The following is a 57,671-nucleotide window of genomic DNA, read 5'->3' as shown; positions in this document are numbered from 1 at the left end:
GCAAAGACTGGTCAATAATCAGGTTTGAAACAGGCACAGTTACTTTAGGCAGATAGGAAGTTGCAGATTTTGAAACAGCAATCATTTTCTTGTCTGAATGTAGCTTTATTTTTTGTTTTTTGTATGTACGATGTACAGGTTCCATTGAAATTTTAGAGGGCTGAAGAATACTATTCTTATCAGCAACTGTATGAATAAATAGTTGATTTTGCTGCACCATCTCATTCGGATGCAATACCACTAAAGGCTGCGTTAATTGCATGGTATACACAAATACAAACCCTGCCATCATGAAAACTAAAACAGACAGCCATCTAAATACCAAACGACCTGAATATACTGCACGCTTATTCGCATACAATATATGTTTAATTCGAAACAACAATTCACCCTTATGCTGCACAGCCGGCATCGATAAAACGGGCAAGGAATAATTTTGTGATATTCGGGCTAATTGCAACAAGGTTTCAGCATACAATAACGGTTCATACTTTTGTTGCAACACATATTCATCACAACAAATTTCTCTGCTGCGTTCCATTTCCTTCACCAATAATCTGGCAAAAGGATTAAACCAGATGATTGACTGTAACAGCTGAACTAAGATATTGATGAGATAATCATTCCGCTTAATGTGTGCCAACTCATGCAACAAAATTGCTTCAACCGCTGTAGTTGACAAATGTGTAATTCCTGCAATCGGCAATAAAATAAATGGTTTAAAAAATCCAATAGTCATGGGGCTTTTAATACCTGAAATTATAAAAAGTCGAATAGACTTTTTTAAATGCAGCCACTGTTTTTTTGTTTCAATAAACTTTATAAATTCTTCCGGTAACGGTTGCAATGTATTTGCTAATAAATTTTTATGCTGCCGAAAAATTAATGGCCATCTAATCAGCTGTACCACCAACCATACCATATAGATTCCTGCTATTGCATTAAAAACATAATAAAAAATGGGTTTATTTGTTGCCTGGGTTACCCCATTTAAGGACTCAACAATAAAAACAGACAGTATTAATTGTTGATTAGCAACCGGATCAGCAATTGAAAGATAATGTATAAAAGAAAAAATAAAGAGAATGAAAACACCTGCAATGGCCATTATCGCAACATTGTAATGCATTGCAACTTTGTTGGGAAATAATATTTTAAAGAGCATAAACAATAACCAGACAATACTACCCTGCAGTACATTCCAAACAATAGCTGCTCCTAAATTGGTAAAAATAGCAGGTAACATGCCCATTATTTTGCACTTTTCAAATTATCCAATAAAGTTTGTATTGCCTGTAATTCTTCTGCATTGGGCTTATTTGTACCCAAAGCCTGCATAACCAAAGCAGTTGCCGAACCCCCAAATAAACTGTGTATCATTTTTCCTACTAACTGTTGCTGGGTGTTTTCTTTGCTTACATTCGGCTGATAGATATGTGTCTTATTTTGATCATTTCGAATCACCAATCCTTTCTCATACATAATTTGCATGAGTTTTAAAGTAGTAGTGTATCCGGAATCTTTGTGTAAACTTAGCACTTCATGCACTTCTCGAACGGTGGCATTACCCTTTTGCCATAATATCTGCAAAATTTCTAACTCACTTTCGGTAGGTTTTATTTTTTTCATATTTACTTGAGAATTTTGGGTGTAAAAACGAACAATCCAACAAAATCTATTGAACTGATAACTTTATCACTAAAACTTGGTATTCAATTTCACAATCATTGAAGTTGGTACGATTTCATTCGTAAGCAATTTACACAGCTTCGCTGTAAAAGAAAAGATAAAATAAGTTTAAAGCTTTTTTTCGGCAGAAGCCTGCCTTTTACGCAATTCGCTGGTAGTTTGTCTGCTGCCATCATGGCTCCAGCCGGGAGGACCAAATAGATATCCCAGAATATGTTGTATGCGGCGCGATTTTCGAAGATCACCCACAATTTTAATCCATTCAAAAAAAGCAATTCTAATTGGGTTAAACGTATTTACATTTTTGGGAAGGCCAAAAGTTGGGGTAAAAACTTCTTTCTGAAAAGTACCAAACATACGATCCCATATAATTAATGTACCGGCATGATTTTTATCTAAGTACAAAATATCGCTACCATGATGCACACGATGATGGGAAGGGGTATTAAAAATATACTCAACCCATTTGGGTAATTTTTGAACGGTTTGGGTATGAATCCAAAACTGATATAACAAGCTTATCGATTGCATTAGTAAGATCATGACGGGATGAAATCCTACCAGTGGCATCCACGACCAAAAAATGAAAGAGCCGGTTAAATTACCTGTCCAAGTTTGTCGCAAAGCAGCAGCCAAATTATAATGTTCAGAAGAATGATGTACTACATGGCTTGCCCAAAACCAACGTACGGTGTGTGCCATTCGATGAAACCAATAATAGCTAAAATCATCTGCGAAAAATAACAACACCCAAGCCCACCATGCCGTATAGGGTATGGTAAAAATACGATAGGTGTATAGCCAGGAGAAAAATAAGAGTATAATGGCTTTGGTGAGAATACCGGTAAATAGATTCCCTAAACCCAATACTATACTGGTGGCAGTATCTTTAACATGGTATAATTCCTTTTGTATATGATATGCATACACCACTTCTACAATAATCAGCAGAATAAATGCAGGAACAGCGTGTAATAATATATTAGGGAATTGCGGCATAGCATATCAAATCAACCTCTAATATACACATATCACGGCAAAAAAAATTTTGGGTTAGTTATTTTAGAAATGCCTTATATTTTTCCATAATAGCTTCAGATTGCTCCTTGCCATTGATAAATATTTTGCTGTTGCGAATTTCTAATTTAACATCATTACCTTGTATTACACCATCATTACGCAATTGCTGCATCAATGCATTCATTGTGTTATCACTTCCGGTAGAAAACGAACCCTGCCCTAAAATTTTTTGTGTACTGTCTGAGATGGAAATTTCAATGGTTTGCGCTTTAACTGTATTGGCGTCTGACTGATGCAAATGGGCCAATGTAGGTGCAATCACCAAAGAAACAATGGACATCAATTTAATTAAAATATTCATTGACGGGCCTGAAGTATCTTTGAACGGATCACCAACTGTATCGCCGGTAACTGAAGCCTTATGAGGCTCAGATTTTTTATAATGCATTTTACCATTTATTTCAACTCCTTTTTCAAAAGATTTTTTAGCATTATCCCAAGCTCCACCTGCATTGTTCTGAAACATACCCATTAAAACACCACTTACAGTAGCACCCGCTAAAAATCCGCCTAAAGCTTCAGGTCCTAAAATAAACCCAATTAACAAAGGTGCAATAATAGTAATTGCTCCGGGCAACATCATTTTTTTAATGGATGCTTTGGTAGAAATGGCAACACATTTATCATATTCCGGCTTACCGGTTCCTTCCATAATGCCTGGAATATTCTTAAACTGACGACGAACCTCTTCTACCATAGCCATGGCAGCCTGGCCCACCGCACGAATAGCTAAAGAAGAAAAAATAAATGGAATCATGCCGCCAACAAATAAACTGGCCAACACTTTTGCTTTATAAATATCAATACCATGCATTTCATAACCATTGTTGTTAATCACTCCAACATAGGCTGCAAACAAAGCCAGCGCAGTTAAAGCAGCCGAAGCAATCGCAAAGCCTTTTCCGGTAGCTGCCGTTGTATTACCCACTGCATCCAACACATCTGTTTTTTCACGAACATCGCCCGGTAATTCGCTCATTTCTGCAATACCCCCTGCATTATCTGCAATTGGTCCAAAAGCATCAATGGCTAATTGCATGGCCGTAGTTGCCATCATGCCTGCAGCAGCAATGGCTACACCATATAAGCCCGCACAGGCATAAGCACCCCAAATACCTCCGGCTAAAACCAAAATGGGTAAAAATGTACTTTCCATTCCTACGGCTAACCCGCCAATTACGTTGGTTGCATGTCCGGTAGATGACTGTTTAATAATACTAAGCACCGGTCTTTTGCCCATTGCAGTATAATATTCAGTAATAATACTCATTAAAGTACCTACCAATAATCCTACACCAATTGCACCCAAAACACCCCAACGGGTAAATTCAAGTCCGCGTAACACCATTGTTTCCGGTAAAATATAAGTTACCAAACCAATACAGGCCAATGCAGTTAAAACAATACTGCCCCAGTTGCCCATATTTAGCGCTTTTTGAACATTGGCGGTATTTACGCCGGCATGTTCACTTATTTTAACAAAGAAAGTTCCGATAATTGAAAATAAAATTCCCACACCAGCTATTACCATTGGTAATAGGATGGGGCCATATCCACCAAAGTTGTCGTGTGAAATGGTTTCCTGACCCAGTACCATTGTAGCCAAAACGGTAGCAACATAAGAACCAAATAAATCGGCACCCATACCAGCCACATCACCCACATTATCACCCACATTATCAGCAATAGTTGCCGGATTGCGTGGATCATCTTCAGGAATACCAGCTTCTACTTTACCCACTAAATCGGCGCCAACATCTGCTGCTTTTGTATAAATACCACCTCCTACACGGGCAAATAATGCAATACTTTCAGCACCTAATGAAAAACCGGTTAACACCTCAATGGTTTTAATCATTTCAAGGCTGGTTGAAGCAGCATCTGGCGCAAAAATTTGCTTTAAAACCAGAAATAAAGCACCAAGACCCAATACAGCCAATCCTGCTACGCCTAATCCCATTACAGATCCGCCGGTAAAAGAAACTTTTAATGCTTTAGCAAGGCTGGTTCTGGCTGCTTGAGCAGTTCGAACATTTGCTTTAGTAGCAATACGCATACCAATAAATCCGGCTACAGCACTACAAACAGCACCTAAAATAAATGCAATGGCAATACTCCAATTGCTATTTGCGTTACTCTGTGCCATAAATGCCAATAAAATGGCAACAAAAGCAACAAAATAACCCAATACCTTCCATTCTGCCTTTAAAAATGCCATAGCACCCTCAGCGATATACGTGCTGATTTCTTTCATTCGGGGTGTACCGGCATCTTGTTTGGCTACCCATTTAAATTGAATAAGGGTATACAGCAAACCTATAATACCCATGATTGGAACTGCATAAAACAAATTGTTCGTCATTAGCTTTGGTTATTAGTTTAAGTAAAACATATTTATATGTTAAGGGCAACAAAAATAGGGGAAAACAATAAAAATTATTTAAAAAACGGCATAGTATTCCCTCTTTTATCAAAAATCAGATAATAAAATTAGCTGCATACTCCCAACACAATATTCAAAATTTTTGCTATATTATCTTTTTCATTTCGTTAAATAATATTATTTTAATAGTTAATATATTACCAAAAAAGTAAAAACCTACATTTGCAGCACAAACATTTGCCATGATGAATATTAAAAAAAATGTGTTAGAAACCATTGGGAATACACCAATGATTCAATTGAACAAAATTGTAAAAGATTTTCCTTGTACTGTTGCTGCCAAAGTTGATTATTTTAACCCCGGTAATTCTATCAAAGACCGTATGGCTTTAAAAATGATAGAAGTAGCTGAGCAGGGAGGCAGATTAAAACCCGGAGGAACCATTATTGAGGGTACCAGCGGCAATACAGGTATGGGTTTGGCATTAGCGGCCTGTGTAAAAGGCTATAAATGTATTTTTGTTACCACCGATAAACAAAGTAAAGAAAAGGCAGATATTTTAAAAGCCGTTGGTGCAGAAGTAATTGTTTGTCCTACCAATGTTTTACCCGAAGACCCTAAAAGTTATTACAGTGTTGCCAAAAGACTAAGTCTTGAAATTCCCAATGCCTGCTACATGAATCAATATGATAATTTGGCCAACAGACAGGCACATTATGAAAGCACAGGCCCTGAAATTTGGGAGCAAACTGATGGGAAAATAACTCATTTAGTATGTACGGCCGGAACAGGTGGCACCATTACCGGAACGGCTATGTATTTAAAAGAAAAAAATCCAAATATCCAGGTTTGGGCAATAGATGTATATGGTTCGTTGCTGACGCATTATTATCTAACGGGAGAAGTAGATATGTCGTATGTACACCCTTATATCAGTGAAGGTTTTGGAGAAGATTTTGTTCCCAAAAACTACGATATGCGTTTCATTGATCATTTTGAGCAGGTAACAGATAAAGATGGTGCTATTATGGCCAGAAGAATTGCCAAAGAAGAAGGATTATTTTGTGGGTACAGCGCCGGCAGTTGTTTACAGGGCCTCATGCAATTAAAAAACCGATTGAAAAAAGATGATTTTGTGGTGTGTATTTTCCATGATCATGGCAGCCGGTATGTAGGTAAAATATACAATGATCAATGGATGATGGAGCGCGGTTTTTTAGAAGTAAAAACATGTAAAGACATTATCAATGGCAGGGCACACAAAAAATTAGTAACCATATCTCCGCAACAAACAGTTGCAGATGCTGTTGCATTGATGGAAAAATACGATATTGAACACATTCCTGTGATGGATGACAATCAAATTAAAGGCGCTGTAAGTGAAGGAGGATTATTTATCAAAATGTTTTCGAATCCGGAAATCAAATCGCAAATGGTTGAAACAGTAACAGAACCCTCCTATCCTATTGTAGACATTGCCACACCCATTGAAAAATTAGGAGCACTCATCAATAAAACCAACGGTGCCGTATTGGTGAACGATGAAAAAGGAGATTATCACATCATTACCAAATATGATATTTTGCAAAGCCTTGGCCGTTAATCACTTTTTAAAATTATATTATGCTCTCAGCACAGCACGAAGTTTTTTTAGAAGTTGCCAAACAGAAAAGCTTTTCGAAAGCTGCTGAGGAAATGTATATCTCTCAACCTGCCATCAGTAAACATATAAAGCAACTCGAATTTCAATATAAAACCAAATTATTCGATCGGCGCGGAATGTATATTGAACTAACCCCAGCCGGTGAACTTTTATTTGAAAGGTTAACAGAAGTAAAACGTATTCAGGAACAAACACTTTTCGACATCACCACCCTTTCCAAAGCAATGGAGGCAGAAGGGGTTTTAAAATTAGGAGCCAGTACCACCGTGGCTTTATATATTTTACCAAAAGTATTATCCATATTTCATGAACAACATCCTAATTTAACCATCAGTTTATTGAACCGAAATACAGAAATTGTTTTGGATGCCCTCCTGAATAAAGAAATTAATCTGGGTATTATTGAAGAAAAAGGACAATTAACCAATGTAAGTTATTTGCCTTTTATAACCGATGAAGTGGTTGCCGTTTGCAGTCGGCAAAGTATCTGGGCCCAAAAAAAGAATTACCAGGTAAAAGATTTATATCAGATGCCTTTAGCCATCAGAGAACGTGGAAGCGGTACTTTGGCAGTTTTAAAAAAAAATCTGGAAAAACATAAAATACAACTCAACGATTTAAATATTAAAGTAAGATTAGGCGGAACTGAAGCATTGAAGAATTTTTTAATTGAATCTGATTGTCTGGGTTTTCTGCCACATCGGTCTGTTATCAAAGAGTTAAAGTATGGTGAGCTGAAACAACTGCACTTTGAAGGACTCAGTATTGTACGTAACTTTTATTTCATTCAACGTAAGGGAGAAACCAGCAATTTGAACAAATTATTGATTAAAACAGCACAATCTGTTTATCACAAATAGTTATAGCATATAACGAATTTGCATTCATTTGGTTATAACATACCTGTAGTTTTACAGTGTGAAAACAGTTAGTGAAACAATTTCAGGAGCCAGCCATCTTACCTGTTCCAATTGCGGTAAAATATACAATATACACCAGCAGCAAACCTATGCATCCTGCTGCAATCAACCTTTATTTACCCAATATAATGGCATCCATCCTGCTAAAGAAAATTTAGTCAACCAACCCCATCATTTATGGCGCTATGCTGCCATGCTGCCCGTATTTGATGCAACCAACAGAATTAGCCTGGAAGAAGGATTTACACCCATGCATACCCTCCATAAATTTTCCGCAAAATATGCAGTAAACCGGCTTTATTTAAAAGATGAAGGTGTAAACCCAACAGGCTCTTTTAAAGCAAGAGGTTTAAGTGTTGCCATCTCTAAAGCAAAAGAACTGGGCATTGAACATTGCATTATACCAACGGCCGGTAATGCAGGTGGTGCCATGAGTGCCTATTGCGCAAAGGCAGGGATACAAGCTACGGTGGTCATGCCAAAATCGAGTGCCATGTTGATTAAAGAAGAGGTTCAAATGTTCGGTGCCAAATTGATTGAAGTAAATGGCTTTATTCATGATTGCGGAAAATTGGTACAACAAATAGCAGCCGAAACCGGCGCATTTGATATGAGCACCATGAAAGAACCTTATCGGTTAGAGGGCAAAAAAACCTTAGGTTATGAAATAGCCGAACAACTCAACTGGCAATTACCCGATGTCATTATTTATCCCACCGGTGGCGGTACCGGATTAATTGGTATGTGGAAAGCTTTTGCAGAGATGCAGCAAATGCAATGGCTCAATTCCTCCAAAAAGCCACGAATGGTTATTGTACAAACAGAAAATTGTAATCCCATGATACAAATGATTGAAAAAGGCAAAAAAAATGAATCCTTTCAACCAGGTTATTCAATTGCCAATGGTTTGGTTGTACCTACTCCTTTTGCAGAAAAAAGCATGTTGCGGGTTATTCATGAAAGCAAAGGCACCGGCGTTACTGTGTCTGAAAATGATATACAACAAGGTATTCGGGAGATAGCCCGAACTGAAGGTTTGTTACTTTCACCGGAAGGGGCTGCCGCCTTTGCAGGATTTAAAAAATTAGTAGAAAAAAATTGGATAGAAAGCCAGGAAAATGTTTGCATTGTGAATACCGGAAGCTGGTACAAATACCATTAACGGCTTATCAAAATCAACTATTTTGAAACTAAGTAATGTTTAAAGAAGATAGGCATTTGCTTAGTTTTGTTGCATGTATTTTTTTTTAAACAACTCGGCACTTCCTTTACCGGGATTAATTGCTCCCAAACGAATTGTTTCGCTGGTACCCTCGCAAACAGAACTATTATTTCATTTAGGATTAGAAAACGAAGTTGTAGGGATCACCAAATTTTGCATACATCCGGCACATTGGCGTAGCAGCAAAACAATAGTTGGTGGAACAAAAAAACTGCATCTTAAAAAAATAGAGCAATTATCTCCCGATTTAATTATTGCCAATAAAGAAGAAAATGAAAAGTCGCAAATAGAAGCTTTTAGCCATATTGCTCCGGTTTGCGTTACAGATATCAACAATTTGCAAGATGCCTGTTCTATGATATTGCAATTGGGTACTATTTGTAATAAAGCAGATCCTGCTAATATATTAGTGATGCAAATTCAACAAAAATTTGCGCAAATTGTAGCCATTACGCCTGCCTTAAAAACAGCCTACTTTATTTGGAACAGGCCATTTATGGTTGCTGCATCTAACACATTCATCAACGAAATGCTGATGCAATGCGGATTTGAAAATGTGTTTGCAGACCTCAACAGATATCCTGAAGTTTCAGCCGAACAAATAAAAGCTGCACGACCTCAATTAATACTACTTTCTTCAGAGCCTTACCCGTTTAAGGCAGAACATGTTCAATATTTTCAACAACTCATTCCATCTGCTTTGATATTACAGGTAGATGGGGAAATGTTTAGCTGGTATGGAAGCCGATTGCTGCAAAGTGCACCCTATTTTCAGGCACTTATTCACCAAATACAAAAAAAATAATAAGATGATTGAATGCTGTATAGCAATGCTAACAATTGTTTTTATGAACTATCAGTATCTTTGCCCAAGGATGAAAAAAAACGGTAGTATTGAAAGTATATTTATCATCCATAATACGTAAAAAAGAACGTTATACAAAATTGATTGAACAAACTAACCAACAACAAACCATTTAAAATGAAAAAGTATCAACCCGGAGTACTATTTGGCAATGCGCTTGCAGCATTATATCAGGATGCAAAAGAAAATAAATTTGCAATGCCGGCAGTAAACTGCATTGGCACCAATTCTATCAATGCAACTTTAGAAACAGCCGCAAAAGTAAATTCACCCGTAATCATTCAGTTTTCCAACAGTGGCGCTCAATTTATTGCAGGAAAAGGAATGCCCAACGATAATTATCAAGCCAATATTGCCGGAGCTATTTCTGGCGCATTACACGTACACAATGTTGCAAAATATTATGGTGTTCCGGTTGTTTTACATACCGACCATGCTGCAAAAAAATGGTTACCATGGGTAAGCGGATTAATAGATGCAGGCGAACAATTTTATAAAGAAAAAAAACAACCGCTTTTCAGTTCACACATGCTGGATCTTTCAGAAGAAGCATTAGATTATAACATTTCCACTTCAGTTGAATATTTTAAAAGAATGCAACCACTCGGTATGAGCCTTGAAATTGAGCTGGGTGTTACAGGTGGTGAGGAAGACGGTGTGGATAATTCAGATGTAGAAAACCACAAATTATATACTCAACCCGAAGAAATTGAACAGGCTTATGTAGCATTACATAAAGTAGGTAGCTTATTTACCATTGCTGCCGCATTTGGTAATGTGCATGGGGTTTACAGTCCGGGTAATGTTCATTTAAGGCCGGAAATTTTACACAACAGTCAGGTATACATTCAACAACAACTGCATACTGCCGAAAAACCGGTTTACTTTGTTTTTCACGGTGGCAGCGGCTCGCCCAAATCGCAAATACAAGAAGCGATAGGGTACGGTGTAATCAAAATGAATATTGATACCGATATGCAATGGGCCTTTTGGGAAGGTGTTTTAAATAATTACAAAAAGAACGAAGGCTATTTGCAAAGCCAGTTAGGCAACCCCGAAGGTCCAGACATGCCTAACAAAAAGCATTATGACCCACGTGTTTGGTTAAGAAAAGGAGAAGAAAACTTCATTCTCCGTTTACAGGAAGCATTTGAAGATTTGAATTGTATTAACCGAAATGCATAATTGAATAGCATTGCAGTAGCCACCTGAAATTCGGGTGGCTATTGTTGTTTTTAGGCCTGTAAACATATTTTATGTAAGATTGCCACAACCAAATAAGCACTGTTTCATGAAACAACCTTATTTTTGCTACCTTCACCCACCCGATTGAAGTACATACTATGCCCATGATTTACGTTTCCTTCTTCAGGCGGGATAAATATTTCATGGGCATTGTACGTAGCAAAAGCAGATATTAAAATGATAGCCATGAAAAAAGAATTTGAAGAAAATATAGAACAGAACCTTACCGGAGATGAAGATAAAATGAAAGATGACGAGAGCATTAAACGAAGTTGGTTTAAAAGAAGGAAAAAAGGAATTTTAACCTCTACAGCAGACAAAAAAGAAACCCCGGAAGGTTTATGGAGCAAATGCCCCAATTGTAACTATATATCTACCACAAAAGATTTAGAAGAAGAATTATACGTTTGTCCCAAATGTAACTATCATCACAGAATAGGAAGTGATGAATATTATGATATTTTATTTGATGAACAACAATTCGAGCCACTTTTCGACAATATTATCAGTAAAGATTTTTTAAACTTTACCGATTTAAAAAATTATCAACAACGTTTAGACGAAATCAGGTCAAAAACCAATTTAAAAGATTCGATGCGTGTGGCTGTGGGTGCAGTGAAGGGTAAAAAAATTGTAATAGCCTGTATGGATTTTGAGTTTATTGGCGGTTCATTAGGTAGTGTAATGGGCGAAAAATTCAGCAGAGCAGTTGATTATTGTATTGCACACCAATTACCTTACATGGTTATTTCAAAGAGTGGTGGTGCACGTATGATGGAAAGCGCATTCAGCCTGATGCAGTTAGCCAAAACAAGCGGCAAACTTTCGCAGCTTAGCAATGCCAAACTACCTTATATTTCATTGTTAACCGATCCCACATTTGGGGGTATTTCTGCCAGTTTTGGAATGCTGGGCGATTTAAACATTGCCGAACCGGGTGCTTTAATTGGTTTTGCCGGCCCAAGGGTCATAAAAGAAACCATAAAAAAAGACTTACCTGAAGGCTTTCAAAGAAGTGAATTCTTATTGGAACATGGTTTCCTCGATTTTATTATTGACCGGAAAAACCTGAAAGACAGAATTGCTGAATTAATTACACTGTTTAACAACTAACATCCATTATTTTACTGAATAGCATACCTGCTTTTACTGAACAAGCTTGCAAAAAGAAAGATAGATTATGGCGAAAGAAATGACCAACAGGCAGGCCTATTTTAACTACTATATTGAAGACAAGCTAGTAGCAGGTATTGTTTTACTGGGTACTGAAGTAAAAAGCATTAGAGAAGGAAAAGTTAGTTTTAATGATGCCTTTTGTGTTTTTGATCATGGTGAATTATGGCTTAGGGGTATTTATATTGCAGAATATAGATTGGGAACCCATAACAATCATTTGGCGGTACATGACAGAAAATTGCTATTGAAAAAAAGAGAATTGAAAAAATGGGAAATGAAGTTAAAAGACAAAGGTTATACCATCATTCCACTCCGCATATTTTTGAATGAAAAAAATCTGGTTAAAGTAGAAATTGGTTTGGCAAAAGGAAAAAAATTACACGATAAAAGAGACAGCATTAAACAAAAAGATGCAGAAAGAGAATTGAAAAGGTACCTGAAATAATTTCCTCAACTATATTTTCGCTGGGGTTTATCATCCGGCTCTTTTAATTGTTCCAATCTGCTTTCTTCCGTAGGATTATTGGTTAAAAGAACTGCAACACTCCATAAAACAACCGCAATAATGATAGAACCTGCTATTTCATCCCACTGCAGCCAATATCCCCACCATGCATAAATGGCAGCCCGTTGTGGCCTGGTAGTATCATAAATCACCGCAACTTTTTCTCCCTCCCGTAAATTGCGCAAAGAATACGCTGCATTTACATGATAATTTGATTTTCCGAGATCAAAACTTGCAAAGAGGGTTTGCCGGTGCGTAATACTATCTGTTTGCATATGAATGGTTCCAACCGTCATTTCACCATCAAAATAATCGGGCTGTCGGGTAAACAGCATATACAGCACCAATATAACTACATACAAAATAATGACAAGCTTATACAATAATTACTATTTAAATCTTCAAAAAAATAAATTCCAAAATTATAGTGAAAATAGAAAAGCCATTCTTTTTTTTATAGAAACCTCTAAATCATCATTACAAAATTTCTTATTCCTGCCCCACAAGCAATACCCTGAAGCTGCCCGGCAGCATTGCTGGTCTTTTTCCGGGTACAGATTTATGATCAATTGCTGCGGCAGGCAGAAAAATATGATGTGTTTTTTCGCTTACTGCAATGGTTCTGGCCGTTTTCATGGTTGGAATGGTATTCAACACCGCATAAGTATCTGCCGACACAATAGAAAGCATTCCATCTTGTCCGTTTGAAGCATATACCTGCCTCCAGGTTTTATCGAATGCAACCCCATCACAGCCGGCACCAATGGGTACCATTTTTTTTACAATGCCATTTCTTGCATCTACAACTGCCATCATTTTATTACCGCATCCGGCAAATAAAGTATGTGTGGCTGCATCATACACCAATCCCGTAGGTTCTTCTGCCGGGGCAATACTCCAATGATGCATTACTTGATTTGTAGCACCATCAATCAACACAATTTCACTTTTATCTTCAATATTTACATATAAATTTCCTTTTTCATCAGAAACTGCAGTTTCAGGTTTACCGCCAACAGGAATGGTAGCAATTACTGTATTGGTAAAAGGATCTATTACAGAAATATCTTTACTTCTTCCATTACAAGTATAAATTTTTTTGGTAATTTCATTATAAAAAATGGCATCAGGATTTTCACCGGTTGCAATAGAATCTTCTACTTTTAGTGTATTTAAATTAAACACATACACATTATTCAAACGTCCATTGCTGGTATAGCCCTTATTCAATGCATTTACAAAAGCAACACCATGTACCCCAATTGTGTTTGGAATAATCCCAATGGAATCACCCGATACTGCATTTAACACATTGACTTGTATACCGTGTGAAACAAATAAACGTTGGGTTGCATCATGAATGGCTATATAATCCCACCCGCCTGTACTTTTAATGGAATATGCTTTCAGTACCTTTAAATGTGTATGTTGTGCCATACCTAAGTTGAAAAAAAATAAGATGGCAATAACAATACCTCCTAATTTTACAGAAAATTTATTTTTGCGGTGATTTAAAACAATTGGGAAATTCATATCTTGTAATTTGTTGTAAAAATCAGATTTTACAATTGATTTATCTAATCCATTTTAAAAAAGCAGAAATAAATTTTCATAAATACAGACTTATTGAAAATTTTAAAATTTATTTTATTTTCGTGTCAATATGAAGAAAATTGAATTGGAAATTGTTGCTTTATCTCACAGCATTACACAAACACATTCGTATGCAGTTGTTTTAGGTGAAGTGAATGGTTTGCGAAGACTGCCCATTGTAATTGGCGGTTTTGAAGCACAGGCCATTGCTGTTGCATTAGAGCATATGAAACCCAGCCGTCCGTTAACACATGATCTCATGAAAAACTTCATGAATGCATTTAACATTGAATTACAGGAAGTGATTATTAATGATTTACAGGAAGGAATTTTTTACTCCAATCTGGTATGTTTTACTGAACACGATACCATTGAAATTGATAGCAGAACCAGCGATGCACTAGCTTTAGCCGTTCGGTTTGGCTGCCCCATTTATACTTATGAACACATTTTACAAAATGCAGGTATTTTAATGGATGATACCGCATCAGAACCGAAAAAAATGGAGGCAGTTGGTGTGGAAGACAACAGCAATGTTTCTGAAAATGATTTATCTAAAATGGGGCTTGAGGAATTGCACCAATTATTAAAGGAAGTGTTAGACCACGAAGATTATATAAAAGCCATAGCCATTCGTGATGAAATAAACAGGAGAAAATAAATCAACATACAATTGCGCTTTCAAAAAAACTAAATCAATGGTTGTTTTTCCAAATTGTAAAATCAATTTAGGTTTATACATTACAAAAAAAAGGGAAGACGGCTTTCATGATATAGCTACCATTTTTTATCCTATTCAATGGAAGGATGCTTTAGAAATCATTCCAAACAATGCAGCTTCGGATAATTCTATACATTTCACAACGTCTGGTTTACCAATACCGGGCAATCAGGAAAATAATTTATGCATCAAGGCTTATGAATTATTAAAGAACGATTTCCCAAAAATCCCTCCCATTCACTTGCATTTACACAAAGCCATACCTATGGGTGCAGGTTTGGGTGGCGGTAGTTCAGATGCAGCAGCGGTTTTATGCCTGCTGAATGAATATTTTGAATTGAATATTACCCAACATCAGTTAAGTAAATATGCTTTACAATTAGGTAGTGATTGTCCTTTTTTTATTTTCAATCAACCCGCCCTGGCTACCGAAAGAGGTGAAACCTTGCAACCCATTCACCTGCATTTAGAGGCTTACAGCATTGTTTTGTTGCACCCGTCTATTCATATCAGCACAGCCTGGGCATTTCAGCAAATAAAGCCACAACTGCCCGAAACAGATTTGTTGTATGCCATTGACCAACCGATTGAAGCATGGCCAAACCAACTTTTTAATCAATTTGAAGCGCCGGTTTTTAAAGCCTATCCGCAATTAGAGCAATTAAAAATGGAATTGTATGCTAATGGCGCATTATATGCAGCCATGAGCGGCAGTGGCAGTACCCTTTATGGCATATTTAAAAAAGGAACCATTCCAAAGCTAAACATACCGAAAAACACTTTGGTTAAAATTGCATAAATATTTTTTTCAAAGCAATTTTGCCACTGAAAATAAATTTCCCGGTTTAAATTCATGCTTCAATCTAAAAAAAATATTACAAAAAAATCCGGAGCCATTTCACAGCATCAATATCAATTGTACATGAAGAAAATACTTTTAGCCATTTATTCTGTTTATGCGCTCATTGTATTTATTATATTAATGTTCTTTGCATTTCCCTTTGTAGCCATTGCTTCTTTTTTTGGTAAAGAAGGAGGTGATCGGGTGTATACAATTGCCAAATTGTGGGGCATTATTTGGTACGTATTGATTGGCATACATCATAAAAATTATTATGAATTAACCTCTACACAAAAAAGGCAATATATTTTTGTTGCCAACCACTCCTCGTACATGGACATCCCTGCTTTGGTGCGGTGTATGCAACAACCCTATAGGGTATTGGGCAAATATGAAATGGTTAAAATTCCCGTTTTTGGTTTTATTTATAAATGTGCCGTGATTTTGGTTGACAGAAGCAGTGCAGAAAAAAGAGCCAAAAGTTTTCAGGAATTGAAACATGCATTAACACAGGGCCTTTCTATTTTTATTTTTCCGGAAGGAACCTTTAATGAAACAGGAAAACCGCTGAAAGAATTTTATGATGGCGCATTTAGGATAGCCATTGAAACCCAAACACCCATTCAACCTATTATTTTTTTAGATACTATTAAACGATTGCCTCCTGAACATTTATTGCAACTAACACCCGGTAAAAGTCGCGCTATTTTTCTGGAACCCATTGAAGTAAGCAACTATACCACAACAAATGATATTAATATATTAAAAAAAATAGTGTATCAAAAAATGGAGGCTGCAATTGTGCAATACAGAACACATCCGCCAATGTTCTAACCATGAAATCGCATAAATGAATTAACTTTATTGTTTCCAGATGAGATATTTTTTATGAAACGCTAAAAGTAACAGCGAGGAAAAGCCATGAGTGAATTTGATCCATCAAATAATATTCCGTTCTCTTCTATCCCATTGGTTTATTGTGATGTAATTATTCCAATAAGCCTACCCAACACATATACCTGGGAGGTTCCGGAACACATTCAAAATACCATACAAATTGGCATTCGTGTAGAGGTTTCATTGCGGAATAAAAAATATGCAGGCATTGTAAAAAGAATTCATCACAAAAAGCCGGAATTATTTCAACCCAAACCCATTATTAATATTTTAGATGAAAACCCCATACTTTATCCCATACAACTGCAATTCTGGGAATGGATGGCACAATATTATTTGTGCAGCGAAGGCGAAGTAATGCAGGCTGCTTTACCTGCACATTTAAAATTAAGCGGCGAAAGCATTGTTATATGGAATGAAGGTTTTGAAATGGATAGTACACAGCTAACAGACGATGAATTTTTGGTTGCAGAAGCATTGGAAATTAGAAAAGAATTGCGTTTGCAGGAAATACAACAAATTTTATCCTCCAATCATGTTTATCCGGTCATCAAAAAATTGATCGATAAAAAAGCATGCTTTATTTGGGAAACACTGCAGGAAAAGTACCGTCATAAAACTGAAACTTACATTACACTTCAACCACAGTACCAGGCTGAAGCAGACCTGGAAAAATTATTGAATGAATGGAATAAAGCACCCAAACAATTGGAATTGCTGCTGGCTTATATACATTTATCCGAAACCGAAGGGGAAGTTACACAAAGCAATTTACTCAAAAAATCAGGTGCAACTGCTGCACAGTTAAAGGCTTTGATTGAGAAAGGAATTGTTCAGGCACAGAAAAGGTCGGTAGACAGAATCAGGCAATTGCCCCAAAACATTTATATAGATTTTACATTATCTATAGCACAACAACAAGCACTCAATTCCATTCAAAAAAACTGGGAAGAAAAACAGGTTTGTTTGCTGCATGGGGTAACCTCCAGTGGCAAAACTCAAATCTATATTCAATTAATAAAAGAAGCTATTGATGCGGGCAGGCAAATATTATATTTATTACCCGAAATTGCCTTAACAGCACAAATCATCAGAAGATTGCAAAAAAATCTGGGCGGATATATTGCGGTATATCACTCAAAATTTAATGCGAATGAAAGAGTTGAAATATGGAATAAAGTAAAAAATGGTGAAATTGCTGTAGTATTAGGTGCACGATCGGCTTTAATGCTGCCCTTTAAAAATTTGGGATTAATTATTGTTGATGAAGAACAGGATTCCAGTTTTAAACAACAGGATCCTGCACCACGATATCAGGCAAGAGATGCTGCTATATTCTTTGCATCGTTATGTAAAGCAAAAGTATTGTTGGGAAGTGCAACTCCATCTATTGAAACCTATTATAATTGTAAACAGGGTAAATATGGTTTAGTAGAATTATTGGAAAGATTTGGTGATGTAGCCTTACCAAAAATTCAAATAGTAGACATCAAAAAAGCAATGGCAGAACAAAAAGGAAAAGTAGCATTCAGTGCAGCATTAGTAAACCAATTGCAACAAACACTCATTGAAAAAAAACAAGCTATTATTTTTCAAAACCGGAGAGGCTATTCTCCTTATTTAATGTGCCAAACCTGCGGCTGGATTCCGCAATGTAAACACTGTGCCGTTACCCTTACCTACCATAAAGCTAAAAACACGTTAGTATGTCATTATTGCGGAAGCAATTACCCGGTAATGCAAACCTGTGTTGTATGCGGCAGCCATGCATTTACACAGAAAAATTTTGGAACAGAAAAAATAGAAGAATTACTGGCAGAAGCTTTGCCTACCGCTAAAATAGCCAGGATGGATTTGGATTCAGTAAAAGGAAAAAATGATCATGACACACTGATTAAACAATTTGAACAACACAAAATTGACATTTTAGTGGGTACGCAAATGGTAGTAAAAGGTTTAGATTTTGAAAATGTGCAATTAGTTGGAATTATTGACGCAGATAGTATTTTAAACTTTACTGACTTTCGGGTAAATGAACGTGCCTTTCAATTAATGGAACAGGTAAGCGGTCGTTCAGGCAGAAAAGATGGTAACGGCATTGTATTGGTGCAGGTAAGCAATACACATCATCCTGTATTGGCTTTTGTGCAGCAACACCAGTATGAAGCTTTATATCAATTCGAGATTGAGAGCAGGAAAGTCTATCACTATCCACCCTATTCAAGATTAATTAAACTAATATTCAAACATAAAGACAATCCGATAGCGAAACAGGCATCTTTTGCAATGCTACAATTATTAGACCCTACTTTTCATCCTTATATCAATGGGCCTGCAGTACCTGTAATAGAACGCATCCGAAATCAATATATTTGGGAAATACTATTAAAGCTACCCAAAAACCAAACCATCATTTCACAATGCAAACAAGCTATTATGCAGTATTCAGGAACCATTCAGGCACAAAAACAATTTAGAAGTGTACAAATAATTGTGGATGTAGATCCATACTAAATGCGCATTTATTTAAAACTTAATACACCAATAATGCCATACACAGAGCATTAAAAATTTATTAAACTCACCTGTTTATAAATAGGATTGGTAGTGTAGAAAATGCTAAATACTTTTACAACTTTTTAAAGCCATACTAAAACCCTCTCAAAATGATTAAAGCCGTATTTATAGATATTGATGGAACATTATTAAAAAGCGACCATACCGTTAGCGAAGTCACCATTCAAACCATTAAACAGTTGCAGGAAAAAAATGTGTTGGTGGTATTGGTTTCTGCAAGGCCACTGCATGGTATTTTACCCATTAGTAAAATTGTTGGATTAGAAACTGCACCCACCATTAGTTTAAACGGTTCTTACATAGCGCAAAACAATAAAGTTATTTTTCAATCTTCCATATCCACATCGGTTACATTAGCATTGCATGATGCAGTACAACCCTACCATGTAACAACACTTTATTATCAGGAAAACAATTGGTTTGCAGAAAACAGTTCACAATATACCATAGCTGAACAAAAAATTACCGATGTTCCGGTAACCATTCAGCCGCTTTCGCATACAATTGAACAATGGAACCGCGAAAACACAGGACCTAATAAAATTATGATGATTGCTGATGCAACCACCATTCAAACCATTCAGGAAAAACTGAAACCATTATTTGCTGAAACCTTAAATATGTTTACCTCTAAACCCATTTATTTGGAAGCCATGCAAAAAGATGCTTCTAAAGCAAAAGCGGTATTACAATTAATTCAGGAATATCATATTACAACTGATGAAATTATTGCAATTGGTGATAATTTTAATGACCTGGAAATGATTGAAATGGCCGGTACCGGCATTGCAATGGGTAATGCACCGGATGCAGTAAAAGCAGTAGCAAAATATGTTACTGACACCAACAACAATGATGGTGTGGCTAAAGCCATTCAACATTTTTTAAACCAATGGTTCTAACCATTAAAATACAAGTATAATCTATCAATTTTTTATGCAAATCAGTCGCAATATTTCACTACAACCCTATAACACATTTGGTATTGAAGCATTAGCTGAAAATTTTGCAGTAATTGAAACCATTGAAGATATTGCAACAATATCTAAACTAACAAAGCAATACCAACAATGGCATCTACTGGGTGGCGGCAGTAATATATTATTTACAGATAATTTAAGCGGACTTACCCTCTACAATCAGGTTAAAGGAATTTTCATTGTTCAGGAAGATGAAACCACAGTTTTGATAAAAGCATTTGCCGGTGAAAAATGGAATGATTTGGTTCAATTTTGTTTGCAACACAATTTTGCAGGGGTAGAAAATTTAAGTTTAATTCCCGGAAGTGTGGGAGCTGCTCCTATTCAAAATATTGGGGCTTATGGAGTTGAATTAAAAGATGTATTGGAGTATGTGGAAGCCTATCATTTAGATAAACACGAAACAGAAATCTTTTCAAATAAAGCATGCCGGTTTGGTTATAGAGACAGTATTTTTAAGCAACAATATAAAAACCGTTTATTAATTGTAGCCATTACACTTCGTTTAAATAAAATACCCAAATTGGTAATTGGGTACGGAAGTTTGCAACAGCAATTAGAAAAAATGGGCATTGTAAAACCCACTATTCAACAAGTAGCGGAAGCTGTAAATATAATTAGAACGAATAAATTACCAGACCCCGCTAAAATTGGGAATGCCGGCAGTTTTTTTAAAAACCCCACTATCTCAAAATTCAGGTTACATTTATTGAGTGAGCAATATGCTGATATTCCCGGTTTTGCTTTAGATGAAATGAATTTTAAAATTTCTGCTGCCTGGCTGATAGAACAAGCCGGGTGGAAAGGAAAGCGGGAAGGAAATGTTGGGTGCAACCCATTACAACCATTGGTGATTGTAAACTATGGCGGTGCAACGGGAAAAGAAATTTACAATTTTTCAGAAGCCATTATTCAATCGGTAAAACAAAAATTCGGAATTGAATTAGAACGGGAAGTCAATATCTGGTAAGCATTTACCGAATAATCAATACCGAACCAGAACGCAGCGGTGTTCCGTTATTTAAGTTGATGATGTAATAGTAGGTGCCTATCGGTACCGGCTTGTCGTTATAGGTGCCATCCCAGGGTTTACCATAACCTATTGTATGAAAAATCATTTGCCCGTTTCTATCAAATACACTTACATCTGCTGTAGGATAAGTATATAGGTCTTTTATTTCCCAAAAATCATTAATGCCATCACCATTGGGCGAGAATGCATTGGGCACACTTATTTTATTATACACCCTTATAAATGTTTTACTGACAGCTTCGCCACAACCCTGCTGCGATACTACATGAAGTGTATAAATAGTATCTTTAATGGGATAAACCACCGGATCCAAAATATTCGTATTTGAAATATTATAATCCGGAGTCCAGAAATACTGAATGTCATCACCTGCAGCACTTCCATTCAATTGTACCTGATCTCCTTCAAAAATGGTAAAGCTTTTACCCGCTGCTGCCACCGGTAAATGTAAAATATTCACCATTACACTGTCGGTTCGGTTGCAATTACCATTGCTTACCGTTAAATAATACATGGTACTATCGGCAGGCGTTGCAGTGGGTTGTGGTATGGTATCAGAAGATAAATTAGCAGCAGGCACCCATTTGTATTTTTCTCCCCCACTTCCTCTTAACACAACACTACTGCCTGCACAAACCGTTTGCGAAGAACCTGCATTAGCCAACGGTATGGGGCTTACGCTTACAAAAACTGAATCGGTATTGGTACATCCCAAAGCAGTAGTAGTATTTACATAATAGTAACCTTCATTTTGATTGGTTAATGGAAAGATAGAGAAGGATGGTTGTGTTGTTTGAAAACCGGAAGGACCTGACCATAGAAATTGATTACCGGCGCTACTGGCAGATACCTGTAACTTATCGCCCAAACAAGCAGCATTATTGGTTTGTATGGAAATGGAAGGCTTAGGTTCAACCCCAATGGCATAGGCATTAGAAGCCACTCTGCATGCCGGCAGTTGAATATTATTACCCTGTGCTACCACAACGCGGTATTGATAATTTCCTGCAGGTGTTGGCAAACGAACATAATTGTTGTTATTAGCTCCTGCAATATCCTGCCAGTTTCCATTTACATAAGTTTGCCATTGGTATTGGGTATTATTAAAGCCGGAAGAAACGGTACTATTCAGTAAAATATTTCGCTTGTCGGTATCACAAATATTGGTATTAGTAGTTTGGCCATTATTGGTAACAGTAATTAAGGGGCCACAAGGTCTAAAAGTAATATCATCCAAAGCCAAATCATTACCACAGCCACCAGGTGCATTATTACGCATACGAATCACCACATTACTGGTATTATTAGGCGTTGAAAAATAAAAACCATATTGCCGCCATAATGGTGTAATGGAAGTAGGAATATCGCCTGTTGAGTATTGTTGCAATACTGTGCCGGTTGTTGTTTCAATACTAAAGGTAACATTGGCTAAAATTGGATTGCCATTGCATGCAATACCTGTATTTAAATTCAATACCCACGATGCAAACTCATAGGTTGTGCTGCCGCATAAACCCTTTACGGTATCTACATAAAAATCGCCGGGATCATAAGATGCGTTGATGAGCATCATATAACCATTTACATCATTGGAAGTATGGTCTTCAGTTAAACGAAACCAGGTATTGCCAAAACAACCATTGGTAGCATTTGCAATGGTATAATAGCCGTCTTTCGGACAATCGTTCGGAACATAAATATAATTGGTAACACCAAAGGGCAAGGCAGTACCCGGATTATTGCCACTGCCAAAAGTGATGTTGATAACAGGATCGCCCAAACTGCCCGAACACAATTGTGCATGTAACCCACCGGCAAGTAATGTAAAAAAAATAAAATATACAATCTGTTTGATGGGCACGAAAAATTTTATTTATATGCAAATTTGCATTATTAATTAAAATCATCCTCATTCAAATCGTCATCATCTCCAAAATTCATTGCATTTAAATTCATGATACTTCCCATTAAATCTTTAAACTCAATTTTTCCATCCAGCATTTTCTTACTAATGAGCGAATAGCCTGCCAGTCCATGCAATACAAATTCCATCAATAGTGCATTTTCTTTTTCATTGGCATAATGAAAATATTTTTTTATCAAAGCATACAAACCATCCACTTTGTATAATTCTGCAATTTTTTCACTATCTTTCATATCTGTCAATAGATCTATATGGTTACCTGCATCAAACCAACGGATAATGGCTTTATAGGGATTTTCTTCTGTTTTTTCTTCCGTTGATTTTTTACCGGCGGGCTTTTTCTTTTTTAACATTTCCGGGTTAGGGAAGTATTGAATAAACTGGCTACGGATTGCTCTGTCAATTAAATTCAGTGCAACCTGATAAGGCCCTTCCTGTTCACCTTCATAAACCAATTCAATTTTACCTGTGATAGAAGGAATGGTTCCCATTAAATCACTAATCCATACTTGTGTATGTTTTTCATTAAAAATAATAGCACGTCTTTCAGCGCTGCTTATTGCATTTTCAAAAGCGGCAATGGTTAAACGGGCACTCACCCCACTTTTTTTATCAACATATTCATTGTTTCTTGCTTCAAATGCAATTTGTTCCAATAATCGTTTCATTAAATCGCTAACGCTAACTTTTTCAACCTGTTCGGGTAAAATTGCAGCCTCCTGTTCGGTAATGGCCAATGCGGTTTCAATATTTTTAGGATAATGGGTTAAAATCTGGCTTTGTATTCTGTCTTTTAACGGTGTAACAATGCTGCCGCGGTTAGTGTAATCCTCCGGATTTGCGGTAAAAACAAATAAAATATCCAGTGGCATTCTTAATTTAAAACCGCGTATTTGGATATCGCCTTCTTCTAATATATTGAACAAAGAAACCTGGATGCGTGCCTGTAAATCAGGAATTTCATTGATGACAAAAATACCCCTGTTACTTCTAGGAATGATACCATAATGAATCACTCTTTCATCCGCAAAATTCAATCGAAGATTGGCCGCTTTAATAGGGTCAATATCACCAATTAAATCTGCAACACTTACATCAGGAGTTGCTAATTTCTCACCATATCTTTCAGATCGATGTAACCAGACAATGGGCATATCATCTCCATATTCTGCTAACTGATCTTTGGCATATTTGCTGATGGGGTGCAGTGGATTATCATTAATTTCACTACCTGCAACTACTGGAATATATTCATCCAGCAATTGCACCATCTGCCTGGCAATTCTGGTTTTGGCCTGCCCTCTTAACCCTAAAAATAAGATATTGTGGCGCGATAATAACGCCCGCTCTGTATCTGGTATTACCGTATCTTCATAGCCATAAATACCGCTGAATGGATTTTCTTTGGAATGAATTTTAGCAATTAAGTTTTGCCGAACTTCTTCTTTTACTGATTTAGAAATGTAAGCTGATTTTTTAAGAGCACCAAGTGTTGTAATTTTTTTATAATCTGTCATCTGCTATTTTTTTCCTATTGTATGAAATCAATTAATATAATGTTTTGTTTTTCCCACTTTCAAAGTCTTTAAAAATAAAGGCACCCAGTTTATCTAATCCTGCAAAGAATGCCTTACCCTGATTCATTTCGGTAAACTCCTGCACAAATTTTTGCAAATAAGGGTCAGATGCAATCATAAAAGTGGTAATTGGAATTTTTAATTTTTTACACTGAGCAGCAAGATTAATGCAGCGATTTAAAATTTTTCGGTCTATCCCAAAACTATTTTTATAATATTTTTTCCCAACTTTTAAACAGGTGGGTTTTCCATCGGTAATCATGAAAATTTGTTTATTCGGATTCTTTCTTCTGCGCAATAAATCCATCGCAAGTTCCAATCCTGCAACGGTATTGGTGTGGTATGGGCCTACCTGCAAATAGGGCAAATCTTTTATTTCCACCGTCCACGCATCATTGCCAAATACAACAATATCTAAAGTATCTTTTGGGTATTTGGTAGTAATCAATTCGCTTAATGCCATGGCTACTTTTTTGGCCGGTGTTATTCTGTCTTCTCCATATAAAATCATGGAGTGAGAAATATCAATCATTAATACGGTAGAAGTTTGCGTTTTAAAATCGGTTTCTCTGATTTGCAAGTCATCTTCATACATTGAAAAACTTTCAATACCATGATTGATTTGTGCATTGCGAATACTTTGTGTAAAATCAATTTGCTCTAACATATCTCCAAACTGAAATGGGCGGGTTTCGGGATTAATCTCATCGCCCTGTCCGGGTTTGAAAGTAGTGTGGTTGCCCGATTTAGATTTTTTTAATTTTCCGAAAATTTCTTCCAGACTTTTTTTACGAATAGTTTGTTCACTTTTAGAAGTAATTTTAAAACTACCGGTAACTGTATTTTCTTCCAAATAACCATTTTGTTTCAATTCTTCAATAAAATCGCCCATACCATATTCGGGATTGGTAAGCTGATATTGTTTATCTAACTCATTCATCCATTGCAATGCTTCTGCAGCATCACCATTGGTATAGGTGAGTAACTGCATGAAAATATTGAGCAATTGTTCAAAAATTGATTGCTGATTTTCGGAAGGATTGAACCCGATAAAACGATGACCTTGCATGTGTTGTAAACTACTTAAAAAAACGTTACAAAAATATTAATACATGTAAATGATTCTCATCTAAAAGCCCCATCAGAATACTATCTATTATGAATTAACAATTTAAAAGTAATATAGTTAAAAAAAGACCGGCTTTTGGAGCGGTCTTTTCAATTTATTTAAAAGAATCAATCTATTTTTGGGGTACGGCTTGTTTTAACTTCCCGCTATCCATTCCGGGTAATTTTCCATTTTCCAGTACCGGTAATTTAGGATTGTACATTTCTTTTAACTGTTCTAATGCTTTCAAATAGCTTTCGGCTGTTTGTTTATCATCGGCCATATTTTCTGCATTATTTCCCGATAAACTGTTGTAGAACATAATTTGCTGTTCTAAATCTTTTTTAACGGAAGCGCTCACTTTTGCGGCCAGGGTAGTATCGCCGGCACGGTAACAGGCATCTAAGAATTGTAATGAAATTCTATCATGGTAATTAGCTCTGCTTACCATACCATAAGGGAAGTTTTCCTGTAACATTCCCTTATCTGCTTTTTCCAATACTTCTCTGGCTTCCGCTTTACGGCCTTTATCGGCCAAATCGCTGGCTAATTCGGCATAAGCCTGACGGATAGTTAGTAAATGCCTTCTGTTTTCTTCATCAAAATAAACATTCTTTACATCAGCACCACCAAATGCAAATTTATGCAACAAGTTATTTTCCATGGTATCGGTATTGATGTATTGGTTCTCAACAGGAACCAGTCTATACGATAAGCCATCCTTTCTTAAATACTTTTGGAAACCCAAGTCGCTGAAGTAGCCGGTAAAGTAAATGGGGCGTTTCCATTTATTGGCTGCGATGATATTCAGCATGGCAATATCATTCTTCATTAAAGTGCCACGTGGTATTTCAAAACGAAGTTCTGAAACAACTGTATCTCCCGGGTTAACGGTACCGTTTTTATGCACCAATGCTGTATCAACCGGAATTGATACTTTGCGAACCGGGAAAGTATTGATAACATCTCCACCACCACGATCCACCATTTTATCGGGATCATTACTGCCCACATAATTCTTCATTAAATCGTACAAATCATAATAACGATCTTGCGGAATGTTGGGTTTGGGTTGGTATACAATATAATCACGCTTTCTGCCTTCAATTTGATCAGCAGTATATATTACATCAATGGGATTACTCTCATTAATTTTATAACGCAACTCATTAATATACCAGTCAATGCCCAGCAGACTATAGTTAATAACACGAATGTCTTTTCTGATTCCTTCCACCTCTTGTGCATACCAAAGCGGATAGGTATCATTATCACCAAAAGTGAATAAAATGGCATTGGGTGCACAACTTTCCAAATAATCTTTGGCCAAATCTCTGGCTAAAGTTTTTCTGCTCCTGTCATGATCATCCCATTCCTGTTGCGCCATTACGGTAGGTACGGCTAATAAACATAGTAAGGTAGCGAGAATAGCGGCAGTTGATTGTGGTAATTTTTTACTGAACCATTCAATCACCTTCATAACACCCAACCCAATCCATACAGCAAATGCATAAAAACTGCCAACATATGCATAATCTCGTTCACGAGGCTGATTACCTGCCTGATTCAGATAAATAATAATGGCAATACCGGTAAAGAAGAATAATAAAAAGTTGCTGATAGCATCATCCCCTCTTTTTTTGAAATGGTAGAATAACCCAATTAATCCTAAAATAAAGGGTAATGCGAAAAGTGTATTATGGCCTTTACTGTTTTTAATGCTATCGGGCAATAAACTTTGGTTACCATAAATCAGGTTATCAATAAAATTAATGCCCGTAATCCAGTTCCCATCTCTAACATTTCCAATAAATACGCCCTGTACATCATCTTGTTTGCCAATAAAATTCCAAGCAAAATAGCGGAAATACATCCAATAAAACTGGTATTGCACTAAAAAGCGGAAATTATCTAATTGATTTGGAGTTCTGTCATATTGTACTTGTCCGTTTTTATCCCTGTATTTCTGTATGCCTAAAAAACTGGCATAGTAATCGGCATGATATTGATCGTTACTGGCATCCCAAACACGGGGAAATACCATTTTATCATCGGGCATGTACACATAATGACCATCACGACCAATAGTCACGTATTTATCCTTCCCTTTTTGGTATTTCATAGCCCCTTCTTTATAATCAACAGGGCTGGCAGTAAATTTTTGTCCGTATAACAATGGAAAATCACCATACTGATCGCGACCCAGATAACCAACCAGACTTAAAGGATTGTCTACATTATACATATCAATGGCAGGATTGGCATTACTGCGAATCATAGTAGTTAAATAAGTACTGTAACCCAATAAAACAAATGTAAAGCACCACAAAGCCAATCGTAAATACGCCCAGTTTTTCTTTTGTGCAAAACGCAATCCCCACCAAATTAATCCGACTAATGCAATAAAAAAGAAAGTAAATCCGCTAAAAAATGGCAAGCCTAAATTGTTCACGAAAATCCGGTCAAATACACCGGCATATTTAATAGAATATTGAATTACAAATATTTGTACCACACCTGTTAAAATACAGCCGATCAGGAAAAAGATATAAATGCCTGCATAATATTCTTTTTTCTCTTTGTAAATTTTTTCTATTAAATACAAAATACCAATGGCAGCCAGTGTACCTACAATCATTAAAGCTGCAACCGTATTATCGGCAGGAACATTATCACTTGCATCGGCAGATGCGCCAATTAAAGCAGCAATAAATGCTAAAAAGCCACCGGCAATAACCAATATTAAAAACCATTTGCGAATAGCTTTAAAATTAAACTGCTCTCTTCTGCGGAAATAATAAACCATTACCACTGCAGGAATATTGAGTAAACACAACAAGTGTACACCAATAGATAATCCAATTAAAAAGAAAATCAATACTAACCAGCGATCAGCACCAGGTTCATCGGCAACGTTATCCCATTTTAAAATAGCCCAGAAAACGATTGCACTAAAAAATGAACTCATCGCATATACTTCACCTTCCACGGCACTGTACCAGAAGGAATCGGTAAATGTATAGGCCAATGCCCCCACTACACCTGCACCCATAATACTCCATATTTGAGTGGTAGTCATTGTATCATTTACACCAACTTTGGCAATTCTTCTGGCAAAATGCGTAATGGTCCAAAATAAAAACAAAATAGTAAATCCACTGGCCAATGCACTCATTACATTCACTGCTTTAGCAGCTGTAAGTGGATTGTTACCAAATAAAATAATGAAAAGGCGCCCCAACATCACAAATAAAGGAGCTCCGGGTGGATGCGGGATCTGTAACTTGAAGCTGCTACTTACAAATTCGCCACAATCCCAAAAGCTGCCATTCGCTTCAGTAGTTAGCACATAAACAGTACAGGCAATTAATGCAACTGCCCAGCCTACCAAATTATTGGTCTTTTTAAAATTCATGGGTTTCTATTTTTTTAGAGCGGAGCAAACATAGCTTTTTAATAGGAAAATTTAAAATGCTTTGTATAATACATGCTACTTTATTATGAAATTTAGGTTTAAATAGTTTGAATGGATGTTTTTATACTGAAAAAAATGCACTTACCACACAACTTTTAGTTTTGAACACAATGAGTTTTAACATATTATTTTTAACCTGAGAGATGGGAATAGCACGAAACATTACTATTTTATTACATTAAAACTAAACAAAAGAGTGGTAATGAAGAGTAATGATAACCCCGAAATGAAAACAATATCTGCAATATTTTCGTAGAACTGACTTCTTTCTGTTTTATTTCGGATAGAAATGAACGATAAAATACAACTGGCCATAAATAACACAATGGCAATGGTGGTAACTTCATCAATAAAAGTTTTATCTGAAATATTCATCACTTTTAAAGACGCCAGTAGAATAAAACAAATACCCAATAAATTAGAAGATGCATTGAGAATATGTGGTGATTTTTCACTGTTACTCACTAAAAACTGATTTATATCAAAGCAAATTAAGCTATTTTGAACTTTAATAAAAAGTTATTTATCGCCATTCTAACAATACAATGAGAGGCTGATTGCAGTATAAAACACCTGAAGAAAAATATTTCCGGCAGCTTATATTTGCGGCATGGAAAAGCAGCGCTCGGTAGCCTTACACACATTAGGCTGTAAATTAAATTTTTCTGAAACCTCTACCCTCTCCAGAAGGCTGGAGCAGGAAGGTTTCCAAAAAAAATCGTTTGATGACATAGCGGATGTTTATGTCATTAACACCTGTTCAGTTACTGATAATGCTGATAAAGAGTGTCGGCAAATTGTGAGAAGAATACAACGGAAAGCGCCGGATAGTTTTGTAGTGATTATTGGTTGTTATGCTCAATTAAAACCGAAAGAAATTGCTGACATACCCGGGGTAGATTTGGTGTTAGGCGCAGCAGAAAAATTCAATATTGTGCAACATATTGAACAACTTACAAAAAACACCGGATCTGCTACCATTTACAGTTGTGATATAGAAACTGTATCCGGATTTAATGCAGCATTCTCTATCAACGATCGCACCCGCACTTTTTTGAAAGTACAGGATGGATGTGATTATAACTGTTCATTTTGTACCATCCCTATGGCCAGAGGCATTAGCCGAAGCGATACCATTGCTTCCGTAATTAAAAATGCTGAAGCCATTGCCGCAAGTGGTATTAAGGAAATTGTGTTAACCGGTGTTAATTTGGGCGATTTTGGGAAAGGGCCGGATGGCAAAAAGAAACAGGAGAATTTTTTTCAGTTAATTCAGCAATTAGATCATATTGAAGGAATTGAAAGATTTAGAATTTCTTCTATTGAGCCCAATTTGCTATCTAACGAAATTATTCAGTTTGTTGCAGGCAGCAAAAAATTCATGCCGCATTTTCATATTCCATTACAAAGTGGAAGTGATAACGTTCTCGGATTGATGCGCCGCCGTTACAAAAGAGAAATATATCGTGAAAAAGTTCAGGAAATTAAAACCCTGATGCCGCATTGTGCCATTGGTGTAGATGTTATTGTGGGTTTTCCCGGCGAAACGAATGAAGCCTTTCATGAAACACACCAGTTTTTGCATGAATTAGACGTGAGTTACCTGCATGTATTTACCTATTCAGAAAGGCCCAATACTTTAGCCATAACAATGGATGGCATTGTTCCCATACACATTAGAAATGAAAGGAATAAAATTTTACGTAACTTATCCTTTAAAAAATTACAATACTTTATCGCCCAACAAAGTGGTGCCAAACGAAAAGTATTGTTTGAAGATGCTGAAAAGAATGGCATGATGGAGGGCTATACCGATAATTATATCCGCATACAAACACCTTACAGAAAAGAATGGGCCAATCAAATTGTTGATTGGGAAATATAAAAACCATAAGCTGATAGATACACTTGCATTCTGCGTATGGTTATTATTGAATAACAGGCAAATTATATCAGCTCAATTACCATGGCACTTGCCCCTCCACCACCATTGCATATACCCGCTGCTCCAATTTTACCCTGATGTTGCTTTAAAACGTTCAATAATGTAACAATAATTCTCGCACCACTGCAACCCAACGGATGCCCTAATGATACTGCACCACCATGTACATTTACTTTTGATGCATCTAATCCCATTTTTTGGATATTCACCAAACCTACTACTGAAAAAGCCTCATTAATTTCAACAAAATCAATATCCTTCATGGTTAAACCGGCTTTTGCAACAGCTTTAGGAACTGCCAGACTGGGTGTGGTTGTAAACCATTCCGGCGCCTGTTCTGCATCAGCATAAGAGCGAATGATAGCCAATGGTTTTATACCCAATGCATCTGCCTTTTCTTTACTCATTAATACCACTGCTGCGGCACCATCATTCATGGTAGATGCGTTGGCAGCCGTAACGGTACCCTCTTTTTGAAAGGCCGGTTTTAAAGAAGGTATTTTATCGAATTTAACGTTAAAAGGTTCTTCATCTTTATCAATAATAACAGGATTGCCATTGCGCTGCGGTATGCTTACCGGCACAATTTCATCAAAAAATTTACCTTCCTGTATGGCAGCCTGACTTCGATGATAGCTTTCCATAGCAAATGCATCCTGTTCACCTCTTGAAATATGGCATTCTTTGGCACATAGCTCAGCTGCATTACCCATGGCATAATTATGGTAAACATCCACCAGTCCGTCTTTGGCCAAACCATCTATTAAAGTACTATCACCATATTTGTTACCCCAACGCATATTGGGTACATAGAATGGAACGTTACTCATGCTTTCCATTCCGCCTGCCACTACCACATCAGCATCGCCCAATAAAATATCCTGAACACCTTGTGCAATAGCCTTCATACCACTGGCACAAACTTTATTTACAGTAGTACAAACCACTTTGGGTGGCAAACCTGCAAATATAGCAGCCTGCCTTGCCGGTGCCTGGCCAACATTGGCTTGTAATACATTCCCCATATAAACATGTTCCACCGTATCGGGGGCAATGCCTGTTTTTTCAACTGCAGCTTTAATAGCAATGGCACCTAATTGTGTGGCAGATAACGACTTTAAACTTCCACCAAAGCTACCTATCGGCGTTCTTATAGCCGATACAATGTATACTGTTCTTTTTTCCATGTTGCAATATTTGCACAAAGATACAATTAGCTAACAAGCGTTAGTAAATAAATCATAAAAATTTTGAACCTCACAGCAACACAATATTGAATTAATCATTAAATAATTCCGGTTGTTGCTGATCGGCAGGTGGTGCTACCTCCCAATGCATTTGAATGGCTTTTGCATAATCCATCAATTTTGCGCCAACTGATTTCCAGCCGGTTACTTCTACCATTTTAGAAATCTTAAATTTTGCTTTTCGCACTTGAGCCCCCTTTCCGGTTTCAACAGTTAAAATGGGCTCCTCTTCAGTTGTTACAGTTTCAATATAATTATCATCGCCCTCTTTGATAAATAAAAATTTGGTTTGAAGTGTTGATGTTTCAATCCTAAAGCGCTTTACCGTAAATTGGTTTTTTGTTGCATCTTTATAGATAGCGGTAATGATTTTGTTGGGATCAAACTTTTCAATCAAAATTATTTTCTCTGTATCAAATCTTTGGTTGAGCTCGGTATTGGTAATTTCATAATTACCATCTTTATAAATCACCAAAATATTTTCATCTTCAAAACTGCCTAAATACAATCCTTTTTCATCAGTATTTAACCGGCCAAATTGCTGATCAAACCAAAGTTTGCGCCCTTCTAAAGTGCTTTTTCCGGCTTCTTTAAATTTAACGGTACGTATGGGATATTTGGTTACAATATTTCCCTGACTGGATCTTCCTTTGATTTCAATTTCTGCAAAATAAAAATCTAATTCTTTGTTACGGGCACTGCAGTTGGGGCTTAATATAATTTTAACCACTTCTGCTTCACCATTGGGATTAGCAGAAAAATATAGCACCTTACTTTTATCGCTTCCTTTCGTTAAATCATATTCTTTATCTCGGGTAATGCCGGTAACATTAAAACGTTTGGCATAATTAACACCACTTTCACCATCAACATATATCATGTTGTAAGTAGTGCGTTCATCGTTTTTAGTAAATACGGCTGCATGTAAAATATCTTTACCTATAAAGTTTTTTTCACCTACCCGAATTACCTTCATGATCCCTCTTCGGGTAAACACAATAATATCGTCAAAATCTGAACAATCGAACAAATATTCATCTTTTTTAAGGGATGTTCCAATAAATCCTTCTGCACGATTCATGTACACTTTGGTATTAGCAATGGCTACCTGTTGTACTTTAATAACATCGAAGGGTTTTATTTCGGTTTTACGTTCTCTTCCCTTACCAAATTTTTTTAATAAATTTTCGAAATACTGAATGGTGTATTCGGTAAGATGTTCTAAATGATATTGTACCTGATTCATTTCTTCCTCAATGGCTTTAATTTGACGGATGAGTTCATCAATATCTAATTTGTAAATTCTTCTAACCGGCTTTTCGGTTAATTTAATCACATCTTCACGTGTTACGGCACGCTTTAATTGTTTTGAATAAGGCACAAAAGCTTTTTCAATAGCCAGTAATACATGTTCCCAGGTTGGATATTTTTTCTCTAATTCCTGATAAATTTTCTGTTCAAAAAATATTTTTTCAAGTGAAGTGTAATGCCATTTATCATTTAATTCACCCAGTTTAATTTGGAGTTCCTGTTGTAATAAATTTTTGGTATTGTCAACCGCTTTCTTTAATAATTCAGTTACAGAAATAAATGCGGGTTTTTGATCAACAATAACACAGGCATTTGGAGAAATACTCACTTCACAATCAGTAAATGCATACAAAGCATCAATGGTAATATCAGGCGAAATACCGGGAGCCAGATCAACCTGAATTTCAACATTTTTGCCGGTGAATTCTGTTAACTTTTTAATTTTTATTTTACCCTGATCATTGGCTTTGGTAATACTTTCGCAAAGTTGTGAAACTGAAACGCTATAAGGCACATCGCGAATGATGAGTGATTTTTTATCAAGCTCTTCAATTTTACAACGCACTCTAATTTTGCCACCGCGTTTGCCATCATTGTAATTGCTTACATCAATCATCCCACCCGTTTGAAAATCGGGATAGAGTTCAAATTTTTTTTCTTTGAGATATTTAATGGATGCCTCACAAATTTCGCAAAAGTTATGGGGTAAAATTTTGGTAGATAACCCTACCGCAATACCATCAGCACCCTGCGCCAATAATAATGGAAATTTCATAGGCAGGGTAACGGGCTCTAGTTTACGTCCATCATAACTTAATTGCCAATTGGTTGTTTTGGCATTGTATGCAATTTCAAGCGCTAATTTACTTAATCTGGCTTCTATATAACGGGGTGCCGCTGCTGCATCGCCGGTACGAATATCGCCCCAGTTACCCTGTGTTTCAATCAGCAAATCTTTTTGCCCCATATTTACCAATGCATCGCCAATAGAAGCATCCCCATGTGGATGGTACTGCATGGATTGCCCGATGATGTTGGCAACTTTATTAAAACGCCCGTCATCCATTTCTTTCATGGCATGTAAAATACGCCGCTGAACGGGTTTTAAGCCATCCTCCATTGCCGGTACTGCTCTTTCCAAAATAACATAAGAGGCATATTCTAAAAACCAGTTTTTGTATTGTCCTTGTATGCCATTATCGTTTTGATATACTGTGTTTTCTGTTTTTTCATTTGCCATAATCTTCCCTACAAGCTTTTAACAATTGATTATTTACTTAACGCTTTATTCATTTTTATTCAAAACCATTACAACGATTCACTTTCTGTATGCACTGTTTGCATCTGCATCACTTCAATATCTTTCCAGCACTTTTCCCAATTGCCTTTTGCAGCAAGTTTTTGTTCTTTCATCAGCTCTCGTAAACGCCATACAAAAAATGTATCGGCAATTTTTAATTTAGATTTTGAATAAAACTGTTGCAATAATTTCAGCAGTTTCTGCGGCTCAACACCAACAACCGACAAAATGTCCTTATCATAATAACTCACTTCTTTGCTCACAATTTTTTTACCACCTTCTAAAATTCGTACAAGACCATTTTCACTACCGGTTTTTTTCCATTCATCAGGGTCTACTTCAAATTCGCTGAGTGTAATGGGACGGGCTAATTTTTTTGCTTTTAAAAATTCTTTTGGCTGTATTTCATGTAAATAAGCAGGATAAAATATACCCCCTTTTTCGTTGATGAATGGCAGATTATTCATGTATAAAACAAACACTTGCCCCTGAAATGCACTTAATTGAGACATTAACCAATAATAGCCGCACACATCATGCGCGTTTTGGCCCATCCAAATCCAAATATGCAGTGTTTTATCTTCATTTAATTGATTACACAAATTGTATACCGTTAATTTATCATCAACAATATCTAATTGATGGGCATAAGGTGAATATTCCAGTACTTTCTTCCACCAGTCTCTCCGTAGCTGATAGCCATAGGTTTCATAAATATCTGTAACGGGGCCTACAGAAAAATCGTCTTTAATTTCAATTATATCGCCTTGCAAGGTTTCATCTAATTCCATTGCTTTTTTTAAAACCTCAACATCGGCAGTGTTAAAAACAACATGCATCATGCTTCTATAGTTTTACTTAGTCATTATTTTTTAAACGGCTTCTACCAAATCTAATTCTACTCTTAAATTATCAATAATAAATTCCTGTCTTTGTGGTGTGTTTTTGCCCATATAATACTCTAATAGTTGTTGTATATGATCGCCTTGTTCCAATAAAACAGGTTGCAGGCGAATATCATCTCCAATAAATCGTCCAAACTCTTCCGGCGAAATTTCACCTAGCCCTTTAAAGCGGGTTATTTCAGGCTTATTACCCAGTTTTGCAATAGCAGCCTGCTTTTCAGTTTCGTCGTAACAATATATGGTTTCCTGTTTGTTACGCACTCTGAATAAAGGCGTTTCTAAAATAAATACATGGTTTTGCTTTACCAGTTCCGGAAAAAATTGCAGAAAAAAGGTCATTAATAATAACCGAATGTGCATCCCATCTACATCTGCATCTGTTGCAATTACAATGTTTTTGTAACGCAGCCCCTCCATTCCTTCTTCAATATTAAGCGCATGTTGCAATAAATTAAACTCCTCATTTTCATACACAATTTTTTTGGTAAGTCCGTAGCTGTTTAAAGGTTTACCCCGCAAACTGAATACAGCCTGTGAATCTACTTTTCGTGATTTTGTAATGGAACCACTGGCGCTATCACCTTCTGTAATGAAAATGGTAGACTGATTCATTAATTCAATATACTCCTGTCTGTTTTTAGTGGGCGGTTCATCATTAAAATGGATACGGCAATCGCGTAATTTTTTATTGTGCAGGTTGGCTTTCTTTGCCCGCTCATTGGCAATTTTTTTAATGCCTGCTAATTCTTTTCTTTCCCTTTCGCTTTGCTCAATTCTTTTTTTAAGCGCATCTGCAATGGCAGGATTTCGATGCAGATAATTATCTAATTCTTTACCTAAAAACTCTTCGATGAATTTTTTAACGGAAGGGCCACCTTCAAACATGTGTTGAGAGCCTAATTTTGTTTTGGTTTGGCTTTCAAACACGGGTTCCTGCACACGAATAGAAATGGCAGCAACAATACTGGTTCTGATATCGGAAGCCTCATAATCTTTCTTGAAAAAATCTCTGATTACTTTTACAAATGCTTCCCTGAAACCTTGCTGGTGTGTACCACCCTGTGTGGTAAACTGACCATTTACAAAAGAATACAAATCTTCTCCATAATCGTTATTATGCGAAATGGCTACTTCAATATCTTCTCCTTTTAAATGTATAATGGGGTACCGTAATTCATCAGAATTGGTTTTATGTTCTAATAAATCGAGTAATCCGTTTTTACTTACAAATTTTTTATTATTAAAATTGATTACAAGTCCTGCATTTAAATAGCAGTAATTCAAGATCTGATTTTCAATAAAATCGAATCGGAAATGATAATTTTTAAAAATTTGCTCATCCGGAATAAAGCTTACCAGCGTACCATTGGGTTCGGATGTTTTTTCTTCTTTGGTTTCTTTTATTAATTTCCCCCTTTCAAATTCGGCTGTTTTCATTTTTCCATCGCGAAAAGCCGTAACGCTAAAATAACTACTTAGTGCATTTACAGCCTTGGTACCCACGCCATTCAATCCTACACTTTTTTGGAAAGCTTTACTATCGTATTTAGCGCCAGTATTAATTTTACTGACTACATCCACCAATTTTCCCAATGGTATACCCCTGCCAAAGTCGCGAACATGCACCGTTTTCCCATCAATATTAATATTGACATTTTTACCAAAACCCATGGTATGTTCATCAATACAGTTATCTACAACTTCCTTAATTAAAACATAAATACCATCATCAGGTGCAGAACCATCACTTAATTTACCGATATACATACCTGGCCGGAGGCGAATATGCTCTTTCCAGTCTAAACTTTTAATATCATCTTCTGTATATTTTCCTGCTTGTTCAACTGCCATAATGCACAATTTTTAATGTCTAAAATTAGCACAATAGCCCAATCCATTGCCCAAAGGTGAAAATTGAGCTGGTGCATCAGAAGATATCAACACAAATTATTGAACGTGGTGTTCCTTCCTACCAACCGCAAATCTAAGCCTGTGCGGCACTTATAAAAGTTTGTTTTTCTACATTTTAGTTTTTTGTGGATAAAATATAGTTGAAACACCGGTTTTCAACCAAAATTATTTGTTTATGTTTGCCGCATCAGTCAGCCACTTCATATTGAAACCAGCCTATCTCAAATTGTTTCTTTTACCCATGAAAATGAAGGAAACAATCGGCGTTTCATGGCTTTTTTAAAAGCACAAACCCCACAATTGGTAGACGATAAAGTACAGCAGCTGAACAATGAAATTAGCCCCAAAATTGATTGCAAGGCCTGCGGCAATTGTTGCAAAAGTTTAATGATCAATGTTTCTGAAGAAGAAGCCAGTCATGTTGCAGCACATTTAAAGTTGCAACGCAACGATTTTGATGCACAATATATTGAAAAAGGCAGTTCGGCTACCTTATTAATGAACAGCATCCCCTGCCCTTTTCTGAAAACAACGCAATGCAGCATATACGAACACCGATTTCAGGGATGCAGAGAATTTCCAGGCTTACATGTTCCGGGTTTTAATGACCGAACTTTTACTACATTTATGCATTACGACCGATGCCCCATTATATTTAATGTTGTAGAACATTTAAAAGTGGCATTGGATTTTATTTAAAACCAGCTTGTTTAAATAATGGCCACTGAATCAGGAATTGATGTATTGGTTCGAGCAATTCCGGCATGGAAGCACAAGCGGATTGGTTTTGTTACCAATCATGCAGCTCAAACAAAGGAAGGTATCCCATCGCGAAAAGCCTTGCTTCAAAAACAATTTAATATTGTTAAACTTTTTTCTCCGGAACATGGTTTAGATGTAAAAGGAGCCGATGGGGTTTTGATAGATAATGGAAAAGATGCACTAACAGGTTTGCCAATCATTAGTTTATATGGTGCAAAGCTGAAACCAGATGCAGCCGATTTAGAAGACATTGACCTGTTGTTGTTTGATATTCCTGATGTAGGCGCCAGATTTTATACTTATTTGTGGACACTTTCCTATGTATTGGAAGCGGCAGGTGATTCTCAAAAACCTCTGATCATTGCAGACAGGCCCAATCCTGTTTCTGGCAGGTTTGATCTGGCTGAAGGGCCTATGTTACAAACAGCCTGCGCTTCATTTATCGGCAGATGGGCTATGCCAGTTCGTCATAGTTGTACATTGGGTGAACTGGCACAATATTTTAACAAAGTGCTGCAATTGAATGCGCCACTTACCATTGTTCCCTGTAAATATTATGATAGAAACAGTTTTCAGCCCGATTGGGAAACAGCATTTGTACCCACATCGCCCGCCATTCGTTGCTTTGAAGCTGCTTTATGCTATACCGGCACTGCATTTTTAGAAGCAACCAATATTTCTGAAGGAAGAGGAACACCTTATTCATTTTATGCAGCCGGCGCACCATGGATGAATGCTGCACTTGTAGCTTCTACCATTAACCAACTGTTATTTGACAATGTAAGCGCAGCAACCACCTGTTTTATACCCGAAACCGGCAAATATATGGGCCAAACCTGCAATGGCATTGTTCTAAAAATTCACCATCAGGAAAAATTCAGGCCAGTTTATACGGGGTTGATATTAATAAAACTGATACATGATTTGCACCCAAACCATTTTGCCTGGCAAGGTTATGTAACCCATGTAAACCCAACCGGGGTAAATCATTTAGATAAATTATTGGGCATCCCTTCATCAGAAAATTTATTTGAGAGCGATATGGAAAGCTATTTGCAACACTTACACGCTTTACTTAATATTAGCGAAAGCTGGCAGCAAACCATGTCGCCCCATCTCCTTTACTAATCAGTTGAAACACCCAATATATCTCTAATAACAATACTGGATAACATACATCCAAAAATAGCCGGCATATAACTAATAGTGCCAATAATTGATTTTTTAGGCTTTGCATTTTCGGTAACCTGCATACTTCCATGCAAAACGGGTTCGGGACTAAACACCACTTTAATACCCGAGTAAATTTTTGCACGGCGCAATTTTTTGCGAACATATTTAGCCAAATCGCACTCATAAGTTTCAGCAATATCGCAAATAGTTACGGCTGAGGGATTTATTTTTCCACCGGCCCCCATTGAACTTACAATTGGAATTTGATGCTGATGGCAATGCTGCAATAAAAACACTTTAGGCGTTAGGGTATCAATACAATCAATTACATAATCAAATTTTCCCGGCACAATATATTCCTGAATCCATTGTTTATCTGCAAACACCTGTACAATTTCTGCTTGCAAAGCCGGATTAATATCTTGTAAACGTTGCAACCACATCTCGGTTTTTGGTGCGCCAACAGTGGAGTGCAGTGCAATCAACTGGCGATTAATATTACTGGCATCTACCTTATCATTATCTACAATGGTAAGATGACCAATTCCAGCCCTAACCAACATTTCAGCACAAATACCACCTACACCACCTAAACCCACTAAGAGTATTTTTTTGAATTGTAATGTTTCAATGGCATTTTCATGTAATAATAAATTTGTTCTGCTCATCCAATACGGAATCATATATTCAGCATTTTAGATTATTTTCAAAATGCAAAATTGTAATAAAATGGCTTCATGGAAACTGTTTTTTATCACTTGTATGCTCTTTACCTCACAAATACTATTTGGTCAGCATCTTGTTATACTAACGGATAGCAGTGTAACAACTTCCATTAGAACTTTAAGTGCAGTTGGTAATCGCATTATTTGGGCTGCTGGTAGTAATGGACAGGTAGCCAAAAGTACAGATGGAGGCCAACATTGGCATTGGTTAACTGTGAATGATTTTGCAACAAGAGATTTTAGAGCCATACAGGCATTTGATGAAAATGAAGCCATTATTATGGCAGTTGGTGAACCGGCCTTATTGTTAAAAACTACCGATGGTGGTTTACACTGGAATACAATTTTTACAAACTGTACCAAAGGAATGTTTTTAGATGCTTTATTTTTTATAAACAGTGAAAAAGGTTGGGTGATTGGTGATCCGGTTTCAGGGCAACATCCTTTCATGGCCACTACAATAAATAAAGGCAATACATGGGATACACTAACAAAAGGATTACCTGTTTTTGAGAATGGAGAAGCATTCTTTGCATCCAGTAACAGCAATATTTTCATTTGGACAAACACTAACGAAAGATGGATGATAAGTGGCGGAACCGCATCCAAACTATATATCAATAATATTTCAGCGTATCCCTTACCCATGCTTCAAGGCACTTTTTCACAAGGGGCTAATTCAATTGATTGTTATGATACCACTTGCATTGTAGTAGGAGGTGATTTTATGCAGGATAAAATTGCAAAAGGCAATGCTGCTATTGTTAAAATCAATAAAACCATTCGAATAGATAACCCCATTCAATTACCAAATGGTTATCGCTCCTGTGTAAAACATGTAAGCGATAAAATATGGATATGTTGTGGCACATCGGGTGTTGATATTAGTTATGATGATGGGTTACACTGGCTACCCATCAGCAAAACTTCATTTCACACTATTTGTGTAACAGAGAATAAAAAAGTTTTTTTGGCGGGGAATAAAGGCAGAATAGCCCAACTAATTTTAAAGTGAATATTTATCAAAGAGTATTTGGTTATTGAACTCGGATTATTTTTTAAAAGCAAAATAAACTGCCCCCATTACTAAGCAAAAACTAACCAGGTAATTCCAACGCAATGGTTCTTTCAAATACAAAACGGCAAAAAATGAAAAAATAATCAATGTAATTACTTCCTGAACAATTTTCAACTGAAACCCATTCCATCCCTCTAAAAAACCCATTCGGTTTGCGGGCACGGTTAAGCAATACTCAAAAAAAGCAATCGACCAGCTAATAACAATCGCTTTCCATAAGGGTATTCCGGTTGCTTTTAAGTGCCAATACCAGGCAAAAGTCATAAATACATTAGAAACGATGAGTAAGCCAATTGTTTTCATACATTAAAAAAAATAGTTGAAAATAATATTTTAATTTACTTGAACTGTTATAATATCAGTTAATTTAATGTGCAATATAGTTGTTCTGCCAGAGTTGAAAATAAAACGGTTGACAAAATGCCATGAAAACAATAAATGCACAAAAATTGTTGTAATTACTATATAACAGAAAAGAAACAGAGGTTGTAGAAATTATAAAAAAATGTGTATGAACAAATATCAGATAATTGTGCATTTTACCATGGATGATGATTTTATGGTATTACTACCGGCACACAGAACGTATATTGATTTTTTAATGAATAAAGGCATCATAGAAACCTATGCAGTAAGCATGGAAACACAAACCGTATGGATTACCATGAACGCTGAAAACAAAGAGCAGGCCGCAAAGTTTATGGATAAAATGCCTTTATACAAATACTGGCAGTATAGTATAGAAACCCTTTTTATGTATGATAGTACACAATATAGATTGCCTACTTTGCAACTTAATTAAAAAAAATTTTTGGTAGTTATGAATCACACCCTATTTTTGCACTCCCAAACAACGAAAGGGAAGGGAGTTTAGCTCAGTTGGTTTAGAGCATCTGCCTTACAAGCAGAGGGTCGGCGGTTCGACCCCGTCAACTCCCACTAAAAAAGCGAAACGTCATGTTTCGCTTTTTTTCTTATCAAGAAATTCAATTATCCTATATTCCTCAAACCACCCATACCACCATACATTCCCATTCCAAAAATGGCTATAATGATGGATGAAAGGATAGCGCTTATAACAAAAAACACTACCATTAATACAATAATAGATACAATCAGGTAACCTGCTTTTTTATCCTCCGGAGTATTTTTAATGGGGCCCAAACCCAAGTACCACAAATAAATACCGTACAAGCCAAACAAACTTCCAATAATAGATAAAGCAGGAATAATGGTTAAAAATGCGCCAATTAAAGATGGTGTGTAGGAATAAACCACTAACTGAGCCGATTTATTTAAATTTTTCTCTGAGCCAAAACTTGTGGCCAGCATATCTACAATGTAGGTTGATAAAATAACAGTAATAATAACCGCTATGAAATGAACAACCGCCATATTAATGCCCCAGCCCATTCCTGCCATATGTAATAACATTGCTGTTCTACCCACAAAACCATAGCCAATAAATGCGGCCAAAGCACCAATAATAGCCAAGGGCACTACATAGGCACTAATAACACCCGGCATAGTTTGTGTTTCATCGGCAATGATTGCCCATTCTTGTTTGGGATTGGTGATGATACCTTTAACCCTGTTAACAATATTCATACAGTGTACATTTTAGAACAAAATAGAAAACCGTAATGAAATATGCAAGCATTTCGTTAAATTAACAAAGAACTTATATTCATAAAAGAAGAAAAAAATGAAGCAGCCTGAATAAACTACCAACCTGTTTAATAAAACAAGCATTTATTTCCGTTCCACTTTCTCCCATAGTACAGTATGTTTACCACTAAGAAAGAGTGCAATTCCTGCTAACATAGAAAGGTTCATAAAACAATAATAAAATGGAATATACAACCATTTAATACTCATACGCAATAGTTCTGCCACCCAGCCAATCAATGCTAAACTATAAAATAAAATTTGCGTAACACTGCTTAACCAAAAAATAGTGGCATGTGTATGATACCAGAGAAAAATTGAAGTAATAAATAATACAGGCAATAACAATGGTATTAATAACCATCGAAAAACTTTGTGACTGATGTACTGAAACGCAATGGAAGGGTACTTAAATGGGCTACACAAATGCAAAGTTTGTAGTAAAGTTTGTATACTTCCGGCTGCTATTCTTTTTTTTCTATTAAATTCAGCAGCAATATGAATGGATGGGTTTTCTGCAGCAATTGCATTGGGCTCATAACGAATAATATAACCTGATGCAATTACCTGCATGGCAATTGAAAAATCTTCCGTAATGGTATTGGGTGGCAATAATGGATATAACGATTTTCTAATAGCAAACAATTCGCCCGGCATACCAATCACCGTTTTAAATTGCGATTCCATTTTTTTTATGAAGGATTCATACTTCCAGTAAATACCTTCACCAATCATTGCATCGGCATCGGTAGGAATCAATATTTTTTTTTCACCTGACACGGCTCCTGTTCTGGCATTACTAAAATGTGGAATCATATAATGCAGGCAATCCGAATTCAAAATAGAATTGGCATCTGTAAATACTAAAATATCAGCTGTACTTTCGTTTACAGCCCTGTTCATAGCATGTAACTTACCCAGCCTTTCTGCATGATGCAATAAACTTATCTGAGAATATGTGGCAACTATTTTGTTGGTGCCATCGGTTGAGCCATCGGTCACCACTATCCAGGAAATTTTATCGGCAGGATAATTTAAAGCAATTGAATTTTGAATTTTTGCATTGATACAATCTGCTTCATTGTATGCAGAAATGATGACAGTAACATTCGGAATATGATTTGTACCAATAATCGTATTGCTTTCGGTTTGAATATTTTGTTTCATCTGTACAAACAGAAACAATATAACCGGATACAAAACATAAGTATACAGCATTACTGCAAAAGAAAACCAAAACACCCATTCAATCATAAACAATCCTATAAATGGGGCTAAATATACTAATCTGACAGCAATGCAAAAGAATTAATATACCCTGGTAACGGTTTGAAAGTCTTTACTAACACGGCAGTGCATGGTACCAACGGTATCTATTTTAGGAATATTGGGAATTAAAATATTTGGATTGTTTTGCATGTGTACTTTAAAATCGCAGATATAGTATTTTGCATCTTCATAATAAGCAACACTGTTCACGATAAATAATACTTTATCACTATCACGTTGTTGTGTTTTTTGCAAATAATCCTGCATGGCAGTGATTAAATGCTGTTGCACTTCAGCCGGACTGGGATTTTTAATGGTATTACATGCCAGTAGCAAAGCAAAAAAAATAGAAGCAAATAAAAAATTTTTTTGCATAATATATTATTTATTTTATATAAATTTTGTTTTTATGAGGCAAACTGTCTTTGCTTAAAGTTGCATCAAATTGTAATTGATGAAAGATTCCATTAGATGTGTTTGATTTTACAGTGATATATTTTTTAACAGGTCCAGGAAATCCTTCGGTGGTGTATTTAGCCTGTAATATTCCGGAATTACCTGGTAAAATTGCATTTCTAGGATAATCGGCAACCGTGCAACCACATCCAGGCCTTACTTCTGTTAAGTAAAGAGGACCATTTCCCGTATTTTTAAAGGAATAATTGATTAAAATAGTATCACCATAAAAAAGATGACCTAAATGGGTAATAGTATCTTGCCATTGAATAGTAGTATAATTGGTTGTATCTAATTGTGCAATAGTAGCAGGACGAATACCTAAATGATTTTCATACGGGTTTTTATTGGATTGGTTATTACAAGAACCCAATAGCAGTATTAGAAAAGCCGCAAATAACATACTTCCATTCCTTTTTACTTTATTCATTCAGCCAATATTTAAAACGAAATTATTAAATAAATTTAATTTACTTTTTCGGTACGGTGTTTGCCATCCTGCTGATAAATATCAACAGACTGAACCATTGGCCCTACTGAAATAAAACGCCCCGATTGCGATAAAAATGAGGCTCCATAATTACATTCTACTTTTTGCCGGTTACCATTTTTGTAGTTAATAATGGCATACATGTCCTCTTTGAATAAAGGTATATTTTGTACTGGTTTGTTTAATGCATATAACTGCAGTGCACCCCTGTTTTGAGAAGCAGCAATCATGTATTTTTTGTTAACACCCATCAATTTCACCAATGCCTTACCGTTACCAGGAACAAAAATTCCACTTTGCAATATGGTATAAGCAGTAAAATTGCCTTTCCCGTCGCCTTTCAAGAATACACCGTTGAGTGCATCATAACGTCCGGTACCTACTTCTGTACCAAAATCATTGGTATTCATCAATACATCTAAGTTTCCATCTCCATCAAAATCATCTGCCACCATTCCATTCAACATCGACAATTGAGCCTGCATTGGTAAGGGAATAATTGTAAAATGTCCTTTCCCGTCATTCTTCAACAATACAGAACGCATGTCATTGGCCGTTAAACGCAATGCATTTTTGCGCTCATCGGGAGTTAATATCTGATCCATGGTTGCAATGGCGAATGATTTGTATGTTTTAAAACGCATCCGCATCACAATCATTTGCTTGATGGCATCATCTCTTGTTAATGCAGGGTATTCCAACATTTTACCAATACTGTCGGGCAAGTACAAAGAGGTGAATGCATCATAACTGCCATTCTTATCAAAATCGCCGGCAGTGATATGCATGGGATATTGATGGGATGCTTTATAAAATGTATTTAGACCCAGGTTACTTACAATGTAATCCATATCGCCGTCATTGTCAAAATCGCCGGGTACTATACTGTTCCACCATCCTAAATTATTTTGAACACCCGTACCGGCAGTTACATTTTTAAAAATTCCATGTTCATTTTGTAAAAAAGTAATGGGCATCCACTCTCCTGCTAAAATCATATCAGGTTGGCCATCATTATTAAAATCTGTAATCACTGCATCACTAATCATCCCAATATTGGTTAAATCTTTAGCCACTGTTTCGGTTACATCTGTAAATTTTACCTGTCCGTTTTTACTATCATTTCTTAAAATAAAACTACTTACTGGTTTAGGATAATGCCAGGGATCAACCCTGCCTGAAACCAATAAGTCAAGCTTCCCATCTCCATTGTAATCAAATGCACGAACACAGGATTTGCTGGTTAAATTTTGTGGTAATGCCAGTGTATCTAATGTAAAGTTGCCATTACCATCATTCAGATAAAATCTATCCTGATAGGCTTTTGTGTTTGGTTCATTTTCATATCCGCCGCTGGTGATATACAAATCCAAATCACCATCTCTGTCTGCATCAAACAATAACAAGCCCATATCTTCAGTTATTTTGGCCTCCGCATCGGTTGCATTTAAAAGGTTTTTCTGTATAAATTTTCCATTAGGTTGTTGTAATAATATTGTTTCACTGTATTTATAGGCACCGCCCAATATTATATCTTCTAACCCATTCCCATCTATATCCCCCACAGCCATTGCAGGGCCATATTCCGATAATTTATGTGGCAATAGTTTTTGTATATTAAAGTCAATAAAATCATGCTCCTGATGTACATATTTTATTTGCAGTGAATCTGTAATGTTTTTAAATAATGCATTTGTTGCAATAATTAGGTTTGTATAATTTACGGGTATAGTAGCATTTGATTGTTGTACATTAATTGATTGGTTTGCCTTCAGGTAGGTAATTATTTGCTGTTGATGATTAGGCCATATAATTTTTAAAGAATCAATTGCTTTTATATTACCTAAACCAAAATGCGCTTTGGTTTGTACGGAGGAAAGATATCCCCGATAAGGTGTATTTTCCCATATCTGCTGTTGTCCGTTATTATAATAAATTGCTGCAGTGGCACCAATTCCATTTACATTATTTTTATCACCATGAAAAATAATATCAATATAATTCGAGTTCAAGCTGTCTTTATCCCGAGCAGTGTTTTTGTACACCAATGCCTTATCGTTAATATTATTTATCACTAAATCCAAGTCGCCATCATTATCTAAATCAACATATACGGCACCATTTGAAAAAGTTGGTATTTGCAATCCCCAGCTATTGGTTGCATTAGAAAATTTAACGTCTCCATCATTTTTAAAGGCATAATTGTGCAGTTTAACTACCGGTATTTGTGCCAACAATTCTTTTTTACTGGCCAAAAAATAAGCCTCACTTCTGTAAGCCATAAAATCATGATCGGTAACATCTTTTGGAAATCCGTTGGTAATGATGATATCACGTTTTCCATCATTATCAAAATCGGCTAATAAGGGAGTCCAGCTCCAATCGGTTTCAGCCATACCAGCATAGTAGGCCACATCACTGAAAATAGGGTCACCAATTGAATCATTATTGGTAATACGAGGGCCCTGGTTTAGTTGCAAAACATTGCGTACATACTGATAATTATACCCATATTTATCGCTGTTTTGGTAACGTTGATAATTATTGGCATTCATCATCATTTTTTTCCGATAGTTATCTTCCGGGTTCATATCGAGTGTAACCACATCTGGCAAACCATCATTATTCATATCTGCCACATCACAACCCATGGCATTAGCAGATGTGTGTTTAAAGTAGTGTGAAAGTTGTTCCGTAAATGTACCATCATGGTTATTTATCCAAAGTAAATCATTCGTAACAAAATCGTTGGTAACATAAATATCTTTCCACCCATCATTATTAAAATCTGCAATAGCAACGGAATGCCCGTAGCCTTCTGTTTGTATACCTGCCTGTTTAGAAACATCCGTAAAAACAGGATGGTGCAAACTGTCATTCCAATCATTTCTAAACAATTGCCCGGTACTTGGGTTTTCGCCATTTTTTAAAATAGTATGAAAACCATCCGGAAATTTATCTTTATTAATTTCATTATTCACAATATATACATCCAAATCGCCATCATTATCATAATCAAAAAAAGCTGCCTGCGTGGAATGGGCGGTATCATCCAATCCATATTCTTTGGCCATTTCCTTAAAATGTGGAATCCCATTTTTGTCTAACCCCTGATTAATGTACAATAAGTTTCTTCTTTTTTCCGGATCTTTCGATAATGTGGCACAAACATAAATATCTAACCAACCATCATTATTTATGTCTATAACTGCTACGCCCCTGCTCCATCTTCCATTACCTGATACACCAGCCTCCTCAGTAATATCTTTAAACTTAAAATTGCCTGTATTCAGGTATAATTTATTCGATACCAAATTACCGGTGAAATACAAATCCGGTAATCCATCATTATTAAAATCGCCTACCCCAACGCCACCACCGTTGTATACATTTTCAATATCTACCGAGTTGATTGAATCATTTTCTATAATCGTATTTTCAAAATCAATTCCGGATTGATTGGCAGCTATTTTCTGAAAAAGGGTATTATTTTTTTTACAGGAAAACATTACAAAAGCAAACAAAGAAACAGCAATACAGCGACTGAAATTCATGAGTGTTAAGGGTTTGTGATACATGAAGAAACAAGCAGTAATTTACTCTTTAAAATTAAATTGGCATCAATTGTACAATTAAAATGAAATAAAAAAACCTATTGCCATTTCACTTGATTTGGCAATAGGTTGTTGAAAATGAAGCTACATCCATTATCAAAAAAGATACTAATAGCCTGGATTTTGTTTTAAATGTGTTTTACCATCGGCATTTAAGATATCAATTTGTGTTTGCGGAATGGGGAATAATTCTGATTTACCACTTACAAACTGAGCACCCACCGGTAAAAGTGTTGCTTTTGCAATTCTGTCAGTAGCAAAATAATTATTTAAAACAGTTTTAGCAATTCCCCAACGCACCAAATCAAAAAAACGGTGGCCTTCCATAGCCAGTTCCAAATAACGTTCCATTTGAATGGCTTTTAAGGCTGTTGCCTGATCAGGAAATGCTACATAAAGTCCTATTTTATAGTTATCGGCCGGAGTAGTTTGTGGAGAATATGTAGAACTGGTTGCATCGTAACTGGCATTTTTATACACCCATCCGGTAGGATCAGCAGCACGGGCACGTACCCTGTTTACATATATTAATGCTGTTGGTAAATTCCCTAATTGTGTTTCACATTCAGCAGCTAATAATAGTACATCAGAAAAACGTATCAGGTTTACATTATTGGCAACTAATTCAGTAGCACCCCAATAATTTTCAGTACTTGAATAAATTCCCTTTTGACTTTGTGCATATATATTCTTTTTAGGGCTAAAAACACCATCTGCAGAAACGTTTCTAATCCATGCAGCACCTGGATGTGGACCCCAATCTAAGTAAGGAATACTTGGACGGCCCATTACCCAATCAATTCTGGGATCAAGCGTACCAGTGTATAAATTGGTGGAATCACTAACATTAGGGGCATTAAAATAAGTGTTCAATAAAGGCAAACCAGTTACCGGATCTGTTTTATAGGCATTAGCCAAACTTTGAGAAGGATTAAAAAATCCGCAACAAGCACCAGGACCACCGCCATAAGGGAAGTTCAAAATATCTCCATAATTACCATTAGGAGAACCTGCGCTGGTACCGGAGCCATCATTTACAGCCATTTGCACAGCAAATACTGATTCTGCACTGTTTCTGGTAGCAGGATTAAAATTGCTGTAATATTTTACCAAAGCGTATTTAGTACCGCTTGAGGTAACCCCATTGCTGATTAAATCATCAAACAATGGTTTTGCTTGCGCATATTTACCTTCAAACATATACACTTTGGCTAGAAAAGCTTCAGCAGCATATTTATTGGCACGGCCAATTTGAGGTTGTACAGCAGGTAAATTCTGCATTGCATACTGAAAATCGGCTTCAATTTTTGGCCAAACATTAATATAATTACCGGAAGCATCAACATTATTAACAGTATTGCGTGACGTTGTATCCGTAACTGTTTCATCAATAAAAGGAATATTTCCAAAAACCTTTTTTAATTCAAAATGATAGTGACCTCTTAAAAAACGAGCTTCAGAAGTGAATTCAGTTGCATCTGCAGCAGAGATACCTTTAGCAATTTTAAGTACTCTTAAAACCTCATTGGCTCTTTGAATACCATCATAACAAGCAGCCCATTTATTGGCAACATAACCGTTTGTTGAAGTGCCGGTGAAAGTTTCTAGTGAGAGAATATCACCTTGATCCGAAGGATCTGATCCTTTATAAGCATCATCAGAACATACACTGCCATATACCCAGTTACTGGCTGCTGAGCCCCATCCTGTATTATTGCCACCCTCACCATCTAACAAGGCATATGCTCCAATTAACAAACCCTGAACTCCGGATTGATTAGCAAGAATATTTTGATTTAGAGTACCAACAGGTGGCTTATTTAAAAAACTTTGTTTACAGGCAAATAATACTACTGTCAGCGCTAAAACAGACGGTATTAAATATTTATAATGTATCTTCTTCATATTATAGTGTTTTAAATTAATTTTTAATAGATTGAATAGTCATTTTAGAATGATACATTTACTCCAATGTTGAAATTTTTCTGATTGGCAGGATAGTTACCAAAATCAATTCCGAAATTACTATTGTTATTCAAATCAGATCCCTGTAATTCAGGATCTAACCCGGTATACTTGGTAATGGTAAATAAGTTAGCTGCCTGAACATAAAAATGTAATTTCTGAATACCCATTTTCTCCAATTTTGTAGATGGAACTGTATAACCAATCATTAAATTTTTACACCTCAAATAAGATCCTTTTTCCATATAGAAAGAATTAAACACGGTAGTATTACTAAAGTTAGCAGATTGTTCAATTCTTGGAATTTTAGCATTCAAATTGGTAGGTGACCACGAATTTTGCAACAAACCCTTACTTACATTTCCTTTAAATACCTGATAGAAATCTGTCCAGTATTTCACATAATTAATTACATCATTTCCTGCTGAACCATAAAAGAACATAGACAAATCAAAGTTCTTATATGTTGCATTGATGGTGAACCCATAGGTAAATTTCGGATTGGGGTTACCAAAAAACACTCGATCGTCAGGAGTAATTTTACCATCACCATTGGCATCTAAGTATTTAAATCTGCCTGGAGCTGCTCCATCCTGTGTGGCTGATTTGGCAACATCATTGGCATCTTTAAATAAACCTAATACCTGATAACCATAAAATGCACCTACCGGATGGCCGGGTTGTAATCTGGAGAATGCTCCTATACGGCTTGAACCGGCACTATATTCATCTACATATTTTACACCGGGAGGTAAACTCACTACTTCATTTCTGTAAGCAGAAATATTTCCACCAATATCTATTTTAAAATCTCTACCAACAGTACCATGATATGTTGCCGAGAAATCAACTCCGGTATTTTTAACATCGCCTAAATTTACAAAAGGCTGACGGGCTCCACCCTGATAATTACCAATAGCAGATACACTTGGAAATAATAATCCGCTAATGGCTTTTTTATACCACTCAATTGAGAAGTCTAATTTATTTTTCAAAATTGTCGCATCTAAACCAACATTTGTAATAATGTCTTTTTCCCATGTAGTATTCACATTACCTAATTGGCTATTATAAAAACCCAATGTGGAAGAGTTAGCAGCTCCTGTAATTGGATAATAAGAAATACCGGCTGCAGAAGAATACAAAGAATAAGCATTGGTTGGATTAATATTACTAATAGAACCGGATGTACCCCATCCTCCTCTCAATTTTAAATCATTAATCCAGCTAACATTTTTCATGAAATTTTCATTGGAAATACGCCATCCTGCTGAAATAGAAGGGAAATTACCATATTGATGGCCGGGAGCAAAAACGGAAGAACCATCTCTTCTTAATGTAGCTGCTAAAATATATTTATCTGCATAACTATAATCAATTCTCCCGAAATAGGAAGATATTGCTAATTGATAAGGTGGATAACCAATATTACTTTGTGAATTTGGAGCACCTGTATTTAATGTCCAATAATTTGGGTCAGTACTATAATATGATCCCCTGCCGGCTCTAATACCTCTGTTGTATTGGTTTTTGGCTTCCTGACCCACTAATACATTTAAGCTATGTTTGCCAAAAGTGTTGCTATACTTAACGGTATTTGTCCATTGCCATAAGCTATTGTAACCAGCTCCTTCCGTAAAGGCATTAGGATTGGTATTGCCTTCTGCATTTTCATAAGCCGTATAGGTAAAATAATAGTAGTAATAATTATCAAAATAACCTCCAAAACTTGTACGGGCTGTAAAATGCTTTAAAAAATCCACTTCAGCAAATACGTTACCGTTTACCTGCCAATCATTACTCCTATTATTGGCAGTCCTTTGTTGATTTGCCACAGGATTTTGTGCATTACTTAAACCCACTGATTTAGTACCGGCATAATTTCCCATGATATCATATATAGGAATAATAGGTGGTTCACGGTAACTCATTGAAATAGCATTACCCTCATTCTGGTTGGTAAAGCCCGGACTTTGTTTGTAAAACACATAGGCATTTTCTCCAACTCTGATATGATTATTTATATTAAAAGTGGTATTCATTCTTGCTGAATAGCGCTTTAAATAGGTATTAATCAAAGTTCCCTGCTGGTTTAAATATCCTACTGAAAACAGGTAAGTTGATTTATCATTACCACCACTGGCTGTTAAAGTATGGCTTTGAAAAATGGCAGGTTTAAAAATTTCATGAAACCAATCTGTGCCAATTTTATTGGCCTTTGTAATTTGATTGGAATTTATATTGTAGGAAGCTGGGTCTGTTCCAGGATCACCCACTTTTGCTCCGGTAGGAGTAATATAATCCGGAATTACAGGCGTATCACCCTGTCCAAACTGTGCATTTCTGCTTCCGGGAGCAATACCACTGTTAATTTCGTATGCTTTCACCACATTGGCATAACCCTGTGTGTTTTCTAAGTTAAAGCCATTTTTCAACGGACGTTGGGTGCCCACAAAAGCATCGTAGCTAATTCTGGCTTTACCCTGACGGCCTCTTTTGGTGGTAACAATAATTACCCCGTTAGAACCCTGTACCCCATAAATAGCAGCAGCTCCGGCATCTTTCAATACCTGAATGGATTCAATATCACTGGGATTGACGTCCTGTAAATTTCCCTGTACACCATCTATCATAACTAATGGCGCTGTACTTCCGGGAGAAGTAATACCTCGAATTTTTACACTGGTACCACCACCAGGTACACCGGAATTAATAACCGTAACACCTGAAGCCTGACCTTGTAACAAAGCGGCAGTATTACCACCTGGTACAGATTTCATATCGTTTACATTTACAACTGAAACAGAACCGGTAATGTCCTTTTTCTTTTGCGATGTATAACCCAATACCACAATTTCATTTAAATCACTAGTGGATTCGGTTAGGGTAACGTCAATTCTTGAACGGCCACTTACAGGCATGGTTACATTGTTGTAACCCACTGAAGAAATTACCAATACACTTTTATCGCCCGGAACTTTAATGGTAAATGTACCATCATCGTTCGTAGCGGTAGCATTGTTGGTACCTTGTACCGTTACCGTAGCGCCGGCAAGGGGTTGATTGTTTTTACCGGTTACTTTACCGGAAACTGTTTTTTGTGCAAAAGCCCCCAATGTGCAAAAAAAGAGGCCGCAAAAAAGCAAAAAACATCGAGATAGATGTGGATTGTTTGGCATAAGCAATGTTTTCGTTAGGTTGTTAAATAATCTTTAACAAATTTAAGTATCGCAAACGATTGTGTTCTTACCTTTTACCATCATGTTTCAGTGATTTTTTAACATACAATTATGTATTTTTTACACATTAATTTAATAAAAGCCGCTCTCGTTCAGTGTTTGACAATACAGCAATTCTACAATTGATATATATCAAAAAATATTTTTTCTACAATAAACGGGTAACATATTACACAAATACACATTCTCACTTACATACCTTTCAATAACGGTATAGCAATGACGAGGTAACAGTGCTCACTTAAACATTGATAGATAAAACATTGAAGCCCATTTTAAAATTGAACCGGGTTAATAATTCTTGTTCAGTAAATTAAACACTGACAAACTATAAACCCATACATTGCACATCTTATTCACAACGGCTATAAATATTTGATACTGTTGCAGCGAAACAAATCATTTTTTTGCCTTGCAGAGGGTGATGGGTGATACCAGCAGCTATATTCTAACCAACTATTTTCAACCTACTGATTGCTTTAACTGCACTGCATGAAAAATCTCAACCAAAAACGATTCTTGCCCATAGAAGAAGCAGATGCTTTTATTGTACTGAGGCATGCTATCAATGATCCTGCCCAAAGATTACATTATCATGATTATTGGGAACTCTTATTATTTCAAAATTCTGAAACAGCTACTTGTATTATTGGTAATAGCATTACTAAAATCAACCACGATACTGCATTGTTCTTATTACCACCCGGTACATTGCACGGCTGGTGTACCGGGCACAATTCCTCTTCTACCGGTCTTGTAAAGCAAGTAATTTTTCAACAAGATTTGTTTGGAGATTGCATGCTTAACAAAAACCAGTTTTTCCACATTAGAAAATTATTTCAAGCCGGAATCAATAGCATTCGTTTTTCAAATAACTCAGCTCAGAATGCACTGGCAGCAATACAACTATTGGAAAAAGAAAATGATTTTAAAGGGTTACTCATTTTACTGAAATTATTATCTACTGTTTCATTGCAAAAGCAATGGGAAATTTTGAATGATAATTCAGAAACAATGATTCAAAATTTGCAAAACAATACTAATCAGGTTAATAAAGTAATGGATTATTTAAACACCCATTTCAAAGAAGAAATCAGCCTGAAAAAAATGTCGTGCATTATGAATATGAGTGAAGCTACATTAGCCCGTTTTTTTAAAATGCAGACAGGTAAATGTTTCACCGATTTATTAATTGAAAAAAGAATATCTTATGCAACCAAGTTACTGATAGAATCAAATGATCCAATTCATGAAATTGCCTACCAGTCAGGTTTTAATCAGGTTACCCACTTTAACCGTTTATTCAAAGCACATACCGGGTTTTCTCCCAAAATGTATAAGCAATTCCTACTTTCTTCCAAAACAGCCTGAATCATTTTTTCAAAACTTTGCTCTTTTCAACAAATGACCATGTAGGGTGTTGTATTTCCTATTTTAACAGAACTACCTATTTTTGCAGTATGATTCAGATTTTAAATCATACGAAAGAAAAAAATTGGGAAGAGGCCTCCATTGATACCATTACAGCATCAGTGCCTACCTGCCATTTAATTGTATGGAATGATGATGTGAATACTTTTGACTGGGTAATTGAAACCCTGATTGAAATTTGTGGCCATACGCAAGAGCAGGCAGAGCAATGTGCCTTATTAATACATATGAAGGGCAAGTGTGTGGTAAAAAATGGAGATTATGAAACCTTAGATCCCATGCGTAGTGCTATTTTAGACAGAGGTATCAACGCCACCATCGAAACCATTCCTATTGGTTCTTAATCATTCATTTCCCGATATTGATTACCACCCTATGCCTCTTTATCAATTAAATGAAACATTTTGGTTTCCGCCGGTTACCGAAAGTATGGAAGATGGCCTTTTGGCAATAGGCGGTGATTTACAAATACCTCGTTTACTCACAGCCTATAAAAAAGGAATATTCCCCTGGTATGAAGGGAATTCACCATTGTGGTGGTGCCCGGATCCCAGATTTGTACTTTTCCCAAATGAACTTAAAATTAGCAAAAGCATGCAGGTATTGCTAAAGAAAAATGCTTTTGAGTTTTCTGTTAACCAGGCATTTCATGCTGTGATTAAACACTGCAAAATAACCAAACGAAATGGGCAAGATGGAACATGGATAACCGATGAAATGCTTGAAGCTTATACCACACTGCATCAATCAGGCTGGGCACATAGCGCTGAAGCCTGGAAAAATGGCCAATTAGTGGGCGGGCTTTATGGCATAAAAATGGGAAATATATTTTTTGGGGAAAGTATGTTTAGCTTGGTGAGCAATGCCAGCAAATTTGCTTTTATACGTTTTGTGCAACAATTAATGGAGGAAGGAATTGTATTAATTGACTGTCAGGTGTATACAGAACATTTAGAAAGTCTGGGTGCACAATTTATCAGTCGGGAAAATTTTACCGAAATTTTGTCGAGAAATATTTAACCCCGCATACCATACATTCTTTCCAGGTCGCGTACAATGGTTTCAATATCCCGGTCATTTCCATTGGGGTCGTAGTTTTGTTTTAAACTGGTACCGAAAAAGAAGGCAACAGTTTGATAAACAGTGGCTGTTAAACTTCCCTTATATTCCTGAATAATTTCATAACAATTATTCCCGGTTTCTCTATAAATCAGTTTCATTAAAATTTTGCCCTGATAAATGGATAATTGCGTTAACTTATCTGTAAATTCTTTTCTTAATTCTTTTTCTCTGGAGCGAATAATTTTTCTTCTTTCGCTTTTATTAGTAACACCTGCCAGGCGGGCATTAATTTCATTCATAATTCTGCCTGCAGCTTTTGCATAAGGATAGGTAACGTACACTGCATTGCGTAGCCTTGTCCATTCAGTCCAATATCTTTTTTGGCGGGCATTTAAGCGGTAAAGAATGGAAACATCCGGTAAATATCCCATGGGAATGGTATCACCTTCCGGTGTAATAAAAGCATGAACGGGAATGGTATCATAAATGCTGTGCTGTGCATGTGATTGCCTGGCAATCAAACACAAACAAACGATTACAATCATATGCAGGATTCGCTTTACCATACACGCTGATATGCTGTAGACATATATTCACTGGTTAATGCTGCCAGCGTAATAAAAGTAACCTATTCTTTTGAAAAAA

47 protein-coding genes and 1 tRNA gene (2 of these 48 only partly in view) are annotated in these 57,671 nt (G+C 36.3%); 22 read left to right on the top strand and 26 right to left on the bottom strand.

From position 1 onward, the window contains the following. The 4 genes from JK139_RS01305 to JK139_RS01290 all read right to left on the bottom strand — a co-directional run. Positions 1-1,246, bottom strand: the 5' portion of a protein-coding gene (locus tag JK139_RS01305; protein WP_218330397.1) for a M56 family metallopeptidase. It extends 590 nt beyond the left edge of the window; only the first 1,246 of its 1,836 coding nucleotides appear in the window; it begins with the start codon at positions 1,244-1,246; the stop codon falls past the left edge of the window. Between the two features lie 5 nt (positions 1,247-1,251). After that, entirely contained in the window at positions 1,252-1,629 is a 378-nt protein-coding gene (locus tag JK139_RS01300) for a BlaI/MecI/CopY family transcriptional regulator (protein WP_074417899.1), read from the bottom strand. Positions 1,630-1,797: 168 nt separating this feature from the next. After that, complete coding sequence (locus JK139_RS01295; protein WP_218330396.1) at positions 1,798-2,688, bottom strand: sterol desaturase family protein; 891 nt, start codon at positions 2,686-2,688, stop codon at positions 1,798-1,800. Positions 2,689-2,746: 58 nt separating this feature from the next. Then, a complete protein-coding gene (locus JK139_RS01290) occupies positions 2,747-5,131 on the bottom strand; it encodes a sodium-translocating pyrophosphatase (protein ID WP_074417897.1) in 2,385 nt (794 codons plus the stop codon). A 263-nt stretch (positions 5,132-5,394) separates the two neighbouring features. Between JK139_RS01290 and JK139_RS01285 the strand changes: the two genes are divergently transcribed. From JK139_RS01285 to smpB, 7 genes are all read left to right on the top strand, one after another. Continuing rightward, the gene (locus JK139_RS01285) at positions 5,395-6,756 is read left to right on the top strand and encodes a pyridoxal-phosphate dependent enzyme (RefSeq protein ID WP_074419856.1); all 1,362 of its coding nucleotides are present in this window, start codon (positions 5,395-5,397) and stop codon (positions 6,754-6,756) included. 20 nt (positions 6,757-6,776) lie between these two features. Further along, on the top strand, positions 6,777-7,676 hold the full coding sequence (locus JK139_RS01280; RefSeq protein WP_074419857.1) for a LysR family transcriptional regulator: 900 nt from the start codon (positions 6,777-6,779) through the stop codon (positions 7,674-7,676). A 58-nt stretch (positions 7,677-7,734) separates the two neighbouring features. Continuing rightward, positions 7,735-8,898: a threonine synthase gene (locus tag JK139_RS01275; RefSeq protein ID WP_074419858.1), complete on the top strand. Its 1,164-nt coding sequence runs from the start codon at positions 7,735-7,737 to the stop codon at positions 8,896-8,898. A 73-nt stretch (positions 8,899-8,971) separates the two neighbouring features. Beyond that, positions 8,972-9,763, top strand: a complete 792-nt coding sequence (locus tag JK139_RS01270) for an ABC transporter substrate-binding protein (protein WP_074419859.1) — start codon at positions 8,972-8,974, stop codon at positions 9,761-9,763. Positions 9,764-9,940: 177 nt separating this feature from the next. After that, positions 9,941-11,008, top strand: coding sequence for a class II fructose-bisphosphate aldolase (fbaA, locus tag JK139_RS01265; RefSeq protein ID WP_218330395.1), 1,068 nt, complete (start codon positions 9,941-9,943; stop codon positions 11,006-11,008). A gap of 246 nt (positions 11,009-11,254) precedes the next feature. Next, positions 11,255-12,181: an acetyl-CoA carboxylase, carboxyltransferase subunit beta gene (gene accD, locus JK139_RS01260; protein ID WP_081299098.1), complete on the top strand. Its 927-nt coding sequence runs from the start codon at positions 11,255-11,257 to the stop codon at positions 12,179-12,181. A 67-nt stretch (positions 12,182-12,248) separates the two neighbouring features. Further along, on the top strand, positions 12,249-12,689 hold the full coding sequence (smpB, locus tag JK139_RS01255; RefSeq protein WP_074417891.1) for an SsrA-binding protein: 441 nt from the start codon (positions 12,249-12,251) through the stop codon (positions 12,687-12,689). A 5-nt stretch (positions 12,690-12,694) separates the two neighbouring features. On the opposite strand, the gene JK139_RS01250 is transcribed toward smpB, so the two are convergent. Beyond that, the gene (locus JK139_RS01250; RefSeq protein WP_218330394.1) at positions 12,695-13,132 is read right to left on the bottom strand and encodes a DUF3592 domain-containing protein; all 438 of its coding nucleotides are present in this window, start codon (positions 13,130-13,132) and stop codon (positions 12,695-12,697) included. A gap of 106 nt (positions 13,133-13,238) precedes the next feature. Next, positions 13,239-14,282 (bottom strand): YncE family protein, encoded by a 1,044-nt coding sequence (locus tag JK139_RS01245; protein WP_218330393.1) that lies wholly within the window; start codon positions 14,280-14,282, stop codon positions 13,239-13,241. 130 nt (positions 14,283-14,412) lie between these two features. Between JK139_RS01245 and JK139_RS01240 the strand changes: the two genes are divergently transcribed. From JK139_RS01240 to murB, 6 genes are all read left to right on the top strand, one after another. After that, positions 14,413-15,003: a bifunctional nuclease family protein gene (locus JK139_RS01240; protein WP_068241142.1), complete on the top strand. Its 591-nt coding sequence runs from the start codon at positions 14,413-14,415 to the stop codon at positions 15,001-15,003. A 37-nt stretch (positions 15,004-15,040) separates the two neighbouring features. Then, positions 15,041-15,862 (top strand): 4-(cytidine 5'-diphospho)-2-C-methyl-D-erythritol kinase, encoded by an 822-nt coding sequence (gene ispE / locus JK139_RS01235; RefSeq protein WP_218330392.1) that lies wholly within the window; start codon positions 15,041-15,043, stop codon positions 15,860-15,862. Positions 15,863-15,985: 123 nt separating this feature from the next. Continuing rightward, positions 15,986-16,738, top strand: a complete 753-nt coding sequence (locus JK139_RS01230; protein ID WP_218330391.1) for a lysophospholipid acyltransferase family protein — start codon at positions 15,986-15,988, stop codon at positions 16,736-16,738. Positions 16,739-16,825: 87 nt separating this feature from the next. Beyond that, a complete protein-coding gene (gene priA, locus JK139_RS01225; protein WP_218330390.1) occupies positions 16,826-19,315 on the top strand; it encodes a replication restart helicase PriA in 2,490 nt (829 codons plus the stop codon). Positions 19,316-19,467: 152 nt separating this feature from the next. After that, complete coding sequence (locus JK139_RS01220; protein ID WP_218330389.1) at positions 19,468-20,280, top strand: Cof-type HAD-IIB family hydrolase; 813 nt, start codon at positions 19,468-19,470, stop codon at positions 20,278-20,280. Positions 20,281-20,314: 34 nt separating this feature from the next. After that, positions 20,315-21,328, top strand: coding sequence for a UDP-N-acetylmuramate dehydrogenase (gene murB / locus JK139_RS01215; RefSeq protein ID WP_218330388.1), 1,014 nt, complete (start codon positions 20,315-20,317; stop codon positions 21,326-21,328). A 4-nt stretch (positions 21,329-21,332) separates the two neighbouring features. Here murB and JK139_RS15720 read toward each other — a convergent pair whose 3' ends face one another. The 5 genes from JK139_RS15720 to JK139_RS01190 all read right to left on the bottom strand — a co-directional run bounded on the left by JK139_RS15720 (position 21,333) and on the right by JK139_RS01190 (position 29,940). Further along, positions 21,333-23,252 carry a gliding motility-associated C-terminal domain-containing protein gene (locus tag JK139_RS15720; protein WP_218330387.1) on the bottom strand — a complete coding sequence of 640 codons (1,920 nt, stop codon included), beginning with the start codon at positions 23,250-23,252 and terminating at the stop codon, positions 21,333-21,335. A gap of 32 nt (positions 23,253-23,284) precedes the next feature. Continuing rightward, positions 23,285-24,832: a sigma 54-interacting transcriptional regulator gene (locus tag JK139_RS01205; protein ID WP_075051674.1), complete on the bottom strand. Its 1,548-nt coding sequence runs from the start codon at positions 24,830-24,832 to the stop codon at positions 23,285-23,287. 31 nt (positions 24,833-24,863) lie between these two features. Next, positions 24,864-25,961, bottom strand: a complete 1,098-nt coding sequence (locus JK139_RS01200) for a vWA domain-containing protein (protein ID WP_218330386.1) — start codon at positions 25,959-25,961, stop codon at positions 24,864-24,866. 172 nt (positions 25,962-26,133) lie between these two features. Further along, positions 26,134-29,415: a glycosyltransferase family 117 protein gene (locus JK139_RS01195; RefSeq protein ID WP_218330385.1), complete on the bottom strand. Its 3,282-nt coding sequence runs from the start codon at positions 29,413-29,415 to the stop codon at positions 26,134-26,136. 225 nt (positions 29,416-29,640) lie between these two features. Beyond that, on the bottom strand, positions 29,641-29,940 hold the full coding sequence (locus JK139_RS01190) for a hypothetical protein (protein ID WP_074419592.1): 300 nt from the start codon (positions 29,938-29,940) through the stop codon (positions 29,641-29,643). A gap of 145 nt (positions 29,941-30,085) precedes the next feature. Here JK139_RS01190 and mtaB point away from each other — a divergent pair, with 145 nt between their 5' ends. Then, the gene (gene mtaB / locus JK139_RS01185; protein WP_074419593.1) at positions 30,086-31,360 is read left to right on the top strand and encodes a tRNA (N(6)-L-threonylcarbamoyladenosine(37)-C(2))-methylthiotransferase MtaB; all 1,275 of its coding nucleotides are present in this window, start codon (positions 30,086-30,088) and stop codon (positions 31,358-31,360) included. 62 nt (positions 31,361-31,422) lie between these two features. Here the strand turns inward: mtaB and JK139_RS01180 are convergent, their stop codons facing one another. The 4 genes from JK139_RS01180 to JK139_RS01165 form a co-directional block, all read right to left on the bottom strand. Beyond that, positions 31,423-32,607: an acetyl-CoA C-acyltransferase gene (locus JK139_RS01180; protein WP_074419594.1), complete on the bottom strand. Its 1,185-nt coding sequence runs from the start codon at positions 32,605-32,607 to the stop codon at positions 31,423-31,425. A 91-nt stretch (positions 32,608-32,698) separates the two neighbouring features. Next, positions 32,699-35,218: a DNA gyrase/topoisomerase IV subunit A gene (locus JK139_RS01175; protein WP_074420151.1), complete on the bottom strand. Its 2,520-nt coding sequence runs from the start codon at positions 35,216-35,218 to the stop codon at positions 32,699-32,701. 68 nt (positions 35,219-35,286) lie between these two features. Then, positions 35,287-36,120, bottom strand: coding sequence for a DUF1835 domain-containing protein (locus JK139_RS01170; RefSeq protein ID WP_074420150.1), 834 nt, complete (start codon positions 36,118-36,120; stop codon positions 35,287-35,289). 30 nt (positions 36,121-36,150) lie between these two features. Further along, complete coding sequence (locus JK139_RS01165) at positions 36,151-38,034, bottom strand: DNA topoisomerase IV subunit B (protein WP_074420149.1); 1,884 nt, start codon at positions 38,032-38,034, stop codon at positions 36,151-36,153. A gap of 330 nt (positions 38,035-38,364) precedes the next feature. On the opposite strand from JK139_RS01165, the gene JK139_RS01160 reads away from it, so the two are divergent. After that, positions 38,365-38,793 carry a YkgJ family cysteine cluster protein gene (locus JK139_RS01160; RefSeq protein WP_074420148.1) on the top strand — a complete coding sequence of 143 codons (429 nt, stop codon included), beginning with the start codon at positions 38,365-38,367 and terminating at the stop codon, positions 38,791-38,793. An 18-nt stretch (positions 38,794-38,811) separates the two neighbouring features. After that, positions 38,812-39,984 carry an exo-beta-N-acetylmuramidase NamZ family protein gene (locus JK139_RS01155; protein WP_074420147.1) on the top strand — a complete coding sequence of 391 codons (1,173 nt, stop codon included), beginning with the start codon at positions 38,812-38,814 and terminating at the stop codon, positions 39,982-39,984. Here JK139_RS01155 and JK139_RS01150 read toward each other — a convergent pair. After that, positions 39,981-40,712 (bottom strand): tRNA threonylcarbamoyladenosine dehydratase, encoded by a 732-nt coding sequence (locus tag JK139_RS01150; RefSeq protein WP_074420146.1) that lies wholly within the window; start codon positions 40,710-40,712, stop codon positions 39,981-39,983. The two genes, JK139_RS01155 and JK139_RS01150, sit on opposite strands and share 4 nt — an antisense overlap. A 46-nt stretch (positions 40,713-40,758) precedes the next feature. Here JK139_RS01150 and JK139_RS01145 point away from each other — a divergent pair, with 46 nt between their 5' ends. Further along, the gene (locus JK139_RS01145) at positions 40,759-41,769 is read left to right on the top strand and encodes a WD40/YVTN/BNR-like repeat-containing protein (protein ID WP_218330384.1); all 1,011 of its coding nucleotides are present in this window, start codon (positions 40,759-40,761) and stop codon (positions 41,767-41,769) included. A 36-nt stretch (positions 41,770-41,805) separates the two neighbouring features. Here JK139_RS01145 and JK139_RS01140 read toward each other — a convergent pair whose 3' ends face one another. Continuing rightward, positions 41,806-42,135, bottom strand: a complete 330-nt coding sequence (locus tag JK139_RS01140) for a DMT family protein (RefSeq protein ID WP_068241180.1) — start codon at positions 42,133-42,135, stop codon at positions 41,806-41,808. 208 nt (positions 42,136-42,343) lie between these two features. Here JK139_RS01140 and JK139_RS01135 point away from each other — a divergent pair, with 208 nt between their 5' ends. Next, on the top strand, positions 42,344-42,634 hold the full coding sequence (locus tag JK139_RS01135) for a hypothetical protein (RefSeq protein WP_074418552.1): 291 nt from the start codon (positions 42,344-42,346) through the stop codon (positions 42,632-42,634). Positions 42,635-42,696: 62 nt separating this feature from the next. Continuing rightward, a tRNA-Val gene (locus JK139_RS01130) sits at positions 42,697-42,771 on the top strand. Positions 42,772-42,822: 51 nt separating this feature from the next. Here the strand turns inward: JK139_RS01130 and JK139_RS01125 are convergent. The 7 genes from JK139_RS01125 to JK139_RS01095 form a co-directional block, all read right to left on the bottom strand. Continuing rightward, a complete protein-coding gene (locus JK139_RS01125; protein WP_074418551.1) occupies positions 42,823-43,440 on the bottom strand; it encodes a Yip1 family protein in 618 nt (205 codons plus the stop codon). Between the two features lie 144 nt (positions 43,441-43,584). Next, the gene (locus tag JK139_RS01120; protein WP_081299108.1) at positions 43,585-44,754 is read right to left on the bottom strand and encodes a glycosyltransferase family 2 protein; all 1,170 of its coding nucleotides are present in this window, start codon (positions 44,752-44,754) and stop codon (positions 43,585-43,587) included. Between the two features lie 54 nt (positions 44,755-44,808). Then, entirely contained in the window at positions 44,809-45,144 is a 336-nt protein-coding gene (locus JK139_RS01115) for a hypothetical protein (protein WP_074420145.1), read from the bottom strand. Positions 45,145-45,154: 10 nt separating this feature from the next. Then, on the bottom strand, positions 45,155-45,655 hold the full coding sequence (locus tag JK139_RS01110; RefSeq protein ID WP_074420144.1) for a DUF1573 domain-containing protein: 501 nt from the start codon (positions 45,653-45,655) through the stop codon (positions 45,155-45,157). 35 nt (positions 45,656-45,690) lie between these two features. Continuing rightward, positions 45,691-49,293, bottom strand: coding sequence for a VCBS repeat-containing protein (locus JK139_RS01105; RefSeq protein WP_228733073.1), 3,603 nt, complete (start codon positions 49,291-49,293; stop codon positions 45,691-45,693). A 144-nt stretch (positions 49,294-49,437) separates the two neighbouring features. Continuing rightward, complete coding sequence (locus tag JK139_RS01100; RefSeq protein WP_074420143.1) at positions 49,438-51,234, bottom strand: RagB/SusD family nutrient uptake outer membrane protein; 1,797 nt, start codon at positions 51,232-51,234, stop codon at positions 49,438-49,440. A gap of 44 nt (positions 51,235-51,278) precedes the next feature. After that, positions 51,279-54,473 (bottom strand): SusC/RagA family TonB-linked outer membrane protein, encoded by a 3,195-nt coding sequence (locus tag JK139_RS01095; RefSeq protein ID WP_218330383.1) that lies wholly within the window; start codon positions 54,471-54,473, stop codon positions 51,279-51,281. Between the two features lie 552 nt (positions 54,474-55,025). On the opposite strand from JK139_RS01095, the gene JK139_RS01090 reads away from it, so the two are divergent. From JK139_RS01090 to aat, 3 genes are all read left to right on the top strand, one after another. After that, the gene (locus JK139_RS01090; protein ID WP_074420197.1) at positions 55,026-55,904 is read left to right on the top strand and encodes an AraC family transcriptional regulator; all 879 of its coding nucleotides are present in this window, start codon (positions 55,026-55,028) and stop codon (positions 55,902-55,904) included. 89 nt (positions 55,905-55,993) lie between these two features. Beyond that, positions 55,994-56,308: an ATP-dependent Clp protease adaptor ClpS gene (locus JK139_RS01085; RefSeq protein ID WP_074420198.1), complete on the top strand. Its 315-nt coding sequence runs from the start codon at positions 55,994-55,996 to the stop codon at positions 56,306-56,308. Next, positions 56,298-56,984 carry a leucyl/phenylalanyl-tRNA--protein transferase gene (gene aat, locus JK139_RS01080; RefSeq protein ID WP_228733072.1) on the top strand — a complete coding sequence of 229 codons (687 nt, stop codon included), beginning with the start codon at positions 56,298-56,300 and terminating at the stop codon, positions 56,982-56,984. Before JK139_RS01085 ends, aat begins: the two co-directional genes overlap by 11 nt. On the opposite strand, the gene JK139_RS01075 is transcribed toward aat, so the two are convergent. Continuing rightward, on the bottom strand, positions 56,981-57,592 hold the full coding sequence (locus JK139_RS01075; RefSeq protein ID WP_074420200.1) for a DUF4294 domain-containing protein: 612 nt from the start codon (positions 57,590-57,592) through the stop codon (positions 56,981-56,983). The genes aat and JK139_RS01075 overlap by 4 nt on opposite strands. A 62-nt stretch (positions 57,593-57,654) precedes the next feature. Further along, a protein-coding gene (gene ccsA / locus JK139_RS01070) for a cytochrome c biogenesis protein CcsA (protein WP_218330382.1) crosses the window boundary here: on the bottom strand, positions 57,655-57,671 show its 3' portion. Its footprint extends 2,422 nt past the window's final position; only the last 17 of its 2,439 coding nucleotides appear in the window; its start codon lies off the right edge, out of view; the stop codon is at positions 57,655-57,657.

The sequence above is a fragment of the Hydrotalea lipotrueae genome (assembly GCF_019249625.1).
Taxonomy (GTDB): Bacteria; Bacteroidota; Bacteroidia; order Chitinophagales; family Chitinophagaceae; genus Hydrotalea; species Hydrotalea flava.
The sequence above is the reverse complement of the archived record's forward strand: the minus strand, read 5'-3'. Positions and strand labels throughout refer to the sequence as shown.

Excerpts from the sequence above, each read along its gene's own strand:
- JK139_RS01300 (WP_074417899.1), bottom strand. The coding sequence starts at position 1,629 with ATGAAAAAAATAAAACCTACCGAAAGTGAGTTAGAAATTTTGCAGATA.
- JK139_RS01295 (WP_218330396.1), bottom strand. The coding sequence starts at position 2,688 with ATGCCGCAATTCCCTAATATATTATTACACGCTGTTCCTGCATTTATT.
- JK139_RS01290 (WP_074417897.1), bottom strand. The coding sequence starts at position 5,131 with ATGACGAACAATTTGTTTTATGCAGTTCCAATCATGGGTATTATAGGT.
- JK139_RS01285 (WP_074419856.1), top strand. The coding sequence starts at position 5,395 with ATGATGAATATTAAAAAAAATGTGTTAGAAACCATTGGGAATACACCA.
- JK139_RS01280 (WP_074419857.1), top strand. The coding sequence starts at position 6,777 with ATGCTCTCAGCACAGCACGAAGTTTTTTTAGAAGTTGCCAAACAGAAA.
- JK139_RS01270 (WP_074419859.1), top strand. The coding sequence starts at position 8,972 with ATGTATTTTTTTTTAAACAACTCGGCACTTCCTTTACCGGGATTAATT.
- fbaA (WP_218330395.1), top strand. The coding sequence starts at position 9,941 with ATGAAAAAGTATCAACCCGGAGTACTATTTGGCAATGCGCTTGCAGCA.
- accD (WP_081299098.1), top strand. The coding sequence starts at position 11,255 with ATGAAAAAAGAATTTGAAGAAAATATAGAACAGAACCTTACCGGAGAT.
- smpB (WP_074417891.1), top strand. The coding sequence starts at position 12,249 with ATGGCGAAAGAAATGACCAACAGGCAGGCCTATTTTAACTACTATATT.
- JK139_RS01245 (WP_218330393.1), bottom strand. The coding sequence starts at position 14,282 with ATGAATTTCCCAATTGTTTTAAATCACCGCAAAAATAAATTTTCTGTA.
- JK139_RS01240 (WP_068241142.1), top strand. The coding sequence starts at position 14,413 with ATGAAGAAAATTGAATTGGAAATTGTTGCTTTATCTCACAGCATTACA.
- ispE (WP_218330392.1), top strand. The coding sequence starts at position 15,041 with ATGGTTGTTTTTCCAAATTGTAAAATCAATTTAGGTTTATACATTACA.
- JK139_RS01230 (WP_218330391.1), top strand. The coding sequence starts at position 15,986 with ATGAAGAAAATACTTTTAGCCATTTATTCTGTTTATGCGCTCATTGTA.
- priA (WP_218330390.1), top strand. The coding sequence starts at position 16,826 with ATGAGTGAATTTGATCCATCAAATAATATTCCGTTCTCTTCTATCCCA.
- JK139_RS01220 (WP_218330389.1), top strand. The coding sequence starts at position 19,468 with ATGATTAAAGCCGTATTTATAGATATTGATGGAACATTATTAAAAAGC.
- murB (WP_218330388.1), top strand. The coding sequence starts at position 20,315 with ATGCAAATCAGTCGCAATATTTCACTACAACCCTATAACACATTTGGT.
- JK139_RS01205 (WP_075051674.1), bottom strand. The coding sequence starts at position 24,832 with ATGACAGATTATAAAAAAATTACAACACTTGGTGCTCTTAAAAAATCA.
- JK139_RS01200 (WP_218330386.1), bottom strand. The coding sequence starts at position 25,961 with ATGCAAGGTCATCGTTTTATCGGGTTCAATCCTTCCGAAAATCAGCAA.
- JK139_RS01195 (WP_218330385.1), bottom strand. The coding sequence starts at position 29,415 with ATGAATTTTAAAAAGACCAATAATTTGGTAGGCTGGGCAGTTGCATTA.
- mtaB (WP_074419593.1), top strand. The coding sequence starts at position 30,086 with ATGGAAAAGCAGCGCTCGGTAGCCTTACACACATTAGGCTGTAAATTA.
- JK139_RS01180 (WP_074419594.1), bottom strand. The coding sequence starts at position 32,607 with ATGGAAAAAAGAACAGTATACATTGTATCGGCTATAAGAACGCCGATA.
- JK139_RS01175 (WP_074420151.1), bottom strand. The coding sequence starts at position 35,218 with ATGGCAAATGAAAAAACAGAAAACACAGTATATCAAAACGATAATGGC.
- JK139_RS01170 (WP_074420150.1), bottom strand. The coding sequence starts at position 36,120 with ATGATGCATGTTGTTTTTAACACTGCCGATGTTGAGGTTTTAAAAAAA.
- JK139_RS01165 (WP_074420149.1), bottom strand. The coding sequence starts at position 38,034 with ATGGCAGTTGAACAAGCAGGAAAATATACAGAAGATGATATTAAAAGT.
- JK139_RS01160 (WP_074420148.1), top strand. The coding sequence starts at position 38,365 with ATGGCTTTTTTAAAAGCACAAACCCCACAATTGGTAGACGATAAAGTA.
- JK139_RS01155 (WP_074420147.1), top strand. The coding sequence starts at position 38,812 with ATGGCCACTGAATCAGGAATTGATGTATTGGTTCGAGCAATTCCGGCA.
- JK139_RS01150 (WP_074420146.1), bottom strand. The coding sequence starts at position 40,712 with ATGATTCCGTATTGGATGAGCAGAACAAATTTATTATTACATGAAAAT.
- JK139_RS01145 (WP_218330384.1), top strand. The coding sequence starts at position 40,759 with ATGGCTTCATGGAAACTGTTTTTTATCACTTGTATGCTCTTTACCTCA.
- JK139_RS01140 (WP_068241180.1), bottom strand. The coding sequence starts at position 42,135 with ATGAAAACAATTGGCTTACTCATCGTTTCTAATGTATTTATGACTTTT.
- JK139_RS01135 (WP_074418552.1), top strand. The coding sequence starts at position 42,344 with ATGAACAAATATCAGATAATTGTGCATTTTACCATGGATGATGATTTT.
- JK139_RS01125 (WP_074418551.1), bottom strand. The coding sequence starts at position 43,440 with ATGAATATTGTTAACAGGGTTAAAGGTATCATCACCAATCCCAAACAA.
- JK139_RS01120 (WP_081299108.1), bottom strand. The coding sequence starts at position 44,754 with ATGATTGAATGGGTGTTTTGGTTTTCTTTTGCAGTAATGCTGTATACT.
- JK139_RS01115 (WP_074420145.1), bottom strand. The coding sequence starts at position 45,144 with ATGCAAAAAAATTTTTTATTTGCTTCTATTTTTTTTGCTTTGCTACTG.
- JK139_RS01110 (WP_074420144.1), bottom strand. The coding sequence starts at position 45,655 with ATGAATAAAGTAAAAAGGAATGGAAGTATGTTATTTGCGGCTTTTCTA.
- JK139_RS01105 (WP_228733073.1), bottom strand. The coding sequence starts at position 49,293 with ATGTATCACAAACCCTTAACACTCATGAATTTCAGTCGCTGTATTGCT.
- JK139_RS01100 (WP_074420143.1), bottom strand. The coding sequence starts at position 51,234 with ATGAAGAAGATACATTATAAATATTTAATACCGTCTGTTTTAGCGCTG.
- JK139_RS01095 (WP_218330383.1), bottom strand. The coding sequence starts at position 54,473 with ATGCCAAACAATCCACATCTATCTCGATGTTTTTTGCTTTTTTGCGGC.
- JK139_RS01090 (WP_074420197.1), top strand. The coding sequence starts at position 55,026 with ATGAAAAATCTCAACCAAAAACGATTCTTGCCCATAGAAGAAGCAGAT.
- JK139_RS01085 (WP_074420198.1), top strand. The coding sequence starts at position 55,994 with ATGATTCAGATTTTAAATCATACGAAAGAAAAAAATTGGGAAGAGGCC.
- JK139_RS01075 (WP_074420200.1), bottom strand. The coding sequence starts at position 57,592 with ATGGTAAAGCGAATCCTGCATATGATTGTAATCGTTTGTTTGTGTTTG.